Origin of the sequence: Faecalibacterium sp. AF27-11BH (assembly GCF_003603005.1) — a bacterium.
Taxonomy (GTDB): Bacteria; Bacillota; Clostridia; order Oscillospirales; family Ruminococcaceae; genus Faecalibacterium; species Faecalibacterium taiwanense.
Genome location: NZ_QVGS01000007.1, coordinates 18849 through 76519, shown reverse-complemented (window position 1 = coordinate 76519; position 57671 = coordinate 18849). Strand labels below are relative to the sequence as shown.

Below are 57671 nucleotides of genomic sequence, written 5' to 3'. Positions count from 1 at the left end.
GTGAGCCATGGGAATGCGTGTGGACATCGTGACCCTGTTCCCGGAAATGTGCCAGCAGGTGCTGGATGCCAGCATCATCGGGCGCGCGGCAAAGAAGGGCCTTATTGAGACCCACTGCCACCAGATCCGGGACTACACCCTGAACAGACAGAAGCAGACCGACGATTACCCCTACGGCGGCGGCTGCGGCATGGTGCTGTACGCTCAGCCCATCGCAGACTGCCTGCGTGCTGTGCAGCAGGAAGTGGCTTCACAGGGCCGTCCGGCCCCGCATATCGTGTTCCTGACGGCAGGCGGCCAGCGCTACACCGAGGAGCACGCAAAGCGGCTGGCCCAGTACGATAACCTGACACTGGTATGCGGCCACTATGAGGGCATCGACGAGCGTGTGATCGATGCTTTTGCGGATGAAGAGATCTCCATCGGTGACTACATCCTCACCGGCGGCGAGCTGGCCAGCCTTGTGGTGGCGGACAGTGTGCTGCGCCTGAAGCCCGGCGTGCTGGCTGAGCAGAAGGGCTACGAGGAAGAAAGCTACTGGGACGGCCTGCTGGAGTATCCCCAGTACACCCGCCCCGAGGTGTGGGAAGGCCGCGCCGTGCCGCAGGTGCTGCTGGGCGGCGACCACCAGAAGATCGATGCATGGCGCGGGGAACAGAGCCGGGAGCGCACCCGCCTGCGCCGCCCGGAGCTGTACGAGAAGTGGTGTGAGACCCACCCTGTGACCGAGCTGCCCAAGTGGAAGCGCGGCGAGAACATGCGCCTTGTCAAGACCGACGAGCAGTTTGCTGCTGCCGCCCGCATCTTTGTGGAGGGACGGCGTGCGACCTGTGCCGAGAACTGGACCCCGGAATACTGTGCCAGCCTCAACGAGGAAGAATATCTTTTGCAGCTGCGGCAGGAAAAGGCCGCAGGCTGGGTGTGCTACCTGCACACCACCAAGGATGTGCCGGACGGCATCGTGAGCATCAACCACAAGGTGGGGCACATCGAACATCTGTTCGTCACTGAAAAAGCCCGCGGCAGGGGCATTGGCATGAAGATGCTGGACTTTGCCCGCAAAAAGCTCAGCGAGCACGAGCACCCGGTGCTGAGCGTGCTGAACACCAACACCCGCGCCATAGCGCTTTACACCCGCATGGGCTGGAAGCTGACCAGCGGCACCGAGCTGGAGTTCACGCCGGAGCAATATCCGGCTGTGGTGAAAAAGTGTGCTCTGGTCTGGATGCGGTACGAGGGCAGCGCACAGAAGTAACTCCGGGCGGCAGCTGCAGGTGCATCGGACAGCGAAAAAGGCACGAAAATGGATGCTCGGGCCAGAGGGTATGGTGCTGGAAACGCACAAAAACAGCCGAGATATTGCCCGATGGTCGAAAAAATGTTGAAAACTTTTGTATCTACCCTCTAACCTTCGGGGAATAATTTTATTATCTTTGTATAAATAATGAAAAATGGGCCGCTTTTCATTGGAGAAACCGCCAAAAATGCGCCGGGGGGCTGTACAACCGTTTCGACTTGCGCTAAAATAATCGTAACGCAACAGGCACAGGATACAGATTCTATACCCAAAACGATATTAGATAGGAGCGCTTTACTATGTACGTGAAAGAAGTTACCGTTGAAAATCAGGTTGGTCTGCACGCTCGTCCGGCTACCTTCTTCATCCAGAAGGCTAACGAGTTCAAGTCTTCCATCTGGGTCGAGAAGGAAGAACGCCGCGTGAACGCAAAGAGCCTGCTGGGCGTTCTGTCTCTGGGCATCGTGGGCGGTACCACCATCCGCATCATCGCTGACGGCGCTGATGAGCAGGCTGCTGTTGACGGCCTGATCAAGCTGGTGGAGTCCGGTTTTGCTGAGTAATTTGTGTCTATAAATGGAGCGGCGGGGGAACCTGCCGCTTTTTGTTTTTCAAGGAGAATCCATGACCAAAGCTGAACTGTATCAGAAAGCCTGTATGCTGCCGCTGCTGCCCGGCGTGTATATCATCCGGGATAAGACGGACACCATCATTTATATCGGCAAGGCAAAGCGGCTGCGCATCCGGGTGAGCCAGTACTTCCGCGAGGGCGTGCCCCACGACAACAAGGTCAGCCAGATGATCGCCCATGCCTATGCCTTTGACGTGATCGTCTGCCAGAGCGAGTTTGAAGCGCTGGTGCTGGAAGCCAGCCAGATCAAGGCTCACACGCCGAAGTATAACATCCTGCTCAAGGATGATAAAGGCTACAGCTATATCAAGGTGACAAAGGAGCCATGGCCCCGGCTCTCCTTCGTGCTGCAAAAGGAGGAGGACGATGCCGAGTATATCGGCCCCTATACCTCCAGCTTTGCGGCGCGGCAGATGGCAGAAACCGCCATGGATGCCTTTCTGCTGCCAAGGTGCAATAAGCGCTTCCCGCAGGAGATCGGCAAAGGACGCCCCTGCCTGAATGCGCACATCGGCAAGTGCATGGCAGTGTGCAGCGGCAGGATCAGCTGCGAAAACTACAATCAGGCCGTCAAGAGCGCCGTGCACCTGATTCGCTATGGCAAAAAGGACATCCTGAAGATCCTCAACGAGCGGATGCAGGAGGCCTCGGACCGGCTGGAATTTGAGACGGCAGCGCTGCTGCGGGACCAGATCGCAGCCATCACCAAGGTGAGCGCCGGGCAGAAGGTCATTGTGGACCCGGATGTGGAGATGGATGTGGTGGCGCTGGCAGGCACGCCGGACAGCGTGTGTGCGGCGGTGCTGCGCTTCCGGGACGGACGGCTGACCGATAAGCGGGAGTTTTTGTTCCACGATACCTCGGACATTGCCGCCGTGCGGGAGGAATTTCTGCCCCGGTATTATCTGGATGACGAACAGATCCCCAAGATCATTGCGGTGGACGAGCTGCCGCCGGACAGCGATGCCTTGCAGCGGGCGCTGAACGAAAAGCGCGGCAATGAGGTGCAGCTGTATGTGCCCCAGCGGGGCGATAAGGCCCATCTGGTGGAGATGGCCCACACCAACGCGGTGGAGCGTCTTGCCCGGGAGAGCGGCCGCTATGCCCGGGAGGAAAAGCTGCTGGACGAGCTGGCGCAGGTGCTGGGCCTTGCAAAGCCGCCCCGGGCCATTGAGAGCTACGATATCTCCAACTGGGGCGATGGCTCCAGCGTGTGCGGCATGGTCACCTTCAGGGATGGCAAGCCCTATAAGGCGGGTTACCGCAAGTTCAAGATGAAGACCGTTGCGGGCACTGACGACTATGCATCACTGGCAGAGACTGTCTCCCGGCGGGCGGCAGAGTACGAAAAGTACGCAGAGCTTGCAAAAAAGGGAGAGCCCTGCAGCAACTGGTTCGGGCAGAAGCCGGATCTGCTTTTGATGGACGGTGGCAGGGGGCAGGTGAGCGCGGCAAAAGAAGCACTGGCCGGGACTGCCCTTGCGGATGTGCCGCTCTACGGCATGGTGAAGGATGACCACCACCGCACCCGCGCCATTGTGGACAGCGACGGCCGGGAAATTGCCATCAATATGAACCGGGGCACCTTTACCTTTATCACGGCCATTCAGGACGAGACCCATCGCTTTGCCAATGCCTACCGCAAGCAGCAGATGAAGCAGAAGAGTTATTCCTCCACCCTGACCGAGATCCCCGGCATCGGCCCCAAAACGGCCAAGGCGCTGATGGCCCAGTTCAAAAGCGTGGGCGCGGTGAAGGAAGCCACGCCTGACCAGTTGGAAAACACCCCCGGCGTGGGGAAACAGACGGCACAGATCATCTACGCATATTTTCACGAATAAAACCCTCTCGGTCATCGCTGCGCGATGCCAGCTCTCCCGAAAGGGAGAGCTTTTTGCATTCAGATGCAATGAATGTGCAGAGCTGAAGAAAACGCGATTGATGCATTTGCCGGTTACGGCCCTTCCCGTGAAAAGGCAAACCCCGGCAGACCGTAGTCTGCCGGGGTTTGCAATATTAAAATAAATATTCCGCTGAAAATGCCCAGAGCAAAGCGGAGGGCATTCAAATGATTCAGTTCTCCGCAGAAATATCCTGACCGAAATACTTCTCGCTCAGCTCCTTCAGGGTGCCGTCGGCACGCAGCTCGTCGATGGCGGTGTTGATGGCTTCCAGCAGGGTGGCGCTGGCATCGCCCTTGCGCAGAGGAATGGCAACGTGGGATGCATCCTCGGTCTGGGCCACCAGCTTGAAATCTGCGTCCGGGTGGACGTTCAGGTAATCGTAGAAGGAGACATCAGCGTTCAGGGTGGCGTCGATGCGGCCTGCGGTGAGCAGCTGGATGGTCTCTTCCAGCGTGTCGATGCCCTGTACGGTGGCACCATAGCTCTCGGCCAGTTCCATGTAGGTGGAAGCAAGGCTGTTGGCGGTGGTCTTGCCCTTCAGGTCTTCAAAGCTGGTGATCTCGTCATTATCCTTGCGGACGGCAAGGGCAGTGTGGATGTAGCCGTAGGGCTCGGTGAAATCATAGGTCTTGGCGCGCTCGTCGGTCACTTCCACGCCGTTGCACACGATGTCGTAGCGGCCTGCGTCCAGACCGGCAAACAGGCTGTCCCAGTCGCTTTCCACGTACTCCGGCTCCACGCCCAGCTTTTCGGCAATGGCGCGGGAGACTTCCACATCGTAGCCCACCAGAGTATCGGATTCGTCGTGGTAGCTCCAGGGCTGCCATGCGCCTTCCAGTGCAACGATCAGCTTGCCGCTGGACTGGATGTTGGACAGCTGGTCGCCGGCAGCAGGAGCCACAGAGGCGGCCGTGCCGGAAGCAGCGGTGCTGCCGGAAGAATTGGAGCAGCCAGCCAGAGTCAGCACGCCGGCAGCGGCCATGACGCTCATAAGAGAAATAAAAGTTCTGCGTTTCATAGTTGGATTCCCTTTCCTCTATAAAAATATTTGTGAAATAAACTCCTTCAGGCAAAGAGGGAGACTTTCTGGTTTTGCCAAAGGCCCCATCCCGGAGGGGGCTGTCTGCGAAGCAGACTGGGGGAGTTGGTTAAACCTCACTCGGTGTGAGCGATCTTGCGCAAAAATTCGCGGGTGCGCTCCTCTTTGGGGTTGGCGAAAAACTCATGCGAGGGAGCCTGCTCCACTACCACGCCGTTCTCCATGAAAACGGTCTTGGAGGAAACATTGCGGGCAAAGCCCATCTCGTGGGTGACCACCAGCATGGTCATGCCCTCTTCGGCCAGCTGCCGCATCACGGCCAGCACTTCGCCAGTCAGCTCCGGGTCAAGGGCCGAAGTCGGCTCGTCAAAATAGATGATTTCCGGGTCGGAGGCCAGTGCCCGGGCAATGGCCACGCGCTGCTGCTGGCCGCCGGAAAGCTGGCGCGGATAGTAGTCGGCTCGGTCGGCAAGGCCCACCTTTTCCAGCATCTTCATGCCAACGGCATCCGCCTGCTCTTTGGGCATTTTGCGGGCAATGATGAGGCCCTCGGTCACGTTCTGCAGGGCAGTCTTGTTGCGGAACAGATTGTAGCTCTGGAACACAAAGGCCGTCTTTTTGCGCAGCCGGGCAATGTCGGCACGGCTGGCCTGGGCAAGGTCGAACGTCTCGCCGTCAAAGGTGAGCTGGCCTGCGTCGGCAGTCTCCAGAAAGTTCAGACAGCGCAGCAGGGTGGTCTTGCCGGAGCCGGAGGGGCCGAGGATGGCCACTACATCGCCCTTTTCCACGGTCAGGTCCACGCCGCGCAGCACCAGCAGCTCGCTGGTCACTTTGCGTGCACCGGGCCGGTGGAAGATGCCTGCCTGCAGGCGGGGCTTTGTGTAGGTGAAAAAGGATTTGTGGACGTTTTTGATCTCTAACATGGACATGGTTGCCACACTCCTTTCTTACTGGAAGCCGTGGGCGTTGAGCCGACGCTCCAGCAGTGCCTGCAGCTTGGTAATGACCGTGCAGAACAGCAGATACACCACGGCCACCTCACAGTAGATGGGCAGGAAGATGTAGGTGCGGGCGGCCACGCGCTGACCGGCCATGAACAGCTCGGCCACCGTGATGTTGGACGCCAGCGAGGTGTCCTTGATCATGCCGATGAGCGAGTTGGAGAGGGCGGGCACTGCGGTGCGCAGGGCCTGCGGCAGCACGATGCGGCGCATGATCTGCCACCAGCTCATGCCCACGCAGTAACCGGCTTCCAGCTGGCCCTGCGGCACGCTTTCCAGTGCGCCGCGCATGGTCTCGGCACAGTAGGCACCCTCGTTGAAGGCAAAGGCGATGACCGCAGCAGGGAAAGCGTCCAGCATGATGCCCACGCTGGGCAGACCATAAAAGATGATGAACAGCTGCACCAGCAGCGGCGTGCCGCGGATGACCCAGATGTAGAACCGTGCGATCTGCCGCAGCACCGGCACATTGGCGTACTGCACCAGCGCAACGGCCACGGCAATGATCATGGCAAAAAAGAAGGAGACCAGCGTGAGCGGGATGGTCATGGTAAGGCCTGCCGTAAGGATACGGGGCAGGGCCTCCGCCAGCACGCTGACCGTACGGTTGGAAAGAAATGCTTCAAACATGAAAAATGTTCCCTCAGAACGGTATTCAAATACTTTGTAAATCGTAAGAACAAAGGTATTATAAGGCTTGGAGTGCGCTTGAAGTCAAGGGCTTTTTCTAAAATTCCTACAAAACCTACCAGAATACTATAGCATGAATCCGGATGGAGTGCAAACGGTTTGCTCAAAACGCGTGATGTGTACAAAAACGGACGACCCATCTGGAAAACTTTGTGCAATGCGGCAAGCGGTTGACGGCGCACCGGCTTTCGTGTACAATGAACATAACAACGCGCACCGGGCTTGGCCCGGCACAGGCGCAAATTCACCGCAGAGGGTGCAGTGCCCTTTGCGCGGTGCAGACACGGAGGACACGAACGTGACGAAGAAAAAAATTGGCGTTCTGGGTGCAGGTACCTGGGGCATGGCTCTGGCACGGATGCTGTGTGTCAGCGGCAATGATGTGCAGGTGTGGTCGGCGCTTCCGGCTGAGGTGGAGAACCTTTCCGCTACGCGGGTGCACCCCAATCTGCCGGGCATGAAGATCCCGGAAGAGCTGCAGTTTACCAAGAGCATTGAGGAAGTGTGCACCGGCAAGGATGTGCTGCTGTTTGCAGTGCCGTCGGTATTTGTGCGCTCCACCACGGCCAAGGCCCGGCCTTACATCCCGGACGGCCAGATCCTTGTGGACGTTGCAAAGGGCATGGAGCCGGACACCTTATATACCATGACTGAGGTCATTGCCGACGAGCTGAACCGTGAGGGCGGCCCCAAGGGGGTAAAGCTGGTAGCACTCTCCGGCCCGACCCATGCGGAAGAGGTGGCGCTGGATCTGCCCACCACCATCGTTTCGGCCTGCCCGGATGAAGCCGCTGCCGAGTATGTGCAGGATGTGTTCAGCAACACCTGTATGCGTGTGTACACCAACGCCGACATCAAGGGCGTGGAGCTGAGCGGCGCGCTGAAGAATGTGATTGCGCTGGGTGTTGGCATCTCCACCGGCCTTGGCTACGGCGACAACGCCCGCGCAGCCCTCATCACCCGCGGCATTGCCGAGATCGCCCGGCTGGGCGTGGCCATGGGCTGCAACATCCATACCTTTGCGGGTCTGGCCGGTATCGGCGACCTGATCGTGACGGCAACCAGTATGCACAGCCGCAACAATCGTGCGGGCATTCTGATCGGCAAGGGCAAAAGCCCGGAGCAGGCCGTGAAGGAGGTCGGCATGGTGGTGGAGGGCATCAATGCCCTGCCCGCCGCCATGGAGCTGGCCGCAAAGTACAATGTGGAAATGCCCATTGTGCAGACGGTGAACGCCATCGTGAAGGAGGGCATGAGCGCCAGCGACGCGCTGCGCACCCTGATGGACCGTAACCGGAAGAACGAGATGCCGCAGGGCTACGAAAAAGTCTGAATTTTAAGGGAGAAGGCACAGCTGTCTGCAGATGGCTGTGCCTTTTTTGCTGCGCGGCCTGCCCACTGGCCGAAAACACAAAATAATTCAAATTTTTTACCAAAATCAGACGTAAAAGGGTAGAAGGTCGGGAAACTTTCTGCTATACTGAAACAGAACGCAAAAACCGGGGGACGTTTTGTGCACCCTGTCGGAGAGAAAGAGAGGAATCTGCCATGCCGTCAACTTATGCGCACCGCCGCTTTGGCACCAATGTGCTGGAACATCTGCCGGATGAACTGCGTGCTCAGCTGGAACAGAACCGTGAGCTTTACGATATCGGCCTGCACGGGCCGGACCTGCTGTTTTATTACCATGCTGCCAAGTCCAACCCGGTGGGTGCACTGGGCAATGCCATGCACGAGGAGCCGGGGCGGGTCTTTTTTGACCGGGCGCGCAGGGTGGTGCACTGTGAGGCAGACCGGGATGCTGCACTGGCCTATGCACTGGGCTTTGTGTGCCACTTTGCGCTGGACAGCACCTGCCACCCGTATGTGGAGCAGTTCACCCGGGAAAGCGGTGTGACCCACTGCGAGATCGAGACCGAGTTTGACAACATGCTGCTGCGCCGGGACGGATACGACCCGCTGAAGTTTTTCACAGCCAGCCATATCCATCCGTCGGAACAGAATGCAAAGGCGATCGCGCCCTTTTACGAGGGCATCTCGGAGCAGGTGGCGCTGGACTCGCTCAAGGGCATGATCTCAGTGCACAGGCTGCTGCAGGCATCCAATCCTGTCAAGCGATGGGTGGTGCTGACCGGCATGAAGGTGGTGGGCAAATACGACATGCTGCACGGCCTTGTGGCAGATCCGCAGCCGAACCCGAAGTGCGTGGAGAGCGGCAAGCGGCTGGAAGAACTGTATGCGCAGGCGCTTCCGCTGGCAGAAACGCTGATCCTGGAATTTGTGGCAAAGCTGGATACGGACCAGCCCCTGAGCAAGGCCTTTGACCACACCTTCGGGGAGTTTTGAGCGGGCACAAAAAATGAGGGGGCACCGCCCGGCGGTGCGAGAGGAAACAAGATGAAACATGAAAAATTCAAGGTGACACCGCTGGAGCGCGCGTGGATCCTGTACGATGTGGGCAACTCGGCCTTTGTGCTGATGATCGCAACGCTGGTGCCCATTTTCTTTAATGCGCTGGCCGAGGCCGGTGGATTGAGTCCGGTGAACTATCTGGCCTACTGGGGCTATGCAAGCTCGGTGGTCACGGTGATCACGGCAGTGCTGGGGCCGATTTTGGGCACGCTGGCCGATACCAGAGGCTTTAAAAAGCCCATCTTCATGCTCTGCCTGTTCGTGGGCGTGGCAGGCTGCTGTGCCATGGGCCTTGCCACTACATGGCTGCCGTTCCTGATCATCTTCATCCTTGCAAAGATCGGCTTTTCGGGCAGTCTGGTGTTCTACGATTCCATGCTGGGCGATGTGACCACCCCGGAACGCATGGATGTTGTGTCTTCGCAGGGCTATGCATGGGGCTACATTGGCAGCTGCGTGCCCTTTGTGGTGTGTCTGGCGCTGGTGCTGGGCAGCGGGGCCATCGGCCTGAGCCAGATGACCGCCCTTTCCGTGGCGCTGCTCATCACCGCTGTGTGGTGGCTGGGCACCACCCTGCCGCTGCTGCGGAGCTATAAGCAGATCAACTATGTGGAGGTAGAGCAGCACGCCATCCGGCAGAGCTTTGTGCGCATCGGCCACACCCTCAAGCATCTGCGCGAGGATAAGCAGGTGTTCTGGTTCCTGCTGGCCTTCTTCTGCTACATCGACGGCGTGTATACCATCATCGATATGGCCACCGCCTACGGCACGGCACTGGGGCTGGAGACCACCGGCCTTTTGCTGGCCCTGCTGGTAACGCAGATCGTAGCCTTCCCTTCGGCGCTGATCTTTGGTCGGCTGAGCGCAAAATATCCGTCCAGCCAGCTTATCCCGGTCTGCATCGCAGCCTACACCGGCATTGCGGTGTTTGCCTTCTTCCTGACCAGCCAGTGGCAGTTCTGGGTACTGGCCGTGCTGGTGGGCATGTTCCAGGGCGGCGTGCAGGCACTGAGCCGCAGCCACTTTGCCAAGATCATCCCGGCTGAAAAATCCGGCGAATACTTTGGCCTGTTCGACATCTGCGGCAAGGGTGCGTCCTTCCTTGGCACCATGATCGTGAGCGTGGGCAGCCAGCTGACCGGCAGCGCCAATGTGGGCATTGGGATGCTGGCGCTGCTGTTTGCAGTGGGCTTTGTGCTGTTCCGGGTGTCCTGCCGGACTGAGGGTGCAAAACAGGTGTAAAAAATACGATTTAAAATTGCCGATGCTTTCGCTTTGGCAATATCAGAGGAATATTATTTTATAATTTTGCAGACAAGCCAGTCCTGCGGGGCCGGCCTGTTTCCTTTTTCACGGGAAGGGCGCAATGGCAAACGGCATATTGCCGCTGTCAGCCGCGCAGCAGATAAAGCACAAACTTACCCGTACAGCTCGTCGCGTAAGCGACTCAAAATCGGCGGAACACAAAAAATCCTTTAGCGCAGCGACTTGGATTTTTTGTATGGAGCCTAACTGCTTTGGGGTCTAAAAGGGGCGAGCAGCCCCTTTTTCATGGATCCAGCGCGTTGAAATCGCTGTGACCTTGCTGTGCTGAACACACAGTATTTGCTACGCAAACCGGTCTGCGGCTTAAAAGCCCCACTGGGGCTTTCATGCCCTGCGGGCACCGCCGTCCTTTCTGGTTCTCTTTTGCAACCAAAAGAGAACATACCTGGCGGTAATGCTTTTTACAAAAGGCATTAAACTCAATCTACGCGAAAACGCTCTGTACGGGAAGCAAATGGTTGAAAATCGTCCTTCTGGTTATTATTAACAAACCGGTAATTGTGTTTTTTGCCCTCGAATGATACAATAGTGTCAAACGATTTCAAAACCACAAAGGAGAAAACGAAATGGAACGATTTCCCGGTTATACCCTCGTGCGTACCGAGGACTGCCCTGAACAGCACGGAACCCTGACCGTGCTTACCCACGATGTGAGCGGTGCCACGGTGCTGCTGGTGGAAAATGAGGATACCAACAAGGCGTTTGGCATCGGCTTTGGCACCTTCCCGTCCGATGACACCGGCGTGTTCCACATTCTGGAGCACTCGGTGCTGGCAGGCAGCGAAAAATACCCGGTGACCTCGCCGTTCTTGCAGCTGCTCAAAAGCAGCATGGCATCTTTCCTGAATGCGATGACCTTCCCGGATAAGACGGTCTACCCGTTCGCTACGCCCAATGAGACCGACTTCAAAAACCTGATGGATGTCTACCTGAACGCGGTGTTCTGCCCGCTGGCCATGGTGGACAAGAGCGTGTTTGAGCAGGAGGGCTGGCACCGCAGTGCCGACGGCACCGTGAGCGGAGTGGTGTACAACGAGATGCAGGGCGCTCTGGCTGCACCGGATGCTCAGTTGGAAAATGCACTGGAACGGGCCATGTTCCCGGATACGGCCTACGGCTTTGTTTCCGGCGGCGACCCGGCCAGCATCCCGGCGCTGACCTATGAAAAGTATAAGCGAGTATATCACCGCCACTACAGCGCCGACAACTGCTGCATTACCCTCTATGGCAAAATGGATATGGCTGAAAAGCTGGAACTGCTGGACAGGGATTATCTTTCAAAAATGCCCAAGGGCACCAGCCGTCCGCAGCTGACCGTGCAGCACGAGCAGGCGGGTGCCTGCGTGGAACTGCCCTACTATACCGAAAACCCGGAGCCGGACGAGGTGCAGTGTGCTCTGGCATGGTACACCGGTGCCTTTGCAGACCGGGAGCGTCAGCTGGGCGTGGAGATCCTGCTGGATGCCCTGCTTGGCACCAATAACTCCCCGCTGAAGGCGGCGCTGCTGGCCGAAAAGCTGGGCGCAGATATTGACATTGGCTTTGACGACAGCACCCTGCAGCCGGTGCTGGAACTGGTGCTGCGCGGTGCCACCGAGGAGAGCGCCCGCAAGTTTGCTGCCGCTGTGCGCAAGGCGGTGGACGGCATTCTGGCCGAGGGCATCCCGCAGGAACTGCTGTTGGCTTCGCTGAACGCAGCAGAGTTTGCATCGCTGGAGCGCCCGGGCACCCTGCCAGACGGCGTGCTGGATGCCATCAACGCTTCTACTGGCTGGCTGCACACCGGCGACCCCGCCCTGCTGCTGCACACGGACAGGCTGTTTGCTTCCCTGCGGGAAAAGATGGCCGATGGCTGGTTCGATGAGCTGCTGCGTGAGCTGTTTGCACCGGCTCCGGTGCAGGTGGTGCAGGTGCCCACCCTGCCTAAAAAAGAGGAGGGCGAACCCATCCGCACCGACGGCAAGCTTGTGCTGGAGCACCCGCTGACCGTTGCCGACCTTGGCGACGGAGCAAGGACGGCCCCAGGCGAGCGGGAACTTCTGGCCGGTGCGCAGCTGGTGCATCACCCTTCGGCAGGCAGCCTGTACCTGAACTTCTACTATGACCTTGGTAATGTGAAGCCTGAGGACATGCCGTATCTGGACCTGCTGACCGATGTGCTGGACGAGCTGGACAGCACCGAACACACCGCTCAGCAACTGAACACTCTGCGCAGCACATGGCTGGGCGACAGCCGCACCCAGCTGGACATCTGGACTGGGCGGCAGGAGGGTGCACCCTGCCATGCCAAGCTGAGCCTGTGCCTGAGCCTGCTGGAACGCAGTCTGGAAAAGGCTGTGGAGCTGGGCGGCGAATGGCTGTATGATACCACCCTTACCGGCCCGGCGGCAGAAGCTGCTTTTGCACGGGTGCTGAGCCAGCAGAAGTTGAACATGGAACAGCAGTTCATCCAGCAGGGCAATGTATACGCAGCCACCCGCGCCAGTGCCCACTACACGGTGGACGGTGCGGTGAGTGAACGCTGCAGCGGTGTGAGCTATTACAAGTTCTTGTGCGGCGTGCAGGAGCGCGGCAATTGGGCAGCACTGGGCGAAAAGCTGGATGCCCTGCGCACAGAGGTGCTGCAGCACGCGGAGCTGACGGTCAGCCTGTACGGCAGCGAGGATGCCCTTGCAAAGCTGCGCACTCTGCTGCCGGACAGCCGCTTTGCTGCCGAGGGCCGCGCTGCGGCAAAGCCCTATGTGGAGCCGCTGACACCGCCGGTGAACGAAGCGTTTATCATTGACGGCGGTGTGAACTACGATGTACAGGTATGGCCCATGGAGCGCCGCAGCGACCGCAAGGCGCTGGCCCGCGTGATGAGCTACGAATACCTGTGGCACAACATCCGTGAGGTGGGCGGCGCTTACGGCACCGGAATGCTCTCCTCGGACGGCGTGGAATACCTGTACACCTACCGCGACCCCCATGTAAAGAAAAGCTACGACACCTTTGCAAAAGGTCCGGCAGAACTGGCAGCACGGGAGTACACCGAAAAAGACCTGAACGATTTTATTGTGGGTACTGTGGCCAAGCTGGACACCCCCCGCAAGCCGCGTGCTGAGGCCCGCGAGACGGACCGTCGGTATTTCTGCGGCATCACTGATGAAATGATGGCGGCAGACCGCAAGGCCCTGTGTGCGGTGGATGCCGCACTGCTGAAGGAGCAGGCCGCAGAGCTGGGTGCCGCCATGGCAAACGGCGTGCGGGTGGTGTTTGGCAGCAAGGATGCTGTGGAAGCCGCAAAAGACCTGTTTGATACGGTAGAGACCCTGTAAGCAAAGAGCCTTCCATCCCGCCCGGGACATGCTCTGACAGGATAAAAGTGCCTGATGATACGAAAAATGTCATCGGGCACTTTTACTTTTTGTAAAGAAACGGAAAAATTTAAAAAGCAGGGTTGACGCGGCAAAAAAGCAGTGGTAAAGTAATGGGCGGAAAAGGCAAAAAGTGTCTTTTTACAACAGGAAAACGAGGTGGTTGTCATGGAACCTGCTGGCAGTAGCAGCAGTCTTTCTCCCCGATTATTTTATATGATGGCAGCCGCCGTTTCTGCTTTGTGCAGACCCTGCTGTGTGTGAATGCACACGGTGCGTGTTTGTGTTCCCTGAAAAGAAGAAACGAGAGCTGCCACTGAAAAGGAGGCAGCTTTTTTATGTCTGAAATCTCGATCGATACCCTCAAGACCATGCTGGCAAATCTGGACGATGCCAAGAAATACCAGAGCCTGCGGGATGTGATGGAAACTCTGCCCGCGCCCGACCTTGCGGCGGTATTTGAGGATCTGCCTGCAGAAAAGCTCCCGGTGCTGTTCCGTCTGTGCCCGAAGGATCTGGCCGCAGATGTGTTCACCGAACTGACCCCTGAGACCCAGCAGAAGCTGATCGACGGCCTGACCGATACCGAGCTGAAGGCTGTTGTGGACGAACTGTTCGTGGACGATGCCACCGACCTTGTGGAGGAAATGCCTGCCAACGTGGTCAAGCGCATTCTGGGTCAGGCCGACCCCACCACCCGCCGCATGATCAACGAGCTGCTCAAGTACCCGGAGGACTCGGCCGGCGGCGTGATGACCACCGAGCTGATGGAGCTGCGGCCGGACATGACCGTGGCACAGGCCATGGAGGCCATCCGCAGGAATGGCTTTGACAAGGAGACCATCAACAACTGCTATGTGACCGATGACAGCCGCAGGCTGATCGGCGTGGTGTCCCTGCGGGCGCTGGTGCTGGCAAAGAACACAGAAGAGCCTATCAAGGACCTGATGGATTCCAATGTGGTCAGCGTGAGCACCACCACCGATCAGGAGGATGTTTCCAACCTGTTCGAGAAATACGGCTTTCTGGCTATTCCGGTGGTGGACGCCGAGAACCGGTTGGTGGGCATCGTGACCATTGACGATGCTATCAGCATCCTGCAGGACGAGGCCAGCGAAGATATTGCAAAGATGAACGCAATCGGCCCCTCCGACAAGCCCTACTTCAAGCAGAGCATGTGGGATCTGTATAAGAGCCGTGCGCCGTGGCTGCTGTTCCTGATGATCAGTGCCACCTTCTCCAGTCTGGTCATTCGCGGATACGAGGATGCACTGGCCGCTGTGACCGTGCTGACTGCATACATCCCCATGCTGACCGACGCAGGCGGCAACGCGGGCAGCCAGAGCACCTCCACCATCATCCGCGGCATGGCGGTGGGCGATATCCAGCCCCACGATCTGCCCCGCATCCTGTGGCGCGAGAGCCGCGTGGCCTTGCTGTGCGGCGGCACGCTGGCCGTATGCAACTTTGTAAAGCTGCTGGTGTTTGACCGCATCGCGGCTCCGGTGGCGCTGGTGGTGTGCCTGACTTTGATCTGCACCATCCTGCTCTCGCAGATCATCGGCGGCATTCTGCCGGTGGCGGCAGAAAAGCTGCATGTGGATCCGGCCGTGATGGCTTCACCCCTGATCACCACCATTGTGGATACCACCACGCTGCTGATCTACTTCAACATTGCAAAGATGCTGCTGCATCTGTAAAAGATACTCGGATCGGGATGCCCGGAGGCTCAGGAAAGCTTCCGGGCATTTTCTTTGCAAAAGGCGGGCGGCAGGAACCGGGAATGACAGGCGATTTTCAGAAAATTTCAGAAATGAAGCGAAAAAATGCGGAAGAACAGGGATGAACTATTCCTGAAAATATTTTTCAAGATATACAAGAAATAAAAAAGCTGCAAAAACCGGACGATGCAACATTTTGTAATCTTTTTGAGAGAAAAATGACATAATTTTTTTGCTTTTGTAGGGAGGTTGCAAATGTATGAAAAATTGTGATGTTTCGAGAAAAGAAATTGGCGAGCCCAAAAAGCATTTGTTGAAATAGCACAAAAGAACTCCTTCAATCTTGTGAACTTGTTCTCTTGAACAGTGGGGTGCTGCAAGGGTATAATACGAACAGGAATTACAGGTGCATGCAAGATTGCTCCTGTGAAAATGCTGAGATACGAATTGAAGGAGAACATTATTATGAAAATGATTTCGCGTCGTGACTTCCTGAAGGCATCTGCTGTTGTTGGTGCAACTGCTGCTATGACCGCCTGCGGCGGCTCTTCCAGCACCTCTACTGCTGCTTCTTCTGTTGTTGCATCTTCTGCTGCTGCTTCCAGCGCTGCTGCAACCAACGGTTCCGCAAACATCGGCGTGTGCATCTATCAGTTTGCTGATAACTTCATGACCCTGTACCGCTCCGATCTGGAAGAGTACCTGAAGGATATGGGCTACTCCGTCACCATCATGGACGGCAAGAACGACCAGAACACCCAGACCGAGCAGATCAACACCTTCCTGCAGCAGGGCGTGGACGTGCTGGTCATCAACCCCGTGCAGACCACTTCCGCACAGACCATCGTTGATACCGTCAAGCCCTCTGAGACTCCTATCGTCTTCATCAACCGTGAGCCCGACAAGAGCGTTCTGGACTCCTACGCAGACAAGTGCTGCTACGTTGGTGCTGACGCACGTCAGTCCGGTACTTATCAGGGCGAGCTGATCCTGGAGACCGAGACTCAGGGCGATATCAACGGCGACGGCAAGATCACCTACATTATGTGCAAGGGCGACCCCGAGAACATCGATGCTCAGTACCGCACCGAGTACTCCATCAAGGCCCTGACCGATGCAGGCAAGGAAGTTGAGTGCCTGTACGAGTACCTGGACAACTGGGATCAGACCACCGCTCAGCAGGACGTTGCAAACGCTCTGTCTCAGTACGGCGACAAGATCGAAGTTGTCTTCTGCAACAACGACGCAATGGCACTGGGCGCTCTGCAGTCCATCCAGCAGGCTAACCGCACCGTCGGCAAGGACATCTATCTGGTTGGTGTCGATGCACTGGCTGAGGCTGTTCAGGACGTTCTGGATGGCAACATGACCGGTACCGTTCTGAACGATGACGTGGGTCAGGCTACTGCAGCTGCTGAGGCTACCAAGCTGTACGTCGAAGGCTCCAAGGTCGAGCAGTACTACTGGGTCGACTATGTGAAGGTGACCAAGGACAACGCTTCCGAGTACGCGAAGTAAGACCAAAGTTTTCCTGAAACAATGCAAGGTGCGCAGTGGACCTTGACGGCTTGAGCAAAGCTATAAAGCGCGTGCGTGCGAGAAATATTCTCCGCGCACGCGCCTTGTTTTGAAAAAAGGTTTTTCTGCGGCCCGATGATAAACGACAAGGAGGCTCTGCGGAATGTCAGAATACCGTCTGGTAATGAAAGGCGTGGTCAAGACCTTCCCCGGCGTCAAAGCGCTGGATCACGCCCAGTTGGAGCTTCGCCCCGGTAAGGTCATGGCGCTGATGGGTGAAAACGGCGCCGGTAAGTCCACACTGATGAAATGCATGTTCGGCATTTACAAGATGGACGAGGGCGAAATTGAATACGAGGGCGAAAAAGTTACCATCACCACCCCTCTGGATGCACTGAACCGCGGCATTGCCATGGTGCATCAGGAACTGCAGCCGATTCCGGCACGTACTGTGGCCGAGAACATCTGGCTGGGCCGCTACCCCACCAAAAAGTACGGCCCTGTTACGGTGGTGGATCACGCCAAAATGTACAAGGATACGGAGGAGCTGCTGAAAAAGCTGAAGCTGGAGATCAATCCCCGTGCAAAGCTTGGCTCTCTGAGCATCGCACAGATGCAGATGGTGGAAATTGCAAAGGCTGTTTCCGCAAACTGCAAGGTGCTGATCCTGGACGAACCCACTTCCTCACTGACCGCAAACGAAGTTGAGTCGCTGTTCCGCATCATGCGCGAGCTGAAGGCTTTGGGCGTGGCACTGGTCTATATCAGCCACAAGATGGACGAGATCAAGGTGATCGCGGACGAAGTCACCATCATGCGCGATGGCCAGTACATCGGTAAGTGGGACGTTGCCAACATGACCAAGGAAGAGATCATTGCAAAGATGGTCGGCCGTGAGCTGTCGAACCTGTATCCCCCGCTGGAGAACCATCCCTCGGACGAGGTGATGATGAAGGTGGAGGACTTCACCTCCATCCATCCGCGCTCCTTCCGCCACTGCAGCTTCGAGGTCAAAAAAGGCGAGATCCTGGGCGTGGCCGGTCTGGTGGGCGCACAGCGCACCGAGCTGATGGAAGGCATCTTCGGCCTGCGTGCCCATACCTCCGGTAAGGTGTGGATCAAGGGCGAAGAGGTGAACATCAAGCAGCCCCGCGATGCCATCCAGAAGAGCGTGGCTCTGCTGACCGAGGACCGCCGTGCCACCGGCATCATGGGTGTGCTGAGTGTTGCGGATAACATCTCCATTGCATCGCTGGATGCCCTGCGCAAGGGCCCCATCATGCTGGACAACAAGAAGATCCTGGATCTGGTGGCTACCAACAAGGAAAAGATGGCCATCAAGGTGCCCAGCCCCAAGACCCAGATCAAGAGCCTTTCCGGCGGCAACCAGCAGAAGGTGCTGATCGCCCGCTGGCTTGCCAACAACCCCGATGTGCTCATTCTGGACGAGCCTACCCGCGGCATCGACGTTGGTGCAAAGTATGAGATCTACTGCATCATTGCCGATCTGGCAAAGCAGGGCAAGAGCATTATCATGATTTCCTCCGAAATGAGCGAGATCATCGGTATGTCCAACCGTGTCATGGTCATGTGCGATGGCCGTATCACCGGCTTTATCGACGGTAAGGATGCCACGCAGGAGAACATCATGGCGCTGGCTACCCAGTTCGAGACCGCACCTGACGCAGCTGCGGCAAATCAGTAATTAAGGAGGCTGTCTATCGTGGAAGCTACCAAAAAATTGAATGGCAAGGCTGTGGGCAAGTGGCTCAGCAACAACGCCATTATTATGATGATGCTGGCCATCACTCTGATCGTTGGCATCATGCACCCCAACTTCTTCTCCGGCACCAACATGATCAACCTGTTCAAGAACGTGTCCATCCGCTACATCATCGCTCTGGGCATTTCCGGCTGTTTGATCACCACCGGTAACGACCTGTCCGCTGGCCGTCTGGCTGGTTTTGCCGCATGTCTGGCCTGCATTTTTGCGCAGACCGAAGGCGCTTCCGGCAAGTTCTACCCCAATATGCCCACCCTGTCCACCCCCGTGGTGTTCATTCTGGTCATTGCCATCTGCGCCATCGTGGGTCTGTGCAATGGTCTGGTGGTCAGCTACCTGAAGGTGCAGCCCTTTATTGCAACTCTGGGCATGCAGCAGGTAGTCTACGGTATCTGTCTGGTGTACACTGGCGGTACCCCCATCGGCTCTTTGAACAAAAACTTCACCTCTCTGGCCTCCAACACCATCATCGGTGTGCCCGTGCTGATCTGGATCGCTTTGGTGGTGGCTGCATGCTTCTGGTTCCTGTACAACAAGACCCGCCACGGCAAGTACATGTACGCCATCGGCGGCAACGAAGCTGCTGCTGAGGTGGCCGGTGTCAACGTGCACGCTACCAAGATCCGCATCTACATTCTGGCCTCCTGCATGTTCGGTCTGGCAGGCTGCCTGCTGGCTGCAAAGTCCGGCGGCGCATCCGTCAACACTGCAATGGGCTATGAGCTGGATGCCATCGCAGCCTGCACCATCGGCGGTGTTTCCACCACCGGCGGCGTTGGTACTGTTCCCGGCGTTCTGGTCGGCGTTCTGGTCTTTGAGCTGATGAAGGTGGCTCTGCAGTTCATGAACGTGAACTCCTCCTACACCTACATCGTTCAGGGTCTTGTCATTATCGTGGCTGTGGCTATCGATATCCGCAAGTATCTGGCAAAGAAGTAAGAGCTTTTTCTGTGGGTCGTCTGCTTTTGGGCAGGCGGCCCGCTTTTTTTATCTGCATTTGTGTGGTATTATAATAAAAACACCATCAGGAGGTACGTTATGGCACAGGAAAAACAGACGCCCGAAGAGCGCGAGGCTGAGCTTGCCCGGCGGGAAGCTGCTCTTGCGGCCCGGGAAGCACAGCTTGCACAGGAGCAGGCAGAGTTGGCCGCGCAGAAGGTGGATTTTGAGGAAGGAAAAAAGAGCCTGCTCAACAACGGCGACAAAAACTTTGTGAATGCGAAAGAAAAGATGTACGATCATTTTCCGCTGACCGTGCACCAGATGGATATTATCATCGGAGTGCTGTTTGCACTGATCGCACTGTTCCTTGTGCTGGGGGTGACCCACACCAGCTTCTTCGGGCTGTTCGGCGGGTAAGAATATAGGTGATTGCATTTCATCCGCAATATGCGTATAATTTAGGATAAAAGCTCTGCCGCACTGCGGCGGCAGGAAGAGGAGTGGTGATCTTGAAAAAGAAATGGCTCGCGGCGGCACTGGCAGGCATTCTGCTGGCAGCTGCGGTTCTGAGCGGATGTGCATCGACAGAAAAGGCCAAACGGCTGCGCTTCGGTGTGGCTGGCGAGGGCGGTAGCTACCGGGAGTTCGGTGAGCGGTTCGCAGCATTGGAAAATGAGACGGACAACGGGCAGGTGGAGCTGAAGGCTACCGCCGGTTCCGCAGCGAACCTGCGCCTGCTGACCGGCGAATACCTGCAGCTGGCCATTGCACAGGCAGACCTTGTGCAGGATGCCTATGATCAGACCGGCATCTTTGCCGACGAGGAGGAAAGCCGGGGCTTTGGTGCCGTGGCGGCGCTGTACACCGAGACCTGTCAGGTGGTGGTGCGGGCGGATTCCGACATCCAGTCCATTGAGGACCTGCATGGCAGGACGGTGAGCATTGGCGCGGAAGAATCCGGTTCGGAGCAGAACGCGCGGCAGATCTTATCTGCCTATGGTCTGAACGACAAGATGGTGAGCATGGTAAACCTGAACTATGAGGATGCCGCTGCCCAGCTGAAGGCGGGCAGGGTGGATGCCATCTTTATGACAGTGGGCGCGCCCAGCCCGGTGCTGACCGCTCTGGCAGACGAGTGCGGTATCCGGCTGCTGAACGTGGACGGTGCGGCAGCACAGCGCCTGCAGAGCGCTTACAGCGCCTACAGCGGCGTTACGCTGCCGGCAGGCACCTATCCCGGACAGACGGAGGAGGTGCAGACGGTGGGTGTGAAAGCCGTTCTGCTGGCCAGCAACGCGCTGCCTGCAAAGCAGGTGCAGCAGCTGACACAGCTTCTGTTCTCCAGCCGGGAAGGGCTGGAAGAGCAGCTGGGCATCCCGCTGGACCCGGAGGAAAACGCAGTAGAGGGCGTTGGCATCCCGTTTCATGCGGGTGCGGCCGCATATTATAAGGCGGCAGGAATTACGGTCGATGAAGCGGCTGGGAACTGAGGGAAAGTAGAGCAATGAAAATCGAATTGGATATGTATCAGACACTGGCCGTTGCTGTGCTGGTGCTGATGCTGGGCAAATTTTTGCGGGCAAGGGTGCAGGTGCTGGAACGTTTCTGCATTCCGGCTCCGGTCATTGGCGGCGTGCTGTTCGCCATTTTTACCTGTGTGTGCTATGTGACCGGCGTTGCCGAGTTTGCATTTGATGATATTCTAAAGGAAGTCTGCATGGTGATGTTTTTCACCTCGGTGGGTTTCCAGGCAAACCTCAAGGTGCTGAAAAGCGGCGGAAGAGCGATGATCGTGTTTCTGGGCGTGGTCATCGTGCTGATCGTCAGCCAGAACTTTGTAGCCGTGGGGCTGGCAAAGCTGCTGGGCGTGGATGCGCTGGTGGGCCTTTGCACCGGCTCCATCCCCATGGTGGGCGGTCATGGCACCGCCGGTGCCTTTGGCCCGGTGCTGGAGGACTTTGGCATTCAGGGGGCCACCACCCTGTGTACGGCAGCGGCCACCTATGGCCTGATCGCGGGCAGCATGATGGGCGGCCCCATCGGTAAGATGCTCATTGAGCGGCACAACCTGCTGGCCACGGTGGTGCCGGAGGATGACAGCCTGCTGGTGGAAGAAGAAATGAAGCACGAGCGCCACACCACCATGTACCCGGCGGCAAGCTTCCAGCTGATCGTCGCCATGGGCATCGGCACGGTGCTGTCCAGACTTCTGAGCCTGACGGGCATGACCTTCCCCATCTATATCGGTGCCATGATCGCGGCGGCCATCATCCGCAATGTGGGTGAGTATGGAGGCGGCTACACCGTGTATATGGGCGAGATCAATGACATTGGCGGCATCTGCCTTTCGTTGTTCCTGGGTATGGCCATGATCACCCTGAAGCTGTGGCAGCTGGCAGAGCTGGCCCTGCCGCTGATCGTGCTGCTGGCCGGGCAGACCCTGTTCATGATCCTGTATGTGGTGCTGGTAGTGTTCAACATCATGGGCCGCGATTACGACGCGGCGGTGATCGTATCCGGCACCTGCGGCTTTGGCATGGGCGCAACGCCCAACGCTATGGCCAACATGCAGGCCATCTGCGATAAATATTCGCCCTCGGTCAAGGCGTATCTGCTGATCCCGCTGGTGGGCAGTCTGTTTGCGGACTTTTTGAACAGTCTGGTCATTACGGTGTTCATCAATTTTATCTGAAGCTGATCTTTACAGTTCGGGCGGGCTTCCGCACCGGGAAAGGAGACGTGAAATGTCGCTTTATCACCATCTGAAAACGTGGCTCGGAAAAAAGCGGGAGCATCCCCATGAGGAAGAAACCGTGGCCTTGCCGGAAATCCATACCGGCAAGGTGGCACATCATACGGATGCGGACGGCACTCCGGCGGCAGATAAGCCGATCCACTATGATAACGTGGCTATCCCGGAAGTGCATATCCACCCGCGGCGCAAATAACCCCGATTGCTAAAAAAGAATAGTTCCACGCCGGACAGCCCGGAGCGAATGCGCAGGCTGTTCCGGATCACAGGAAGCAAAAAAGCTCCCGTCCATCATCAGGACGGGAGCTTTTTTGCTTGCGGTAAGATCAGCGGCTTAGAGGAACACGTACTTGAGGATGAACAGCACGGTCAGCACATACATCAGGGGGCTGATCTTCTTTTCCTTGGCCTTGCCGGTGACCAGATTGATCAGGGTCCAGGAGATGACGCCGATGGCGATGCCCTCAGAGATGCTGTAGGCAGTGGGCATGGCCAGAACAGTCAGGAAGGCGGGGATGCCCTCGCTGGGGTCATTGAAGTCGATCTTGACGGCAGAGCCCATCATGTAGAAGCCCACGATGATCAGGGCCGGAGCCGTTGCAAAGGACGGGATGGTGAGGAACAGAGGGCTGAAGATGGTGGCCAGCAGGAACAGGATGCCGGTGGTCATAGAGGTCAGACCGGTGCGGCCGCCCTCGGTAACGCCGGAAGCACTCTCGACGAAGGTGGTTGTGGTGGAAGTGCCCAGCACAGCGCCTGCGCAGGTGGCGATGGAGTCGGCCATCAGTGCGCCCTTGATGTGGGGCAGCTTGCCGTCCTCGTCCAGCATGTCGGCCTTGGAGGCAACACCGATCAGGGTGCCCAGAGTATCGAACAGGTCAACGAACAGGAAGGAGAACATGACGGCGAAGAAGTTCAGGATGCCAACGCCGGAGAAATCGGTCTTGAATACCTGACCGAAGGTCTTGCCCAGCGCGGAGAAGTCGAAGCTGACAAAAGCGGTGGGGATAACGGAGTACATGCCTGCATCGGCGTTGGGCACATAGATACCGGCGATCTCGCAGAGGATGCCCAGCACCCATGTGATAAGGATGCCGTACAGGATGCCGCCCTTGACCTTCTTTACCAGCAGGATGGCGGTGATCACGATACCCAACAGGGCAAGGATCGCGCCCATGCCCACGCTGGAGAAGGTCTCGCCCTTGAAGTGCTGGTAGGTGACGAGGGTGGAATCGCTGTTGACGATCAGTTTTGCGTTCTGCAGGCCAACGAAAGCAACGAACAGGCCGATGCCCACGCTGACGGCGCTCTTCAGGGTCATGGGGATGGCATTGAAGATGCCCTCACGGACATTGGTGAGGGACAGCACGATGAAGATGATGCCCTCTACAAAGACGGCCATCAGGGCCAACTGCCAGCTGTAGCCCATGGTGAGAACGACCGTGTAGGAGAAGTAGGCGTTCAGGCCCATGCCGGGTGCCAGTGCAAACGGATAGTTGGCAAGCAGAGCCATAAGCGCAGTGCCAACAAAGGATGCCAGCGCGGTGGCGATCAGAACGGCTTCCGAATCCATGCCGGAAGCAGAAAGGATGTTGGGATTGACCGCAAGGATGTAAGCCATGGTCATGAAGGTGGTGATACCTGCCATGATCTCGGTCTTGACATCGGTGTGGTTCTCCTTCAGATGAAAGATGTTTTCTAACATGAGGAACCTCCTGATTCAGATAAAACATCCCGTCCGTGCGTGGGACGAGAAAGAACAGAACCTATTGTAACATTTTACAAAAGCATTTGTCCACAGAATAAACACACTTTTTTCATTTTCTGTCCAAAAATCGCAAATGAGTATGACTTTGAAGGTTTTCTGCGGGTCTGCCACAAATTTTGATGGAGAAAAAACACTGCTTTTGAAAAGATACGAAACAGCGATGAATTAAAAGGAATAAAAGTATACGAATCGGATTCTTAAATTTAAAATATACGTTATGGCTCTGTAAAAGTGCACACTGTTGGGAAAGCAGCACCAGTGGTATCCTTTTGCCATAGCCCAGCACACCAGGGCGGAAAGGAGTTGATACCCAACACCATGGGGCAGACAAAACAGGCCAGAGGGCTGGCCAGCCTGAGCCGAGCCACGGACACCCTGAGCACCCTGCTGGCACAGCAGGTGCGGGAACTGAATGCCCGGCAGAAGGCGGCAAAAAAGGAAGGCGCATCGGGAGCAGGCACCATGAGAGACCTCAAGGAGGCCACGGCGGTGCTCAAGGATCTGGCCGGTGTAGCCAAGACCCTGAACGATCAGGGGGCACAGGCAGAAGGAGCGGAGTGCGGCGTGGTGCTGCTGCCGACGGTGGAGGAAGAACCATGAGCATTGTACAAGCAAGAGTGCCGGTGGTCTGGCGGCCCCAGCCGCGGCAGGCCGAATTTATGAGCCGCCCGGAACCGGAAGCGCTGTACGGCGGTGCGGCAGGCGGCGGCAAGAGCGACGCGCTGGTGATCGAAGCGCTGCGGCAGGTGCACATTCCACACTACCGGGCGCTGATCCTGCGCAAGACCTACCCGCAGCTTTCCGATTTGGTGGACAAGAGCCAGGTGTACTACCACAGGGCGTTCCCGCAGGCACAGTACAACGCCACGGCCCATGTGTGGAACTTCCTCAGCGGGGCAAAAATTTACTTTGGCTCCATGCAGTACACCAAGGACCGTACCAATTATCAGGGCAAGGCCTTCGATTTTATCGGCTTTGACGAGCTGACCCACTTTGAATGGGAAGAGTACAGCTACATGATGAGCCGCAACCGTCCCACCGGCCCGGGCACCCGGGTGTACATGCGGGCCACCACCAATCCCGGCGGCATCGGCCACGGGTGGGTGAAGGCACGGTTCATCACGCCCGCACCGCCCGGCACGCCTATCACCGAGGAATACACGGTAAAGCTGCCGGACGGCACCGAACAGAAGCTGCAGCGGGCGCGGGTGTTCATCCCTTCCAGCATTTTTGATAACCCCGCCCTGCTGGCAAACGACCCCGGCTACCTTGCAAGCCTTGCCAGTATGCCGGAAGCAGAAAAGCAGGCGCTGCTCTACGGCAGCTGGGACAGCTTTTCCGGGCAGGTGTTTACCGAATGGCGCAACGACCCGGCCCGCTACGAAGACCAGCGCTGGACCCATGTGATCGCACCGTTCACCATCCCGAAGCACTGGCAGATCTACCGCGGGTTCGACTTTGGCTTTTCCAAGCCGTTCTCGGTGGGGTGGTACGCAGCGGACGAGGAGGGGCGGCTGTACCGCATCAAGGAGCTGTACGGCTGCACCGGCAGGCCGAACGAGGGCCTGCGCATCGACCCGGTGGAACAGGCCCGGCGCATCCGGGAGGCAGAGCAGAACGACCCGCTTTTGCGCGGCAGGGTGATCCACGGCATTGCCGATCCGGCCATCTTTGATGAGAGCCGCGGCGAGAGCATTGCCGCTATGATGGAGCGCAGCCCGAACTTCCTGCGCTGGTCCCCCGGCGACAACACCCGGCTTGCGGGCAAGATGCAGTTCCACTACCGGCTGAATTTTGATGCGGACGGCAGGCCGATGTTTCAGGTGTTCAATACCTGCAAGCACTTTATCCGCACGATCCCGAACCTTGTGTACGACGAAAGCAACGTGGAGGACATCGACACCCGGCAGGAGGATCACATTTACGACGAGTGCCGCTATGTGCTGATGGAGAACCCTATCAGCCCGCCGGTGCGCTGTGCTGCGCCGCCCATGCCCGACGACCCGCTGAACCTGCACAAGCGGGCAAGATTTTACAGAATTTAAAGGAGAAACGCAATGGACGATTACGAGAACGAAGCTTTGCCCGTGGGTGAAGCACAGGTGGCCGAGGCCATGCAGACCTTGCAGCGGTACAAGGCGGGCAAGGCTGCGCTGGACAAGCGCATTGTGGATAACGAGCTGTGGTTCCGCATGGGCCACTGGAAAAACTACCAGAATCCCATGATGCCCGGCAAGGCTCAACCTTCCAGCGGGTGGCTGTTCAACAGCATTGCCAACAAGCACGCCGATGCCATGGACAACTACCCGGAACCGAACGTGCTGCCCCGGGAGGCAGATGACGAGAACACCGCACGGGCACTTTCCAGCGTTTTGCCGGTGGTGCTGGAACAGGCCGACTACGAGCAGGTGTACAGCGACTGCTGGTGGCGCAAGCTCAAACAGGGCACCGGCGTGACCGGTATCTTCTGGGACCCTGCAATGCGCGGCGGCATTGGCGACATTGCGGTGCGCAGCGTGAACCTGCTGATGCTCTACTGGGAGCCGGGCGTGGCGGATATTCAGGCATCGCCGGACTTTTTCAGCCTGAGCCTTGAGGACACGGCCCGGCTGTGCGCGCAGTACCCGCAGCTGGCAGGACACACCGCCAGCGTGCTGGACGTGCCCCGGTACATCCACGATGAAGGGCAGGACACCAGCTCCAAGAGCGTGGTGGTGGACTGGTACTACAAGCGCCCGGATGAAACGGGGCGCATGGTGCTGCACTACTGCAAGTTCTGCAACGGCGTGGTGCTGTACGCCAGCCAGAACGACCCGGCGCTGGCAGAAAGCGGCCTGTACGACCACGGGCAGTACCCCTTTGTATTTGACCCGCTGTTCGTGGAGGAGGACAGCCCGGCGGGCTTTGGCTACATCGATGTGATGAAGGACTGCCAGACGGCCATTGACAAGATGAACCATGCCATGGACGAGAACGTGCTGCTGAGTGCAAAGCAGCGGTATGTGCTCAGCGACACGGCAGGGGTCAACGAGGAAGAACTGGCCGATTTCAGCCGGGACATCGTGCATGTGGTGGGACGGCTCAACGACGACAGTTTCCGTCCGCTGCAGACGGCGGGCCTGCAGGGCAACAGCCTGAGTTACCGCCAGAGCCGCATTGAAGAGCTGAAGGAGATCAGCGGCAACCGGGACATGACGCAGGGCGGCACTGCCGGAGGTGTGACCGCAGCCAGCGCCATTGCGGCCTTGCAGGAGGCAGGCAGCAAACTCAGCCGCGATATGCTCAAGAGCGCCTACCGTGCTTTTGCAAAGCAGTGCTATCTCATCATCGAGCTGATGCGCCAGTTCTACGACGAGCAGCGGGTATTCCGCATCGTGGGCGAAAGCGGCGAGAGCCGGTTCGTGCCCTTCTCGGCGCAGGCGCTGCGGGCGGTGCCCGGCGGCAGCGTGGGCGGCGTGGAACTGGGCAGCCGGGAGCCGATCTTTGACATCGTGGTGAGCGCCGCCAAGAAGAGCACCTTCAGCCGCCTTTCCCAGAACGAGACGGCCAAGGAGTGCTATCAGCTGGGCTTTTTCAAGCCGGAAAATGCCGATGCCGCCCTTGCGGCACTGGAAATGATGGACTTTGAAGGCATTGAGAAGGTGCGCCAGCGGGTGCGGCAGAACGGCACCCTTGCCCAGCAGCTGGCTAGGATGCAGCAGCAGATGGCACAGATGGCGGCGGTGATCGCCCAGCAGGGCACCGGGCCTGACGAACCGGCCCGCAGTGCAGGCGGTGCGTCTGCGCAGAAGGACGGGCAGGCGGTAAAGCTGGCGGGCCTTGGCAATGCCCTGCCGGTGGCCGCCGCTGCACGTGCCATGGACATCCATTAAAAAGGAGGTGAATTTTATGATGAAAGTTTGTTACAGCGAGATGGATACCCCCGCCGGGCTGAGTTGCCGGCTGGAAGCTGCCGGTCATGCAGGCTATGCGCCTGCCGGGCAGGACATCGTTTGTGCAGGAGCCAGCACCGTGATGCAGGGCCTTGTGTACCTGCTGGCCGGGGAAGAGAACGCCCACAGCGAAGCCTTTGATGAGCCGGACGGCCCGCGTCTGGCAGTGAGCGTGGATGCGCCCTGCGAAGAATGGGTGCGCGGTGCCTTTGAGCTGGCCAAAGCCTGCTTTGTGCTGCTGGCCGAACGCTACCCGGAGAATGTCCGCTTTGCAGATGTGAGCCGCAGAGGAAAGGAGAGCATGATGGATCTGCAGCTGTTTGCAGCGGAGGCGACCGCCGCCTGCGGCGGAAACAGGGAGCCGAGGCTGGGGCAGCGGCCAGCAGAACACGAGTGCCGCTCAAGGCACGAAGTGGACGCTGGGAGCCGCAACCCGTGGGGAACCTTTATGCTACAGCTCTTTGCAGAGGGAGAAGCCGCTCCCCCGGCCCTGAGCGAAGCGCAGACCCGGCAGGCGGTGGCCTCCGGCACCATGAAGCCGGACAAAGCAAAACAAGCGCCCGCTGTGCCGCAGGCTTCGGCAGAGAAAACCGTAGAGCTGCAGCCGGAAAAGCCCCGGCAGGAACTGCCTGTGCAGCGCCCGGAACTGCCGCCGCTGTCCAGCTTTGCCCGCAGCACACAGGCTGCTGTGCACAGCCTGCATGCCCGCTGGGCGGCAGAGGAAGCGGCCATGCGCCGCAGCCAGCCGGATTTTGATCTGCAGAACGAGCTGCGCAGCCCGGAGATGCGCCGCCTGATGCAGCTGCCCGGCATGAGGGTGCGTGATGCGTACCGTCTGGCCCACTACGACGAAAACCTGCGCACTGCAGCGCAGGCTGTGGAGCAGGGCGTGATGGAACGCATTCAGCAGCGGGCCGCACGGCCCACCGAAAACGGCATCCGACCCGGCGGCGCGGCTACCGTCCGCCCGGATGTAGCCAGCATGACCCGCGCCCAGCGAGAAGCACTGGAACGCCGTGTGCTCCACGGAGCACAGATCGAATTGTGACTATTTTACAAGAGAAAGGAATATGAGCATGAACAAGAATTTCAACATCCAGCTGTTTGCGGAAAACCTGAACACCACCGCTACCATGTCGAAAGAGATGAAGACCTTCTATGAGAAGCGTCTCATCGATCAGGCAGAGCCGCGTCTGGTGCACGACCAGTTTGCGGACTACTACCCTGTGCCCCAGAACGGCGGCAAGACCATTGAGTTCCGCAAGTACGACAGCCTGCCCAAGGCATCCACTCCGCTGACCGAGGGCGTGACCCCGAACGGTCAGGCACTGAATGTGACCACTATCACCAGCGATCTGCACCAGTACGGCGGCTGGACTCCGCTGACCGACGTGCTGCAGATGACCGCCATTGACAACAATGTGGTGCAGGCCACCCGTGTGCTGGCAAGTCAGGCAGGCCGCACCATGGACAGCATTACCCGCGATGTGCTGGCGGGCGGCACCAATGTGATCTATGCGCCCAAGCTGGCCGCAGACGGCACCGAGACTGCCGTTGCCAGCCGCAAGGCACTGGACAAGACCTGCACCCTGACCCCGAAGCTGTTCTTTCAGGCGGCGGCACAGCTGGGCGCGATGAACGCCGACCCCATCGGCGACAGCTACATTGCCATCATCCACCCCTACGCTGCCTACGACCTGAAGACCAGCAAGGAGTTCATTGAGGTGCACAAGTACGCCGACCCGGACACCATGTTCCGCGGCGAGATCGGCAAGCTGGGCAACATCCGCTTCATCGAGACCAGCGAGGCCAAGATCTGGAAGGATTCCACCTGCCCGGACGGTCTGGCTGTGTTCGGCACGCTGGTGCTGGGTGCCCACGCCTACGGCGTGACCGAGCTGGAAGGCGGCGGTCTGGAGCACATCGTCAAGCAGCTGGGCTACGGCGACGACCCGCTGAACCAGCGCGCTTCCGTGGGCTGGAAGGGCATGCGTGCGGCAGAGCGTCTGGTGGAGCAGTACATGGTGCGCATTGAAAGTGCGTCCAGCTATTCCGCCACCGCTGCTGCAAACTGAGGAGGCGTGAGCCATGGCTGAAAAGAAAAATGTGCGCATCCGGCTGTTCAAGGATAACAGCCGCTACAAGGGCGATCTGTTCGTGAGCGTGAACGGTGTGAACTATAAGATCCGCCGCGGCGTGGAGGTGGAAGTGCCGCCCGAAGTGGCCGAGGTGCTGGAGCACAGCCAGATGCAGGATGAGCTGACTGCCGCCCGCATTGCGGCGGCAGAGAACGCCGCCCAGTAAACCCGAAACAGACAAAAAGCCCGGCTGGGGAGCCTGCCCGGCCGGGCCTTTATAAAAAGGAGAGTGAACATATGACCGTAGGACAGGCGCTGGAACGCGCCGAAGAGCTGCGCCCGGGCAGCCGCATTGCGCTGGCCACCCGGCAGGCGTGGCTGAAGGAAGCAGACGCGATGCTGCGGGAACGCTTTTTTAAAAACAGCATCACAGATGCATACGACGATGTGGGCGCAGACCTTGCATGGGACGACAGCCTGCAGGACGACGATGTGCTGCTGGCACCGGCACCTTTTGATGCGCTGTATCCGCATTATCTGTGTGCCATGACCGATGCGGCCCTTGGTGAGACCGACCGCTACGTCGGGGAGCAGGCCCAGTACAACAGTCTGCTGGCAGATCTGGCGGCGTGGCTGCGGCGCAGCTACCCGACCCTGACGGGTGCCCAGTGGCGCTGGTAAGGAGGTGAGAGCATGGTTCTGGCAAACAGAGCGAAGCTGCAGAACAGCCGCAGTCTTGTGCGGGTATTCGGCGGGCTGAACGAGACCTATGCCTGCTCGGAAGCAGAGTACAGCGCGGGCGTGAATTTTTCTGCCCGGGATTTCCCGGCGCTGAGCACCCGCAAGCCGCGCCGCAAGCTGAGGGAGTTGACCGAGCTGAACGGCATGTATCACCTGAACGGGCTGCTGACCGTCTGCGGGAAGGATCTGATCTACACGCCGGATGCCGACGGCGCGAACCCGGTGACCTGCACCGAGGCAGTGACCGACGGCAAAAAGGCACTGGTGGGCATTGGTACAAAAATCCTGATCTTCCCGGACAAGGTAGCCTTTGATACAGCGGACGGAAGTGTTTCGGCACTGGGAGCTGTATGGCAGGCAGAGGGACAGAGCGTGCAGTTTGCACCCTGCGATGCCGCGGGCAAGGTCTACGAGGTGAGCGGTTACGGCAAGGAGGAACCGGAGAAGCCTGCAGACGGACAGCTCTTTTTGAAGGTGGAGGACGAGGAGCACCCATGGGCCAGCACCAGCACACTGGAAGAGTACAGCGCATCCTCCGGCAGCTGGACGGCAGTGCCGCTGGAATACTGCCGCATCACAGCGGCGGGCGCGCAGAGGCTATTTGCCCAATGGGACACCGTGACCGTGCAGGGCACGGCAGCACAGCAGGCTGGCATGTGGACAAAGCTGGACGGGGATCTGGTAGTTTACGATGTGCTGGAAAACGGGCTGCGCGTGCGGGTAAGCCCGGAGGGAGATCATGTTTACGGCACGCTGGTGCAGAGCGCCGAGAGCGCCCAGTGGACCAGCTTGGACGGCAAGGAGACACGCAGCTTTGCGGTGAGCACGCCGGTGCGGATGGAACGCCGCGTGCCGGATCTGGACTACGTTACCGAGTGCGACAACCGGGTATGGGGCTGCAGCAGCAAGGAAAACGTGATCTATGCCTGCCGCTTAGGCGACCCCACCAACTGGTTTTCCTACCGGGGCATTGCGGCAGACAGCTACGCAGTGACGGTGGGCAGCGATGGTGCGTTTACCGGCGCGGCCACATGCATGGGCTATGCGCTGTTCTTTAAGGAGAACACACTGCACAAGCTCTATGGCTCCAAGCCTTCGGATTTTCAGCTCACCTCGCTGCGCTGCCGGGGCGTTGCCAAAAACGCGGCGCGCAGCCTGTGTGTGCTGAACGAGACGCTCTATTATCTTTCGCCGGACGGTGTGATGGCATGGGACGGCAGCATTCCAACAAAAGTGTCCGGCGCGTTGGATTCGGGCCGACTGGCCAATGTGCAGAGCGCGGTGGGCAGTGCGCTGGATGGTCGCTATTACCTGCATGTGGCCCGCACGGCGGCAGGCGAAAATACGGCAAGGCTGCTGGTGTACGATACCGAGCGCGCGCTCTGGAGCGAAGAAAACGTGTGCTCCTACGAGATGACCAGCACCGGCGGACAGCTTTATCTGTGGGACGGGCAGGCACTGTGGGCCGCAGATCCCAGCCGCGAAGCGGACTGGCAGGCCACCGACGGTGTGGAGGAAAAGCTGAACTTTGAGCTGACCACTGGTGACATTGGGCTGGACGGGGCCGAGGACCGGTATCTTTCCCGACTGACGCTGCGGCTGGATGCCGAGTGCAGCAGTACGGTGGAGGTGGCCGCCAGCTATGACGGCGGCCCATGGGAGACGGTGGCAAGCCTGACGGCACAGGACAAGCGGCGCAGCTTTGATCTGCCGTTCGTGCCCCGGAGGCACGGCACCCTGCGGCTGCGCCTGAAGGGCAGGGGACAGATCACCCTGCGCAGCATTGCAAAAACAATGGCCGCTGCCAAGGGCGGCATTGCAGGCGGGGAGGTGTGACGAATGGCAAGCGTGATGGGCATTAACAAGATCGGCCTGCCCAAGCTCAGCGAGAACATGGACCCGGAGGATGCCCGTGCCCTGCGCAGCTACCTGTACCAGATGCAGGAACAGCTGCAGTATGTGCTGAGCAATCTGGACGTTGAGAACATGTCCGACGAGATGCGCACGAAACTGCAGAATTTATAAGGAAAGGATCATATATGGCAAACAGAAAGAAAAAGGACGAAGCGCTTGCCGTTGTGCAGGCGCAGACGGAGGGCAGCGGCCAGCCTGCCGTGCAGAGCGGCTATTCGGCGGCGGGACTGGACAGCCGCTCGGAGGTGGAAAACGCGCTGGCAAATTCCAGCTACAAGCCCAGCCAGACCGTGACGGATGCTGCAAATGCGCTGAAGGAGTGGCAGGCAAACCGCCCGGGCGATTATCAGAGCAGCTATCAGGAGCGGATCGATCAGCTTTTGAACCAGCTGCTGCAGCGTGAGAGCTTCCAGTACAGCTACACCAAGGATCCGCTCTACCGCCAGTACGAGCAGAACTATTTGCAGAACGCCCACAACGCCAGCGCAGATGCTGCGGCGCAGGCTGCAGCCCTGACCGGCGGTTATGGCTCCAGCTATGCCACGAGCGCCGCCCAGCAGGCGTATCAGCAGCAGATCGGTGCGCTGAGCAGCGCCATCCCCACGCTGTACAGTCTGGCACTGGATACGTATACCAGCGGCGGCAACGAGCTGGTGAGCCAGCTGGATCAGCTGAACAACAGCGAACAGGATGCCCAGCAGCAGTACAACAACAAGCTCTCGGACTACTACACTCAGCTGCAGCAGAAGGGCGAAGCATACAACAACGCCTATGCGCAGGACTACAGCGCGTATCAGGATTATCTGAGCCAGCTGGGCACCCTGCACGATTATTACTCCGCGCAGGAACAGCAGCAGGCAGCACGCCGCCAGCAGGTGTTCAGCAATGTGATGACCGTGCTGGGTGTGCTGGGCGATGCGGTGCAGATCGTTCTCAGCGGCACCACGGGCGTTGGCTCCATGCTGAGCGGCCTGCTGAATACCGGCTACAACATCTACTCCGGCAACCGTCAGTACGAGGCAGACCGTGCGGACACTCAGTGGAACCAGCAGCTGCAGGAGCGTCAGTATCAGGACAGCCTGAACCAGCAACGCTACGAGAACGAGACGAGCGAGCGGGAGTATCAGGACAAACTCAACCAGCAGAAATTCAACAACGATGTCACAAGCCAGAAGCTGAACATCGCACTGGGCGAGTGGAACCTGAAAAAGTCCAATGCGGCGCAGAAAGCAAGCCGCGCTGGCAGCACGGCGGCAGGCAGTAAGACTGGCGGCACTGGCACGGGCAGTACGTCCTCCGGTACAGCCAACCGCAGCACGGGCACTGCCACCCGTCTGGGCAGTGACACCTCCCGGAATGTGACGGTGCCCTACATGGCCATGCTGATGCGCAGCCAGGGCAAGAGCGATACCAGCATCAGCACCGCACTGCGGCAGGATGGCTATTCCAGCGCAGAGATCGCACAGATCCTGCAGCAGATGAGGCGCTGACCGTGCGGGTAGATATCAAACAATAAAAAGCATGTGCAGAGCACACAGGAGCCGTTCCGGCCAGAGGTGTTCTGCACATGCTTTTTTAGCAGAAAATAATGGCGTGCTGTTCGAGTCCCACTGGGATACCCCACCAAATAAAAAAATCCGCTGTTTTGAACAGCGGCAGAAGGTTCCCCGGTAGACATTCCTAAGGAATGGAACCCGCAGCAGAATCTGACGGTCAGGGCCTTACGGGTTGTGTTTGCTGATTTTTCCGCAGCCCCTTGGCAGGGCTTTGAAAAATCAGAACACGGCCCCAACAACTCCTCCCTGTTTCGGCCGCAGGCCGCGGTCGTCGTCGTTGCTGTTCGAGTCCCACTGGGATACCCCTACCAAATAAAAAAATCCGCCGATGCAAAGCATCAGCACAGCATTTGTCTTGGTAGACATTCCTACTGATTGGAACCCGCAGGCTAACCAACAGCCCACTGGGCTGTTGGTTGCTCTGCCGCTGATGCGTCAGAGCCGCCTTGTTCGAGCCCCACTGGGATACCCCACCAAATAAAAAAATCCGCCGATGCAAAGCATCAGCGGATTTTTGGTGGGGTGCCCAGTGGGACTCGAACCCACGGTCTCCAGATCCACAATCTGGCGCGTTAACCGACTACGCTATGGGCACCACATAGATGCGCCCGAAGGGACTCGAACCCCCGGCCCACTGCTTAGAAGGCAGTTGCTCTATCCACCTGAGCTACGGGCGCACGTTGTAATCCCATGGGTTCCATTATGGCGGCAGCTGTGTGTCGGCACACGCTGCGAGAAGTATAATACCATACAGGCCCCATTCTGTCAAGCAAAAAATGCAAAAATCTTTTTTCTTTTTTCAAAGCCCGCAAAGCACTGCTTTACAGCAGCCACATGCCCGCAAAGCCCAAAGCAAAGCCAAGCGCGGCTCCGCCCACGACATCGCGGATATGGTGCACGCCGGTCAGCACACGGCCAACACAGATGAGCACCGTGATGCCCACCATCACCCAGCCCGCCTTCGGGTAGAAATACATCCATACCATGGCCAGCACGGAAGCGCTCAGCGCGTGGCGGGATGGGAAGGAGTGTCCCCGGGTCTCCTTGTGCCGCAGCGGTTCAAAGCCGGGCTGTTCATAGGGACGCGGCAGGTTCAGCCTGTCCCGCAGGATGGTGCCGCCCCAGAAGGTAAGCCCCGGCACGAACACCGTCCGCGCAATGACGGCGGTGAGGTCCAGCGCGGCCTGACGCTGACTGCCCAGAAGCCGAAACAGCCGGACGTTCAGCAGGCAGAGCAGCACCGGATAACATACAAAAGGGATGAGCGGCAGCCAGCGGTCCAGTGCCACCACACAGCGCTTGGCTGTGGGGTGGGCATCCATCCAGCTGTGCAGGGCGTGATAATGTTCTGCGGTCAAAAAAGATCCCTCCGCATCGGGCACCTGAAAAATTAAAAGCAGGTGTCCAGATAATTTTCCACATCAAAGGGTTCCGGGGTGGAATCCTTGCGCAGGTACAGCGGGTGGTGGGGGTGGCCCTTTTTGCTGCGCCTGCCAAAGGTGACCCACGGGATCTCCCGCTCCCGCGTCAGGGCCACCATCTCCCGCATCAGGCCGGGCAGATAGTCCCGCTTTTCGATCAGCGTGCCCCACGCTGCCCACATGGTGGGTTCGGTCTGGGCCAGAACGGCTTTGAGCCAGCGCAGGTTTTCGTCACACAGGGCACGGTCCGGCACACGGTCCATATCGTTAGGGTCGGTGGCGCGCTGGGGATACACGTTGAACATGATCCAGCTGTCAAAGCCGTTGGCGGCGGCAAGGCGCTCCACACTTTTCAAGGTGGGATCCAGCGCACCGGGCTGGGCGGTGCTGGGGTTGATGCCAATGCATACCAGCGGGTGGGTGCCAACGCGGCCCAGTACGTAACGGTAAGGCTGATATGTATGCGGCTCGTAATACCAGATGCCGCCGGGATATTCGTCGGCCTTGAGTACGGGGATCTGTTCGGTCTGCATGGAAAGAATGCTCCTATCATTGTTTGCTTTCTATTATCGTACCTGAAACTGCAGGATAAATCAACTCTTTTGTGCGGAAAATCCTCCCATAAAATCAAATTTCATGGTATACTAAAGAAGGACGCTGCGGCAGCTGGCTGCAGCGCATTGCAGATGAGAAAAAGGAGCAACTATGCTGGAAGATTACAAGAACGCACTGAAGAGCGGCCAGCGTGCTTACCGTGCCTGTGTGGCGCGCGGCCAGTCGCCGTATCTTGCGGTGCTGGACGATATTCTGGTCAATGTGAACATCGTGGCGCAGGAGCCGCTGGGCCTTGTGGAGATCCCGGCGGAAAGCATCGTCGGCACAAAGACCAGCGGCCGTCACACCGCCTTTGCACCGAACTTTATGCCCCTGCTGGAGCCGGACACCGAGTTTGCAGGCAAGTGGTCGAACCTCTGCGATGCGCATTTGGAAGAAGGTATCCACACCCCCATCATTGCCTACGAGTTCCTGAACAAATTCTATGTGCAGGAAGGCAACAAGCGGGTATCGGTGCTCAAGTATTTTGATGCGGTCAGGATCGCGGGCACGGTCACGCGGCTCGTCCCGGAACGGAACGACAGTCTGGAAAACCGTATCTACTACGAATTTCTGGATTTTTACAAGCTCTCCAAGGTCAACGATGTGCATTTCTCCCGTCTGGGGGGTTACGCAAAATTGCAGACGCTGGTGTGCAAGGCCAGCGGTGAAAGCTGGACGGATGATGACCGGCTGAGCTTTTCCTCCTTCTATACCATGTTCCGCCAGCAGTTTCTGGCTCTGGGCGGCGACGGACTGAATCTGACTGCCGGCGATGCCATGCTGGTGTATCTGTCGGTCTACCGTTACGCGGATGCCTGCGAGAGCACGCCCAGCCAGATGAAGCAGAATCTGGAAAAGCTGTGGGATGAGGTGAAGGTGCTCACCGAGCCGCAGGCCGTGGCCCTTTCGCTGGAGCCGAAGCAGGGCCCCGGCGAACCGCTGCTGGCAAAGCTGAACATCTTTACAAAGCCCAGCGAGCTGAAGGTGGTGTTCCTGCACGAGCACAACGCCGAAAACAGCGCATGGGTGCGCGCCCACGACAAGGGCATCGAAGCGCTGCAGCAGGCGTTCCCGGACCGGGTATTCATCACCCGCAAAGAGAACATCGAGCCTGAGGTGGACGCGGAGCAGGTGCTGGAGGATGTGGCTCACGACAATGCCGACGTGGTGTTCACCTCAAGTGCCCGGATGCATACCGCCTGCCTGAAGGTGGCGGCCCAGCACCCCAAGACCCGCATCCTGAACTGCTCGCTCAACGCGCCGCACCCGCTGGTGCGCACCTACTATCCCCGCACGTATGAAGTGACCTATCTGCTGGGAATGCTGGCCGGTGTGCTGACCAAGACCGACCGCGTAGGCTATGTGGCGGCAAACCCGGTGTACGGCATCCCGGCGGCAGTAAACGCCTATGCGCAGGGCCTGAAGACCGTGCGCCCGGACGCAAAGGTGGTGCTGCGCTGGGCCTGCCTGCCGGACCCGGCACACCCGCTGGATTTCTCTGACCGGCCGGATGTGGAGATCTTCTATGCCCGCGATAACCGCGAGCCGGAAGGCACCCACCGGGACTACGGTCTGTGCCGCCGCCAGCCGGACGGCACCCTGCAGCCGCTGGGCCTGCCGGTGTGGCGGTGGGATACCTTTTATACCGAGATCATCCGCTCCATTTTTGACGGTGCATGGGACAGCGATGCAGCGGGAGCCAGAGCCGTGAATTACTGGTGGGGGATGAGCAGCGGCGCAGAGGAGATCGATTACAGCAAAGACCTGCCCGCAGGCACTTTACAGCTGCTGGACCTGATGGAAAAGATGCTGAGCGAGAACAACCTGCGCATCTTCCCGGAAGACCTGTACGCGCAGGGGCATGTGCTGCACTCGCCGGAGGCCGTGGTCTACAGTCCCAAGGAATTGATGGAGATGGACTGGCTGGACGAATGCGTGGAAGGTGCGCTGCCGCACTACGATGAACTGGATGTAAAAACGCATGTGCTTATGGCGATCAACGGCCTCAATACCCTGAAAGGGTTTGTGAAATAAGCGGCCCTCAGGCCGAGAGAGAACGGAGCAAACCGATGTGAAAATTCTTGCAATTTCGGATGTGCCCTCTAAAGCACTGTGGGACTACGGTACCCGCGAACATCTGGAAGGCATCGACCTGATCCTTTCCTGCGGGGATCTGCCGCAGAAGTATCTGGAATATCTTACGAACTTTACGGCTGCGCCCATCTTGTATGTCCACGGCAACCACGACGGCAGTTACAGGGAAAATGAACCTGGTGGATGCATTTGTGTGGACGACAGCGTGTATGTGTGGAAGGGCCTGCGCATTATGGGATTGGGCGGCAGCATCCGCTACAATAATCGGGAGGACAGCTTCCAGTATACGGAAAGGGAAATGCGCCGCCGTGTGCGCAAACTCTGGCGCAAGGCCCATCATGTGGGCGGCATCGATCTGCTGCTCACCCACTCCCCGGCGGCTGGCCTGAACGACAGCACGGATCATGCTCACAAGGGCTTTGCGTGCTTCAATGATCTGATGGATGAATACGAGCCGCAGTGGTTCGTGCACGGCCATGTGCACCTGAACTATGATGCAAAGCTGCCGCGCGTATGCACCCGCGGCAAGACCACCGTGATCAACGCTACCGAGCGCTATGTGTTCGAGATCCCGGACCCGGACCCAGTGATCCAGCATTATCCGCTCTGGAAAAGATGGTTTGATGTAAAATGAAAAGCTGCCTTGCATTTTTGGATGCAGGGCAGCTTTTTTACGGTTTAAAATGGAGCCTTGTGTGGGAACGGACAACCTGCCGCAAAACAGGTGCGGAGTGCTTTGCAGCAGGAGAAAAGAATACAGGAAAAGTTACAGCTCCAGCTTGCCGGAGACTTTGTTGATCACGTAATAGGCGGCGTCTTCCTCGGGCTTGACGTATACCTTGCAGGACTGCACGCCAACCTTGTGGGTAGCGCGGTAATCGGCCTTGGCACGGTCGATGATATCGGTCACGTTATACTGCTTGCCGCTGAACTCCACATACAGCTCCGGTGCAAGCGGGGGACGGCCGCGGCGTGCAGGGGCCTTGGCAGATTTACGGGTCTTAGACTCCTTGGCCTCAGCGGCAGGAGCTTCCACAGCAGGAGCAGCCGCTGCGGTCTTTTTCTTTTCGGGCATAGATAAACCCCTCCTTGATCGTATTTGGATGCTGCACAGGGGGCTGCGCAGCATTGGCTCCATGAAATATATTACTTATATAATAAGTTTTTAGAAATGGTTTGTAAAGTCTTTTTTGCAAAAAACTTTCGGAAAAAGGCAGGAAATCGGGAAACAAACTGTCCGGAATGCTTTTTGCGGACGCAGTGCCGTGCAAATGCCGCCAAAACACAGAAAAAGGCAGACTTTTCACAGCACTTTCGAGGAAGCCGAAAAGTACAAACCTTTCGGGTTAAAAACGCGGTTTCCGGGTGCCGATTTACTCCCGGCAAAGCTCCTCGGCGCGTTGCACAACAGGGGCAAGAAGCTCCTCGTCCCAGTCCTCGGCAAGGGTGAACAGCAGCTGATAAACGGCGGCCTGCGCCTGACCCTGCGGGCGCTTTTGGGCCAGCGCAAACGCGGCAGAAAGCATTTGCAGCTTGAGGGTGCGGATACTCTCGGGCGCAGCCCACAGGCGGACAAAATCGTAATCGTTCGTGTTGCCGCAGGGCATGGCACAGGTGGCGCAGCCCGGGGCAACGCGGTGCTTTTCAGTCTGGACGATGGCAAGCATCCGCTGCAGCCTTTCCTCCGGTGCATCCGGCTGCGCGGCAAGGCGCAGACCGGCGTTCAGCACCTCGTCGGTGTCGTCCGTTTTGGGCTCGTTGGTGGTGGCCCGGGCAAGCCCCACGAGGGCACCCAAAAGGGTATCTCTTGCCTGCTGAGCAGGGGTGACAGGCGCTTTTAAAAGTTCAGACATGGCACAGTTCCTTTCAATGGTTCTTTCTGCGGAAAGTATAGCCGATTTTAACGGTATTTACAAGATGAATTGAGCCGATGCTGTTTGCGGTCATGATCCCTTCCGTGAAAAATGCAATACCGGACAGACCGCAGTCTGTCCGGTATTGCTCTAATAAAAAATAGTATTTCCGCTAAAGATGCTCAGAGCGAAGCGGAGAGCATTTAAAATCGTGCTCAGATCAGGCCCGGCACTTCTTTTGCCAGCAGCTCCGCCAGCTGTGCGTGGCCCTTGCGGGTCAGGTGCATGAAATCCACCTTGTTGAACTCGCAGTCCTTTGCATCGAGGAAGTGCACGCCCTGCCGCTCGCAGATGATGCGGAGCTGCCCGGCTACACCGGCAGATTTTTCCACACAGCCATCGCCCATCACAGCGTCGTGGAAGCCTGCGCCGATGGGAGGAGGTGCCACCACCAGAATGTTGGGCTGCTTGGTGCCCCAGCAGTCCACGCTCTTTGCTTTGAGGATCAGCCGCTCCATGCCCGCAGCGATGCAGGCGGCATTGGCACCAAAGCGCTCCTTCACATCATTCGTGCCCAGCATGATGATGAGCAGGTCGATGACCTCGTGGCTCTTGAGCAGGGCATAGATGACGCTGAGGGCATCCATGGATTCGTGGATGGGGTCCACAAATACGGTGGTGCGGCCGGAAAGTCCCTCTTCGGTCACAAGGTATTCGTCGCCCAGCGCCTTCTGCAGGCGGCAGGTCCAGCGCTCCTCTTCATTGAAGCGGATGCCGTGGTCGGCGCAGTCGTTCGGGTCGGCACAGTAGCCGTGGGTGTTGGAATCGCCCAGACAGAGGATATGTGTTTTCATATATGATTACTCCTTTTCCATGGTCTGTCGGAAGTAGTACACTGCGCCCACCATACCGGCATCGTTGTGCAGCTGAGCGGCGCGCACTTCCAGCCCCTCTGCAAAGGCGGGCATGACCGATGCTTTCACCTTTGCGGCAATGGGTTCGATCAGCAGTTTCTGCTGCGCGCTCACGCCGCCGCCGATCAGAATGAGCTGCGGGTTGAAGATGTGCACCATGCCTGCAAGGCCCTGTGCGATCTCGTCCGTCCAGTGGTCCAGCAGGGCAAGAACTGTCTCGTTGCCTGCTTCGGCTGCGGCAAAGATGGCGCGGCCATCCTTCCAATCGGGGTTCTTTTCCTGTGCGGCGCGCACCAGCGCGGTGGTGGCAGCGTAGCGTTCCCAGCAGCCCTTTGCGCCGCAGGTACAGTCCACACCGTCCAGCGCGTGGGTGCGGTAGTGACCCAGCTCACCGCCAAGGCCCCGTGCACCCTCTAACAAATGGCCTCCGGTCAGGATGCCGCCGCCCACGCCGGTGCCAAGGGTCACACCGATCACGTCCGTATAGCCCTGTGCAGCGCCGACCCACACTTCACCCAGTGTCATGCAGTTGGCGTCGTTGGCCACTGTGACGGGCAGGCCGAAGTCCTCTTCCAGCGCAGACTTGATAGGGCTGCCGATGTAATTGGGGAAGTTGCCGCAGGTACCGGCCACGATGCCCTTGCGGCTGTCGATCTGACCGGTGGCCGAAACGCCGATGCCCGCAAGACTTTCCACCGGGATGAAATTTGCGGTCAAAAACTCCTTTGCGGCCCTGCGCACGGTGGTAAGAACAGGCGTCTGGTAGCCGTCAAAGCTGACGCTTGCTTCGCCCTTGAGCAGCACCCTGCCGGTCTCGTCCACGATGCCCAGCTTGACGGCAGTGCCGCCGATATCAATGCCAAAATACTGTTTCATCCGGCACACTCCATTTTACTTTTTTGCGGCGTTGATGGCACCGGTAAAGCGGGCCGTGATCTCTGCCGGGCGGGTGATGGCACCGCCCACCACCAGTGCGAATGCACCGGCTTCCAGCGCCTTGACCGCCTGCTCCGGGTAGTGGATGTGGCCCTCGGCAATGACCTTTGCCGGGCACTCTGCGGCCAGCTTATGGACAAAATCAAAGTCGATATCGTCAATGCCCTTGGTCTCCGGGGTGTAGCCGCGCATGGTGGTGCCCACAAAGTCGGCACCGGCTTCGGCGCAGGCCATGGCATTCTCAAAGTTGTCGCAGTCGGCCATCACCAGCTGGTCGGGATACTTTGCCTTGATGGCGCGGATGAACTGGGCGGAGGTGGAGCCGTCCGGGCGCAGGGCACCGGTGCCCTGCACGGCAAGGATGTCCACGCCGCACTCCACCAGCTCGTCCACTTCCTTCATGGTAACGGTGATGTACATGGGCGTGCCGGGGTAGTCCTTTTTGATGATGCCGATGACCGGCAGATCCACCACCTGCTTGATCTGGGTAATGTCGCGCACGGTGTTGGCACGGATGCCCACAGCACCGCTCATGGCGGCGGCTTTTGCCATCAGCGGCATCACGCCGCCTTCTTTCGTGTACAGGGGCTCCGTCTCCAGTGCCTGACAGGAGACGATCAGACCGCCTTTGATCTGAGCAAACAGCTTTTCCTTATCCATCGTTCAATCCTCCATCCGAATCTTTACAACAGCCTTGCGCACGCCCACACAGCCGTGCTGTACAAGGCCGGGTTTGTGCAGCTCCGTGGGGAAGAACAGCACAAAGCGTCCTTCGCCCAGTGTGCCGGTCACGACACTGGCGCTGTCCTGAAAACCGCAGTCGCCGGTAAAATCGCCGATCTCCCTGCCGGGATTTGTGGTAAAGCCCCAGCCCTCGCTGCCGGTGATGTCGAGCTGCAGGTCGGCGTACTTTTTGTGATATTCCGGGTGGTAGCCGTGGTCGGAATGGAGCGTGGCATCCATCGTGTTGATGAATACCTCCTCGCCATCCACCTCGGTGCGGCCCAGAGGCAGGCTGGCAGGGTCGTGGGTCAGCAGGTAATCAATGGCCGTGTCGAGATTTTTGCAAAGGCCCTTGTAGCGCGTCAGGTGCTGCAGGGTATCACAGATCATAAAACGTCCCTCCAAAAACAAGCGCCCGCTCTCCCCTCTGAAAAGAGACGGAGAGGGGCGCTGCTTCAATTTTACAGTTTTGCGATGGCAGCTTCGATCATGGCCTGTGCTTCGGCCACGATGGCTTCATCTTCCGGGATCAGGCCGGGCATCGGCTCACGCACGCCGCCCAGCTCCAGACCGTACATCCGGCGCAGGATCTCCTTCTGTACGGCGTACAGGTTGCCGTGGGCTTCGCACATCTTGTAGATGATACGGTCGGCCTCGTACTGGATCTCCTGAGCCTGCTTGATCTCGCCCTTGTTGATGTGATCGTTCATGGCCAGATACAGCTCGGGCATGACGGCGTAGGTGCCGCCGATGCCGCCGTCTGCGCCGATCACACGGCCGGAAACAAACTGCTCATCGGGGCCGTTGAACACCACAAAATTCCCCTCGCCGCGGGCGGCGATACCGGCATCCTTGAACATCTGGATGTCCTGCGTGGGCATGGAGCTGTTCTTCACAGCCACTACATTGGGGTTCTTGAGCATTTCCTTCAGCAGGCTCATGGTCAGGCCGGTGCCTGCCAGCTGCGGGATGTTGTAGATGACGAACTCGGTGTTGGGAGCAGCAGCGGACATATCGTTCCAGTACTTTGCAATGGCGTACTCCGGCAGGTGGAAGTAGATGGGAGGAATGGATGCAATGGCATCCACGCCCACGCTCTCGGCATGGCGGGCCAGCTCCACGCTGTCGGCGGTATTGTTGCAGCCGACATGCGCAATGACGGTCAGCTTGCCCTTGGCTTCGCTCATCACGGCTTCCAGAACGGCCTTGCGCTCATCTACGTGCTGGTAGATGCACTCGCCGGAGGAACCGCCTACATACACGCCCTTGACGCCTTTGGCGATCAGATGGCGGGTAAGGGCCTTGACGCCCTCGGTAGAAATATTGCCCTCTGCGTCGTAGCAGGCGTAAAAGGCGGGGATGACACCCTGATATTTTTTGATATCTTTCATGTTCCAAACCCTTCTTTAAAAATAGTAATAAATACAGATGAAATGGTTTTGCATCAAGCTCGTACGCTTTCTGTTCCGGGCAGCGGCATCAGCGCCCTCTTGCGGTGCCCTGCATCCGCTTCGGCCCTTGGGCGGGCCTTGCGTCTTGCAGACCGCTGCGCCAAAAATCCCTCCCTGTTTCCGCCGCAGGCGGCGGTCGGGATTTTAGCCCTTAACAGCACCCATAGCGATGCCCTTGGTAAAGTACTTCTGGAAAATGAGGAAGATGATGATGATAGGCACAGCAGCCAGTGCGGCACCTGCCATGATCAGGCCAAAGTCGGTGCTGTTCTCAGCCTGCAGCTTTGCAATGCCCAGAGAAATGGTCAGGTTGCTGGTGCTGGACAGCATGATCAACTGCATGAAGTAGTCGTTCCAGCTGTTGATGAAGGTAAAAATGGCCAGTGCACCGATGCCCGGCTTGACCATGGGCAGCACGATGTCGATGAAGGTCTTGGCCTCGCTTGCACCGTCGATGCGGGCCGCTTCCAGCATCTCAGTGGGAATGCCCTCACTGAACTGCTTCATCAGGAACACACCAAAGGGCCAGCCCACGATGGGGAAGATGACGGCCCAGATGGTGTTGTACAGGTTCAGGCTGCTCATTTCGCGCAGCAGGGGAATCAGAATGACCTGCTTGGGCAGAGCCATTGCACACACGATGAGGGTGAACAGCAGCTTGCGGCCTACAAAGCGCTTTTTTGCCAGTGCATAGCCGGCCATGGCGGCTGTGATGCAGGTGAGGATCATGGACATGACGGCCATGAACACGGTGTTGATCATCCAGCGGATGGCAGCGGGAGCGGTGGGGCCTACCGAGAAGTAGATGGGCTCGCCGTTAGCGCTGAACTTGGAGCCAAAGGGCACAGCCAGCTGCCACAGCGGGGCGCTCTTGCCGGAGAACAGCTTCTGGTAGTTGGTCAGCACCCACTGGCTGGGCCACCATTCGGGGGTGGTGGCGTTGATGGCGGCACCGGTCTTGAAGGAACCGGTGATGATCCAGTACAGCGGGAAGGCGAACAGCACCGCAACGATGCTGATGAGGATCAGCGTCAGGATCATGTAGGCGCTCATTCTCTTGAGCTTGCTGGGGTGACGCTTCAACGGTTTTTGCTTTTTTGCAGCGGCATTTGCACTCATTGTCCGGCACCTCCTTTAATTATCCTGATTGCCCAGCTTGAACTGGACGGCCGACAGAATGGCGATGATGACTGCCAGCACCACACCCATTGCGTTGCCGTAGCCGTAGCGGTACAGCTTGAAGGCGGTGTAGTAGATGTAGTACATGATGGTATCGGTGCTGTGGTTGGGGCCGCCGGAAGTCAGAAGTTGGATCAGCGCAAAGCACTGGAAGGAGTTGATGGTGGTAATGACCAGAATGTACAAGGTGGTGGGCATGATGGCGGGCCACTTGATCTTCCAGAAACACTGGAAATCGGTGGCACCATCCACTTCTGCAGCTTCCACGATGGACTGGTCCACATTGCCCAGAGCGGAAACGTACAGCACGATGGGCTGGCCCACAGAGGTGGTGAGCAGGATCAGGATGATGCAGCCCAGAGCAAAGCGCTCATCACCCAGCCAGTTGATGTTCTTGTCAATGAGGCCCAGAGTCTTGCCCAGATAGTTGAAGATGCCATAGTAGTTGTTGTACATCCACTTCCACACCACGGTAACAGCCACAGAGCCGGTGACCACGGGCAGGTAGAACACGCAGCGGAAAAGGCTGGTAGCCCACTCGGGCAGGTCTACGATGGCAGAGGAGACCCACAGCGAGAAGGCGCAGGTCACGGGCACGGACACCACCACGATGATGAAGGTGTTCTTTAAGGCACCCAGAAAGATGGGGTCTGTGAACAGTTCCTTGTAGTTTGCAAGCCCCACAAAGATGTCGGCACGGTTCATGGTGGAATCGAAGAAGCTGGTCACCACGCACAGCACCATGGGGTAAATGACGAAGCCCAGAAAGAAGATCAGGCTGGGCAGCAGGAAGCAATAGGAAGCGAAGGTCTCGCGCCGTACCAGCGCACTGCTGCGCTTAGGCTCTTTGATCGCCGTTTTTGCAGCCAAGAGAATCACCGTTCCTTTCGGTTATGATTTTTTTTTTACAAATAAAGCCCCTCCCTCGTCGGGATCTTCGAGGAAGGGGCGAAGCGTCAATAATTATCTGCCCCCGGCAGAGTGGATGGGCTTATGCCTGTGCGGCAGCGTTTGCGTTGTCCACAAAGGTCTTGACGGCAGTCTCGACATCCTCACCGGAGCCGACGCGCTGCAGCATGTTCCACCACTCGGTACGTGCGGTTGCCCAGCCCGGAGTGATCTGGTAGTAGTCGCCCAGATAAGCCATGAACTTGCTGTACTCGCTCATGATCTCGTTGTCGGCGTAGATATCGCCCACGCTGGTGCGGACCGGGAAGTAGGTGGAAGCCAGCACACTGTCCTTAACCTGATCGGGGTCGGCAGCGATGAAGTCGATGAAGGTCCTGGCTGCTTCGATCTTGGCCTCGTCGCCGTTATCAAAGATGCCGAAGCCCCAGATGCCGCCACACAGCTTCGGGTCGCCGCTGTCGGTGGGGAAGGCCATGGGGAAGATCTCGTCGCCATCGTTGGTCAGACCGGCGGCGTTGTTGTCGCTGTTGGCCTGCTGTGCAATGTTCCAGCAGAATGCCATCTGCAGGGTGCCGTTGCGGAACAGGGTAATCTCGTCGCCGCCTGCGATGGAAGCGTCAAAGTTGATGCCCTTGGTGTCGTGCAGGGTCTGGATCGCCTTGATGTTCTCGGCGGAGTCGGCAGTGTACTTGGTGTGGGCTGCATCGGTAAAGGTGCCGCCGTACATGTTGTTGATGATGGCGCGGGTGCCCTGGTCGCCGCCCTGACCTGCGCAGTAGATGGCTGCAACGTTCTCGTAACCGCCGTTGTACAGGGCATCAACGGTCTTCAGGAAGCCGTCGGTGCTCCAGGTATGCTTGTCGGTATCAATGTACTGGTCAGCGCCCACTTCCTTGACCTTGGTCATGTTCACGGCCATGCAGTGTGCGGTCATGCACAGGGGATACTCGTAGTAGTTGCCGGCAGTGTCCTTGCAGGCGGACTCAACGGACTCGTAAATGTCCTTCTTGGCATCGTCGGTCCACAGGTCGTTCAGCGGAGCCATAACGCCCTTTGCGCCCCAGTTTGCAACCAGACGCTCGGGACCTTCCATGATCAGATCAGGTGCGCTGCCGCCCTCGATGGCGGTGTTCACCTGATCGTCGCCGTTGGTGTAGTCCAGATACTCCACAGTGACCTTGATGTCAGGATACTTTGCGTTGAAGCTGGAAACCAGACCCTGAACGGTCTCGTCATTGCCCCAGCCGCCGATGGGGTATGTCCACAGCTTGATGCTGGTGGAAGAAGCAGCTGCGCTTGCAGCGGTAGAACCTGCGGTGGAAGCAGCAGTGCTGGTGCTTGCAGAAGAGCCGCCGCATGCGGCCAGAGCGCCGGCTGCGCCCAGAATGCCAGCGGCCTTCAGGAACGAACGGCGGGAAATGCAGTTTTTCATAGTAGTTTCTCCTTCGCATTCAAGATGCTTCACGTTGTTGGCGGCCTGCCGTGCCAGCGGCCGCTCTTGATGGCTCCATTATAGAAAAATATTTTCATTTTGTCCATTCATGGTTTTCATAAATTTTCAGAATGACAGTGTACATTGTGCACAAAAGCGTGGGATATATGTTGAAATGCAAAGAAAACCTTGCTTTACTCTTCTGAAATTATTACAGAACGGTACAAACCCACCAAAACGATAGTGAAAATGTTTTTCTAAACAAAAATGCAAAATTGAAAGATATTTTCACAAAATGGCCGGTTTTTCCGCCAAAACTGTGTGCTCTGCACAGAACTGCGAGCCAAAATGTGGGCAATGCGTCTCTTGCGAAGCGGGGACGAATCTTTTATACTTTTTACAAAGGTGAATGAAACGGTCGGCAGCTGATCCGGGTCGGTGGACTGCTGCGCCGGAAAAGAGGAAAAAGAAAAATGGCAACGAATTTTTGGGAGCTGCTGCAGCAGCATCAGGGCGACCTGACAAAATCGGGCCGCACCGTGGCGGACTATCTTGTGCAGCACGCGGCAGAGGCACAGTATCTGTCCATCTCCTCGCTGGCAAAGGAGTGCTGTGTGGCAGAGGCAACGGTGTTCCGCTTCTGCCGGGCGCTGGGGTTTGAGGGCTATCATGAAATGCGCATTGCGCTGGCGCAGGCCAACGCCACCGGTGCACTGGTCAACCAGCATGTGCCGGAGCCGGATGCCGACACGGCAACTTTGTGCGAGCACGCCAGCGCCCTGCTGATGACTACTATCAACGGCACCCAGAACAATCTTTCGCCGGAGGCGGTGGACAAGGCTTCGGAGCTGATGCACAAGGCCCGGCAGGTGTACTGCCTTGGTCAGGGCGGCAGCATGTATATTGCAAATGATATCTGCGCCCGCTTTGCCTGCATCTCCACCAAGTTCCGCACGGCAGGCGACAGCCACATGCAGCTGATCACGGCCAGCCTGATGACCCCGGAGGATGTGGTGCTGTTCGTTTCCTATTCCGGCGCTACCCGCGATATGCTGGAAACGCTGCGCGCGGCCAAGGCGGCGGGCGCAAAGATCATTCTGCTCACCCATTATGAGGATTCGCCCGGCGCAAAGCTGGCGGATATCGTGCTGCTGTGTGGTGCGCAGGAAAGCCCGCTGGACTCCGGCAACATCCCGGTCAAGGTGGCGCTGCTGTATGTGGCTGAAGTGCTGGTGCTGCGCTACACCATGGACGACCCCGAAAATGCCAACGCCGCACAGGATCGCACCAGTGAAGCGCTGGCGGTCAAAATGCTGTAAAATATTGCCCGCAAGGCCCCTGCAGAGCCCGTGTTCTGTGGGGGCCTTGGCATATCCGGCAAAGGGTGCGTAAAATCTGTTTCTGATCTTTTTCAAAAAAAAATAGACCTCATCTTTTCGATGAAGTCTATTTTTCTTTAGCCTCTTAACTTAACGGCATTGGGCGAATGCCTGATGGGCTTTTATGTCGGTGGTGGGGGTCTCCCGCGCACTGAGCAACAGCCCGCAGGGCTGATTGCTCCCCTGCTGTGCAGGGTCGTGCTGTTCGACCCGCTCACACGCCGCAGATAAAAAGAAAGCCCCCCAGACAAGCTGGAGGGCTTCCTTTTTATGCCGGTGGTGGGGGTCGAACCCACACGTGTTATTAGCACAAGGGATTTTGAGTTTTTATCCTTATCTTCCATCTGGTGTCATCCAGTGATATCTAGTGGTATCTGGTTCCCACTTCACAAAGGCAAAATTCACGCCTCAATGAACAATAATTTGAAATATCCACGATTTTTCGATGCGTTTTCCCTCTACTCTGTTTTTTCGATTTGGACCGCCCAAATGGAAATTGGAGGGATGTTCAGGAGGGATGCAGGGCCTGTCATTCAGGACTGTGCACACAGGCTTTTTCTTTTTTTGGAAAATATTTCAAACCCGTGCAATTCCGGGGGGGGGGGGGGGGTGGGGGGGGGGGGGGAGGCTCATTCGTATCCAGAATGAAGCGACAAAACCGGGTGCACACCCCGGCAGCGACACACAATAAGAAGAGGGGATATATTATTATGAAAAAGACGGTTTCTGTTTGCATGACGGCTGTGATGGCTCTTTCCCTGCTGGCAGGCGGCGCGGTACAGGCATACGCACTTTCGGCAGAGACGGTGGAACCAGTTTCTGCTGTGGCTGAGGGAAACTGTATTTCCAGCAGCTGGAAGCGTGCTTCCGACCCGGCACTGACCGAGAAAGTCCGCAAAGTGTTCGACAAGGCCTTTGAAGGTCTGGAGGGCGTTTCCTATACGCCTGTAGCCCTGCTGGCAAGCCGCACCACCGGCTTCGGTACCCAGTATCGCATTTTGTGCAAGGCGACTGTCGTCGTACCGGACGCACAGGAAGAATATGTGGTGGTCACGCTGCAGCGCGGCTGGCTGGGCAAGGCAGAAATTCTGGACATTGGCGACACGCTGTGCCTGACAAATCTGGACTATGAGGAAGGCACTGTGGGCGCCTGGCAGGAAGCGGAGTCCCCCGCCATGACGGAGGAAGCCACGGCGGCGTTCAACAAGGCCACCGAGGGCTTTGTGGGCGTGGACTATGTGCCGGTGGCTCTGTTGAGCACCCAGACCGTGGCAGGCACGAACTACCGCATCCTGTGCGAAGCAACCACGGTTTATCCGGGTGCTGAGATGCACTATGCCGTCGTGAACGTGTATGAAAGTCTGGAGGGCAATGCCAACATCATCAGCGTGACCGATGGATATGTGAGCTAAGGGAGAGTTTTTGATTCAGAAGGTCCTCCGCTGCACCTTGGGTATATTCAGCGGAAACATTTATTTTGATATTGCAAACAAGCCAGACCGACGGGTCTGGCTTGTTTGCTGTTCCACGGAGTGGGCGTGGAGGAAAAGTGCTCCGCAGTATAACCTCAAAGCTGTGAGCCTTTTTATTTGACTCGTCCCTTTTCTGTTATCACTCTGCCTGTATCTCTTCCACCAGCGGCAGATAGTCGGCACAGTATTTTCGGTATAGCGGCTGCACCAGCTGCCGGAAGTTCTGCATTTCTTCTTCGGGCAGCGGCAGTTCCTGGCACCCGCCAGCCAATGCCGCTTTTCGGGCAGCTGTTTCCTCCTGCGCCCAGAGCTGGCGCTCGTATTGCGCCGATGCCCGGGCGCACGCTTGCAGGATCTGCCGGTATTCCTCCGGCAGTGCATCCCATGTGCGGCCGGAAGCCAGCTGCACCTCCGGTACGCGGCTGTGCTCATCGGCCATGTAGTACCGTGCCACCTTGTAGTGCTCCATGGAATAGTAGGCCGGCCAGTTGTTTTCGGCGGCATCGATCTGCCCGGTCTCAAGCGCCGAGTAGACGTCACTGTACGCCGTGGTCTCCGGCACTGCACCCAGCAGGCGGATCATGTCGATCACGATCTGCGAATCCTGCACGCGGATGGTCTTGCCCTGCAGATCGTTCAGGCTGCGCACCGGCTGACGGGCATAAAACGAGCGGGCACCCGCGTCGTACCAGCTCAGGCCTACCCGTCCCTGCGCGGTAAAGTCCTGCAAAAACTCAGCCCCGATGCTGCCGTCCAGCACGCGCCACATGTGGTCGGCATCCCGGTAGAGATACGGCAGCAGCAGCACGTTGAGCCGGGGCAGATCGTCCGTGACCACCGAGAGCGACACACGGGCAAAATCTACACCGCCAATGGCAAGCTGTTCCCACACCTGCTGTTCCGAGCCGTACTCGCCGTTCGCCTTGACCTGAATGACCACCTTGCCCCCGGTCTGCTGCTGCACAAGGTCTGCAAAATACTGCGCGCCCTGCGTAGTGGGGTACCCGGCGGGCTGGTTGTCGGCATAGGTCAGCACATAGTCCGGTGTAGTCTGCGACTTTGCGGCACAGCCTGCCAGCTGCAAGGCTGCAAAGCCCAGCCCGGCTAAAAAAGTCCGTCTGCGCATGGTGTCTCCCTCCCTTTGCAGATAGTATAGCGCACAAGACTGCCTTTGTGCAAGAGACAGGAAAAGGCGGTGCCCGCCGCAAAGCAGGTACCGCCTTTTTTAGGAGAAGAAGGGAATGTCTCAATTACATCAGGCCCATTGCCTGCGGCAGTGCGGTAGACACTGCCGGGATAAAGGTGACCAGCAGCAGGCCGCCGATGATGGCCACATAGTACATAAGCATGTACGGCATGACCTTGGAAAGCGAGGTGCGGCCCACCTTGATGCCCACGAACAGGGCGTTGCCCACAGGCGGGGTGATGTTGCCGATGCAAAGGTTATACACGAGGATCAGACCGAACTGGATGGTGCTCATGCCAAAGCTCTGGCAGATGGGCAGGAACAGCGGGGTGAAGATGAGAATGGCCGGGGTCACATCCATAAAGGTGCCGGACACCAGCAGGATCACGTTCATGATGAGCAGGATGATGTACTTATTGCTGGTCAGGCTCAGCAGGGCTGCCGCCACAGCATCCGGGATCTGCAAAAAGGCCATGACCCAGCCCAGAATGTTGGAAACACCCACAAGGAACACCACCATGCCGGACATCTTGGCAGAGTCCACGAGGATCTTCCACAGGCTTTTCAGGTTGATGGAGCGGTAGCAGAAGGCAAGGATCAGAGCATAGGCAACGGCAATGGCAGAGCCTTCGGTGGCAGAGAACACACCGCCGATGATGCCGCCGATGACCACAATGATCAGGGACAGGGAAGGCAGGGCGCGCAGGGTGCAGATGCCGAGATTTTTCCAGTCAAACTTGCCGGGGGTGCCTTTATAGCCCAGCTTGACCGCCAGCAGCACGCCCACCACGCAGCAACACAGCGCCCAGATGATGCCGGGAATGTAACCGGCCATGAACAGCGCAGCCACAGAGGTGCCGCCGGATGCCAGAGAGTAGGTAATCAGGGCGTTGGACGGTGGGATCAGCAAACCGGAGCAGGAGGAAGCGGCATTGGTGGCAGCGGTCACGGCGGGGTCGTAGCCCTGCTCCTCGGCACCGTCGCGGATCATGGAGCCAACAGCAGCCGCCGCAGCGGAAGCAGAGCCGGAGATGGCGCCGAACAGAGCGTTGGTGCCGATGTTGGTCACCAGCAGTGCGCCGGGCATCTTGCCCAGAATGGCCATGACGAAATCCACCAGACGCTTGGCGATGCCGCCCTGATTCATGATGTTGCCGGCCAGAATAAAGAACGGGATGGCGGTCAGACTGAACTTGCTCATGCCCACAAAGGTGCGCTGGGCAGCGGTCAGCACGGCCACGTTCAGGTCAATGGAAGAAAGGATGGCAGTCAGGGAAGAGACTGCAATGGCGTACGAGATGGGCACGCCGAGGAACAGCAGCACCAGCAGCACTGCCAGAATTACGAGTAACGCTTGAATTGCCACAGCTTAGTCCTCCTTATTTTCCTTGTCGGCATCGGCAGCCATTTCGGCTTCCACCTTTGCAAAGTCTGCATCCTCCGGGGTATCCAGACAGATGGAGCCGTTGGCGATACCGATAATGTTCAGCACGGAATACACCAGAATGATCACGCCGCAGATGGGCAAGACCCAGTAGAACACGCCCACGGCAACGCCCAGCGAGGAGGTCTGCTGTCCCATAGCCAGCTGGGACACCTGAAAACCGCCGAACACCAGAATGGTCGCAGAGAAGATGAAGGCGATGACCTCAGCAAAGATGTGGAACGCCTTGCGCATGGTGGGGTTGAACCGGTCCACCAGCACGGGAATGTTCATGTGGCCGCGCTCGCCGGAGACGATGGTGGCACCCAGCATGGTGCTCCAGCCGAACAGATAACCCACCAGCTCTTCCGACCATGTGGAGGGAGAATTGAAGATGTAACGCACGATGACCTGATAGGTGGTCAGAACCACCATGACTGTCATGCTCAGACCTGCCAGCAGGTTGAGCACCTTGTTCAGGGTATTTCTCAGTTTTTCCATGATGCTCCTCCTCAGTCCGCAGTGTGGGCAGCGTTGTGCTGCTGGATCAGGTCATAAATGGGCTGCAGTTCCGGGTTTGCTGCCAGCACGGAATCGTGCAGGGGGGCCATAGCCTCCTGAAACGGTGCAGTGTCCGGGTAAATAAAGTTGACGTGCTGCTCGTTCTCGGCCTTGTCTTTCGCCTCAGCCACAGCATCCTCCCAAGCATCCTGCTCGGTGCGCTTCACGATCTGGAAACCTTCTTCAAAGATCGCGCGCTCCTCGTCGCTGAGTTCGTTCAGGAAAGCGTAGTTTGCCACCAGCAGGTCCGGCACCATCTGGTGCATATCGTAGGAGTAATACTTGCAGATATCGCCGTGACCGTTATCGGTCAGAGCCAGCTCATTGTTCTCGGCACCATCCAGAATACCGGCCTGCAGTGCGGTGTACACATCGCCGAAGCCCATGGGCGTAGCGGTGCCGCCCAGCAGACGCATCATTTCCACGTTGGTGGGCGACTGCTGTACGCGGATCTTCAGACCCTTCAGGTCGGAGGGCTGGTTGATGGGGGTCTTGATGGTGTAGAAGTTGCGGGTGCCGGCATCCAGCCATGCCACCGTTTCCAGACCGGCCTTGGAAGTGGTCTTGAAAATGGGGTCCGTCACTTCGGGGTCGTCCATCGCCTCGTGGTAGGCTTCTACGCTGGAGAACAGGTAAGGCAGGTTGAAGATCTGGTATTTGGCACTGAAGGTCTCCATGATGGCAGTGGACGCCACCACAAAGTCGATGGCACCGGTCTGGGTCAGCTGCACCATTTCGGTCTGGGAGCCCAGCAGCTCGCTGGGGTACACCTCCACACGGTACTTATCGCCCAGCTTCTCGTTGATGTAGTTGGCAAAGGCTTCCAGTCCAAGATGATCCGGGTGGGTCTGGGACTGCACATGGCCGATGCGCACGATCTTGCGGTCGTCACCGGAGCCGGCACCGCAGCCGGTAAGCATCATGCTGCTGGTCAGTGCCGCCGCGCCCATCAGCGACAGAAACGTTCTTCTCTTCATGAATGGCATCCTCTCTTTTCACGTTTTTTCTATGATTATATTTTAACAACTCGTTCATTTTTGCGAAACCGGATTATTTTGTGAAACGCAGTACGATTTTGTCTTTGTTGTATCCAAGTACAATTTTTGTGTTTTTTGGACGAAAAAAACTGGCAAAAACAAAAAAGCACCCGTTCCTCTCCTGTTCACAGGCAGGAAAGAACGAGCGCTTCTTTTGGATCCGATTTATCCTTGTGCCGCTTTTTCCGCTGCGGCTACGCGGTATTCCGAAGGGGTCTGGCCGGTCAGGCGCTTGAACACCCTTGTAAAATAGTTGGCGTCGCTGTAACCCACAGCAGCGCCGATATCCTTCAGGCTCAGGCGCGGGTCCAAAATCAGCTGGCGCGCCTTGTCCACCCGGTATTCGTTCAGGTAGGCCGAAAAGTTTACCTTAAAGCACTGCTTGAACAGCTTGCAGAAGTAGGCGTCCGAGTAGCGCAGCGCAGCGGCGGCATCCTGCATGGAGATATCCTCCCTATAATGAGCGTCGATGAAGCGGCTGATCTCGGCACGGATGATGGCGGTGCGCATATCCTCGTCCTCTTCCCGGCGGAGGGGCTCTGCAGGCGCAGGGGGCTGTGCCGGGTGGGCAGGCAGCGGCACCGACACCTGCCGGATGGCATCCTCCACCGCGAATACCAGTTCCTGCTCGTTGTAAGGCTTGAGCAGATAGTCCATCGCCCGCACAGAGATCGCCTGCCGTGCGTAGTCGAACTTATCAAAGCCGGTCAGGAACAGGATGGCGCAATTTTTGTCTGTTTCACGGATCTTGCGCGCCACCTCCAGCCCGGTGAGACCCGGCATTTCAATGTCCAGCACAGCCACCTGCGGCGCTTCGCGGGCAAAAATTTCCAGAGCTTCCCTGCCGTTTTTCGCCTCGTACAGGCTGATCAAATCCCCCAGATACTTCTGCAAGGTCCTGCACAGCACTTTGCGCTCGATCAATTCATCCTCTGCCACCAGCAATTTGCACTTCACGAGAGCGTCTCCTCCTTTTCTTCCGGCTGCTGCGTTTGCGGTAGTTCAAACCGCACCACCGTGCCATGACCTGCGCGGCTGTACACCTGCATTTTACCGCCCGGATACAGCATCCCGATGCGGCGGGAAATATTGCCAAGGCCAATGCTGCGGCCGGTCTGTTCGCTCTGGACAATTTTTGCCTGCACAGCGTCCAGTTCCTCTGGGGTCATTCCCTTGCCGTTGTCCGCGACCGTGAGCACCAGCACCTTGCCCTGCATCCATGCCCGCAGCAGGATGCGTCCGCCTTCCTCGCAGGACTTGAGCCCATGCGAGTAAGCGTTTTCCACCACCGGCTGCAGCATAAAGGACGGCACCAAAACCGCCGCAGGCTGCACCCGGATGCTTTTTTCAACGGTAATGCGTCCGTCAAACCGCATTTGCTGCAAATAAATGTAGTCCTCCAGCCCGTCCAGTTCCTCCTCCAGCGTGATCTGCTGACGCTTGGTGCGCAGGTTGTGCCGGAACAAACTGCCCAGATGCACGATCATCTGGTCGGTGGTGGCAGCATCCTCCAGCCGTGCCATACAGGAGATCATGTTCAGGGTGTTGAACAGAAAATGCGGATTCACCTGACTTTTGAGCACCTCCAGCCGGGTGTGCTCCAGATCCTTTTCCAGTGCAAGGTTCCGCACCTCTTCCCGGTGCAAAGCCTGCTGGGTGGTCAGCTGCTGCGCCATGGCGTGCTTCATCTGGTTAAAGGTTCCCGTCAGCCGCCCCACCTCGTCGCTGCTTTTCACCGGTAGGTCCGGTCTGGAAAAATCGCCCTCGGCAATGCTGCGGGAAGCCTGCGCCAGCCGCAGCAGCGGACGCACCACCGCGCGGCTCAGCACCCGGATGAGCAGCAGCATCAGCGCGGCTGCCGTCAGGAACAGCCCCAGATACAGCCACGGCAGATGCCGGATGTGAGCCGCCGTGCTGCTGTAAAGGGCGTTTTCCTGTTCCAGCGTGGCCTGTGTCAGACGTAGCGCATACTCGGCAAGGTAGTCCTGCAGTGCCATCACATGGTACATCTGTTCAATATAGGTATCTGCCGAGGGGGAAAGCTGCAAAAAGGCATCCCGCTCCTGCCGATAGCCCGCATACCCTTGCAAAAGATTCCATGTGCGGGCATAGCGCTCCTCGCCGATGCGGGCATAATCGAAGGGCAGGGCTGCAAGGCTCTGCTCGGAAGCGGTGCAGGCGGCGGTATAGGCCTGTTCGGTTTCAGAAGTAGGCTGGCGCACATAGCGTGCAAAGGCCTGTGTTTCGTCCTTGAGGGCGTTTTGCACCGTGTAGCAGACGGCGTTGTCGGCCAGCAGCATATCAAAGGAGCGTACCGTCCACTGACCTGCCATGGTAGCAATGCCAGTAGAAAGCATGGTGACCAGCAAAATCGCGGCAAGCCATGCCGTGACCTTGCGGCGCAGGGATATACCGCCCTGTGCGGTTTTGTTCCGTGCCATACGCTTTCCCTCCTGTCCTTGCAGCACCCGGCCTTTTTTATAAGTATAATAATCTCCCGGGGAAAGTGCAACTGCAAAAAGCACCGGTTTCCGCAAAGAAATCGGTGCTTGTAGGCAATGTGTCAGGCTGTCAGCGGGTCAACAACTGAAAATGATTCCGCATCTTCCCAGAAAACACCAAAGTATAAGAAACTGAGCAGAAAAAGAAAAGCAGCCCAAAACCTTTCGATTTCGAGCTGCTTGCTATGCCGGTGGTGGGGGTCTCCCGCGCACTGAGCAACAGCCCGCAGGGCTGATTGCTC

53 protein-coding genes and 2 tRNA genes (1 of these 55 only partly in view) are annotated in these 57671 nt (G+C 58.1%); 30 read left to right on the top strand and 25 right to left on the bottom strand.

All coding sequences use genetic code 11. From position 1 onward, the window contains the following. The 4 genes from rimM to uvrC all read left to right on the top strand — a co-directional run. Positions 1-4, top strand: the end of a protein-coding gene (gene rimM / locus DWY76_RS08515) for a ribosome maturation factor RimM (protein ID WP_120080932.1). Its footprint begins 533 nt before the window's first position; 4 of the gene's 537 nt are visible here — the last part of the coding sequence; its start codon lies beyond the left edge, outside the window; it ends in the stop codon at positions 2-4. 3 nt (positions 5-7) lie between these two features. Next, positions 8-1255 carry a tRNA (guanosine(37)-N1)-methyltransferase TrmD gene (gene trmD / locus DWY76_RS08510; protein WP_120080930.1) on the top strand — a complete coding sequence of 416 codons (1248 nt, stop codon included), beginning with the start codon at positions 8-10 and terminating at the stop codon, positions 1253-1255. 341 nt (positions 1256-1596) lie between these two features. Next, entirely contained in the window at positions 1597-1860 is a 264-nt protein-coding gene (locus tag DWY76_RS08505; RefSeq protein ID WP_005920365.1) for an HPr family phosphocarrier protein, read from the top strand. 61 nt (positions 1861-1921) lie between these two features. Beyond that, positions 1922-3769 (top strand): excinuclease ABC subunit UvrC, encoded by a 1848-nt coding sequence (uvrC, locus tag DWY76_RS08500; RefSeq protein ID WP_120080928.1) that lies wholly within the window; start codon positions 1922-1924, stop codon positions 3767-3769. Between the two features lie 232 nt (positions 3770-4001). On the opposite strand, the gene DWY76_RS08495 is transcribed toward uvrC, so the two are convergent. From DWY76_RS08495 to DWY76_RS08485, 3 genes are all read right to left on the bottom strand, one after another. Continuing rightward, positions 4002-4850, bottom strand: coding sequence for a transporter substrate-binding domain-containing protein (locus DWY76_RS08495; RefSeq protein WP_120080926.1), 849 nt, complete (start codon positions 4848-4850; stop codon positions 4002-4004). Between the two features lie 137 nt (positions 4851-4987). After that, positions 4988-5800: an amino acid ABC transporter ATP-binding protein gene (locus tag DWY76_RS08490; protein WP_097775066.1), complete on the bottom strand. Its 813-nt coding sequence runs from the start codon at positions 5798-5800 to the stop codon at positions 4988-4990. An 18-nt stretch (positions 5801-5818) separates the two neighbouring features. Then, positions 5819-6502, bottom strand: a complete 684-nt coding sequence (locus DWY76_RS08485) for an amino acid ABC transporter permease (RefSeq protein WP_097775067.1) — start codon at positions 6500-6502, stop codon at positions 5819-5821. Positions 6503-6905: 403 nt separating this feature from the next. Between DWY76_RS08485 and DWY76_RS08480 the strand changes: the two genes are divergently transcribed. The 12 genes from DWY76_RS08480 to DWY76_RS08420 all read left to right on the top strand — a co-directional run bounded on the left by DWY76_RS08480 (position 6906) and on the right by DWY76_RS08420 (position 22568). Continuing rightward, positions 6906-7895, top strand: coding sequence for an NAD(P)H-dependent glycerol-3-phosphate dehydrogenase (locus DWY76_RS08480; protein ID WP_343252055.1), 990 nt, complete (start codon positions 6906-6908; stop codon positions 7893-7895). A gap of 215 nt (positions 7896-8110) precedes the next feature. After that, positions 8111-8908: a zinc dependent phospholipase C family protein gene (locus DWY76_RS08475; protein WP_097781521.1), complete on the top strand. Its 798-nt coding sequence runs from the start codon at positions 8111-8113 to the stop codon at positions 8906-8908. A 51-nt stretch (positions 8909-8959) separates the two neighbouring features. Further along, a complete protein-coding gene (locus DWY76_RS08470; protein ID WP_120080924.1) occupies positions 8960-10216 on the top strand; it encodes an MFS transporter in 1257 nt (418 codons plus the stop codon). 650 nt (positions 10217-10866) lie between these two features. Next, positions 10867-13617: an insulinase family protein gene (locus DWY76_RS08460; RefSeq protein WP_120080920.1), complete on the top strand. Its 2751-nt coding sequence runs from the start codon at positions 10867-10869 to the stop codon at positions 13615-13617. Positions 13618-13994: 377 nt separating this feature from the next. Further along, positions 13995-15356 (top strand): magnesium transporter, encoded by a 1362-nt coding sequence (gene mgtE, locus DWY76_RS08455; RefSeq protein WP_120080918.1) that lies wholly within the window; start codon positions 13995-13997, stop codon positions 15354-15356. 486 nt (positions 15357-15842) lie between these two features. Next, positions 15843-16895: a substrate-binding domain-containing protein gene (locus tag DWY76_RS08450; RefSeq protein WP_120080916.1), complete on the top strand. Its 1053-nt coding sequence runs from the start codon at positions 15843-15845 to the stop codon at positions 16893-16895. 163 nt (positions 16896-17058) lie between these two features. Then, complete coding sequence (locus DWY76_RS08445) at positions 17059-18600, top strand: sugar ABC transporter ATP-binding protein (protein ID WP_120080914.1); 1542 nt, start codon at positions 17059-17061, stop codon at positions 18598-18600. Positions 18601-18618: 18 nt separating this feature from the next. Continuing rightward, complete coding sequence (locus DWY76_RS08440; protein WP_120080912.1) at positions 18619-19617, top strand: beta-methylgalactoside transporter; 999 nt, start codon at positions 18619-18621, stop codon at positions 19615-19617. A 99-nt stretch (positions 19618-19716) separates the two neighbouring features. Continuing rightward, a complete protein-coding gene (locus tag DWY76_RS08435) occupies positions 19717-20037 on the top strand; it encodes a hypothetical protein (RefSeq protein ID WP_120080910.1) in 321 nt (106 codons plus the stop codon). An 86-nt stretch (positions 20038-20123) separates the two neighbouring features. Further along, on the top strand, positions 20124-21110 hold the full coding sequence (locus tag DWY76_RS08430) for a TAXI family TRAP transporter solute-binding subunit (RefSeq protein WP_165852594.1): 987 nt from the start codon (positions 20124-20126) through the stop codon (positions 21108-21110). Positions 21111-21124: 14 nt separating this feature from the next. Continuing rightward, complete coding sequence (gene gltS / locus DWY76_RS08425) at positions 21125-22312, top strand: sodium/glutamate symporter (protein WP_097775078.1); 1188 nt, start codon at positions 21125-21127, stop codon at positions 22310-22312. 52 nt (positions 22313-22364) lie between these two features. Beyond that, the gene (locus tag DWY76_RS08420) at positions 22365-22568 is read left to right on the top strand and encodes a hypothetical protein (RefSeq protein ID WP_097775079.1); all 204 of its coding nucleotides are present in this window, start codon (positions 22365-22367) and stop codon (positions 22566-22568) included. A gap of 138 nt (positions 22569-22706) precedes the next feature. Here DWY76_RS08420 and DWY76_RS08415 read toward each other — a convergent pair whose 3' ends face one another. Beyond that, positions 22707-24077, bottom strand: a complete 1371-nt coding sequence (locus tag DWY76_RS08415) for an NCS2 family permease (protein WP_120080906.1) — start codon at positions 24075-24077, stop codon at positions 22707-22709. Between the two features lie 381 nt (positions 24078-24458). On the opposite strand from DWY76_RS08415, the gene DWY76_RS08410 reads away from it, so the two are divergent. The 10 genes from DWY76_RS08410 to DWY76_RS08365 all read left to right on the top strand — a co-directional run bounded on the left by DWY76_RS08410 (position 24459) and on the right by DWY76_RS08365 (position 34295). Beyond that, positions 24459-24740: a chemotaxis protein gene (locus DWY76_RS08410; RefSeq protein WP_120080904.1), complete on the top strand. Its 282-nt coding sequence runs from the start codon at positions 24459-24461 to the stop codon at positions 24738-24740. After that, positions 24737-26185, top strand: a complete 1449-nt coding sequence (locus tag DWY76_RS08405) for a phage terminase large subunit (RefSeq protein ID WP_120080902.1) — start codon at positions 24737-24739, stop codon at positions 26183-26185. Before DWY76_RS08410 ends, DWY76_RS08405 begins: the two co-directional genes overlap by 4 nt. A 12-nt stretch (positions 26186-26197) precedes the next feature. Then, complete coding sequence (locus DWY76_RS08400) at positions 26198-28012, top strand: hypothetical protein (protein ID WP_120080900.1); 1815 nt, start codon at positions 26198-26200, stop codon at positions 28010-28012. Positions 28013-28028: 16 nt separating this feature from the next. Beyond that, a complete protein-coding gene (locus DWY76_RS08395) occupies positions 28029-29120 on the top strand; it encodes a ribosomal-processing cysteine protease Prp (protein ID WP_120080899.1) in 1092 nt (363 codons plus the stop codon). Positions 29121-29148: 28 nt separating this feature from the next. Continuing rightward, entirely contained in the window at positions 29149-30147 is a 999-nt protein-coding gene (locus tag DWY76_RS08390; protein ID WP_044954098.1) for a N4-gp56 family major capsid protein, read from the top strand. 13 nt (positions 30148-30160) lie between these two features. Further along, entirely contained in the window at positions 30161-30376 is a 216-nt protein-coding gene (locus DWY76_RS08385; RefSeq protein ID WP_097775085.1) for a hypothetical protein, read from the top strand. Positions 30377-30447: 71 nt separating this feature from the next. Continuing rightward, a complete protein-coding gene (locus DWY76_RS08380; RefSeq protein WP_005944627.1) occupies positions 30448-30831 on the top strand; it encodes a hypothetical protein in 384 nt (127 codons plus the stop codon). Positions 30832-30843: 12 nt separating this feature from the next. Continuing rightward, positions 30844-32727, top strand: a complete 1884-nt coding sequence (locus tag DWY76_RS08375; protein ID WP_120080897.1) for a hypothetical protein — start codon at positions 30844-30846, stop codon at positions 32725-32727. A gap of 3 nt (positions 32728-32730) precedes the next feature. After that, on the top strand, positions 32731-32916 hold the full coding sequence (locus tag DWY76_RS08370) for a hypothetical protein (protein WP_005944623.1): 186 nt from the start codon (positions 32731-32733) through the stop codon (positions 32914-32916). 14 nt (positions 32917-32930) lie between these two features. Beyond that, on the top strand, positions 32931-34295 hold the full coding sequence (locus DWY76_RS08365) for a cell envelope biogenesis protein TolA (RefSeq protein WP_120080895.1): 1365 nt from the start codon (positions 32931-32933) through the stop codon (positions 34293-34295). 584 nt (positions 34296-34879) lie between these two features. Here DWY76_RS08365 and DWY76_RS08360 read toward each other — a convergent pair. The 4 genes from DWY76_RS08360 to DWY76_RS08345 all read right to left on the bottom strand — a co-directional run bounded on the left by DWY76_RS08360 (position 34880) and on the right by DWY76_RS08345 (position 36315). Then, positions 34880-34956: transfer RNA gene (locus DWY76_RS08360), tRNA-His, on the bottom strand. Between the two features lie 8 nt (positions 34957-34964). Beyond that, positions 34965-35038, bottom strand: a tRNA-Arg gene (locus DWY76_RS08355). Positions 35039-35182: 144 nt separating this feature from the next. Next, positions 35183-35719 carry a phosphatase PAP2 family protein gene (locus DWY76_RS08350; RefSeq protein WP_044954070.1) on the bottom strand — a complete coding sequence of 179 codons (537 nt, stop codon included), beginning with the start codon at positions 35717-35719 and terminating at the stop codon, positions 35183-35185. 32 nt (positions 35720-35751) lie between these two features. Continuing rightward, on the bottom strand, positions 35752-36315 hold the full coding sequence (locus DWY76_RS08345) for a DUF1643 domain-containing protein (RefSeq protein WP_005944615.1): 564 nt from the start codon (positions 36313-36315) through the stop codon (positions 35752-35754). Between the two features lie 172 nt (positions 36316-36487). Here DWY76_RS08345 and DWY76_RS08340 point away from each other — a divergent pair, with 172 nt between their 5' ends. Both DWY76_RS08340 and DWY76_RS08335 read left to right on the top strand, forming a co-directional pair. Continuing rightward, positions 36488-38413, top strand: coding sequence for a BMP family ABC transporter substrate-binding protein (locus DWY76_RS08340; RefSeq protein WP_120080893.1), 1926 nt, complete (start codon positions 36488-36490; stop codon positions 38411-38413). Positions 38414-38450: 37 nt separating this feature from the next. Further along, positions 38451-39107: a metallophosphoesterase family protein gene (locus DWY76_RS08335; RefSeq protein ID WP_120080891.1), complete on the top strand. Its 657-nt coding sequence runs from the start codon at positions 38451-38453 to the stop codon at positions 39105-39107. Positions 39108-39239: 132 nt separating this feature from the next. Here the strand turns inward: DWY76_RS08335 and DWY76_RS08330 are convergent, their stop codons facing one another. The 10 genes from DWY76_RS08330 to DWY76_RS08285 all read right to left on the bottom strand — a co-directional run bounded on the left by DWY76_RS08330 (position 39240) and on the right by DWY76_RS08285 (position 47870). Next, positions 39240-39548, bottom strand: coding sequence for a DUF6465 family protein (locus tag DWY76_RS08330; RefSeq protein ID WP_005944609.1), 309 nt, complete (start codon positions 39546-39548; stop codon positions 39240-39242). A gap of 298 nt (positions 39549-39846) precedes the next feature. Next, positions 39847-40326: a hypothetical protein gene (locus tag DWY76_RS08325; RefSeq protein ID WP_120080889.1), complete on the bottom strand. Its 480-nt coding sequence runs from the start codon at positions 40324-40326 to the stop codon at positions 39847-39849. A gap of 215 nt (positions 40327-40541) precedes the next feature. Continuing rightward, positions 40542-41180 (bottom strand): GDSL-type esterase/lipase family protein, encoded by a 639-nt coding sequence (locus tag DWY76_RS08320; protein ID WP_097775091.1) that lies wholly within the window; start codon positions 41178-41180, stop codon positions 40542-40544. A gap of 6 nt (positions 41181-41186) precedes the next feature. Further along, the gene (locus DWY76_RS08315; RefSeq protein ID WP_120080887.1) at positions 41187-42116 is read right to left on the bottom strand and encodes an ROK family protein; all 930 of its coding nucleotides are present in this window, start codon (positions 42114-42116) and stop codon (positions 41187-41189) included. A 15-nt stretch (positions 42117-42131) separates the two neighbouring features. Continuing rightward, positions 42132-42836 carry an N-acetylmannosamine-6-phosphate 2-epimerase gene (locus DWY76_RS08310; RefSeq protein WP_005944596.1) on the bottom strand — a complete coding sequence of 235 codons (705 nt, stop codon included), beginning with the start codon at positions 42834-42836 and terminating at the stop codon, positions 42132-42134. 3 nt (positions 42837-42839) lie between these two features. Further along, a complete protein-coding gene (locus DWY76_RS08305) occupies positions 42840-43289 on the bottom strand; it encodes a YhcH/YjgK/YiaL family protein (RefSeq protein ID WP_097776406.1) in 450 nt (149 codons plus the stop codon). A 71-nt stretch (positions 43290-43360) separates the two neighbouring features. Continuing rightward, entirely contained in the window at positions 43361-44290 is a 930-nt protein-coding gene (locus tag DWY76_RS08300) for a dihydrodipicolinate synthase family protein (protein ID WP_097775095.1), read from the bottom strand. A gap of 204 nt (positions 44291-44494) precedes the next feature. Then, a complete protein-coding gene (locus DWY76_RS08295) occupies positions 44495-45469 on the bottom strand; it encodes a carbohydrate ABC transporter permease (protein ID WP_005944590.1) in 975 nt (324 codons plus the stop codon). Between the two features lie 15 nt (positions 45470-45484). Beyond that, positions 45485-46408, bottom strand: a complete 924-nt coding sequence (locus DWY76_RS08290; RefSeq protein WP_005944588.1) for a sugar ABC transporter permease — start codon at positions 46406-46408, stop codon at positions 45485-45487. A gap of 112 nt (positions 46409-46520) precedes the next feature. Further along, positions 46521-47870: an ABC transporter substrate-binding protein gene (locus DWY76_RS08285; protein WP_120080885.1), complete on the bottom strand. Its 1350-nt coding sequence runs from the start codon at positions 47868-47870 to the stop codon at positions 46521-46523. Between the two features lie 473 nt (positions 47871-48343). Here DWY76_RS08285 and DWY76_RS08280 point away from each other — a divergent pair, with 473 nt between their 5' ends. Further along, positions 48344-49189: a MurR/RpiR family transcriptional regulator gene (locus DWY76_RS08280; protein WP_097775097.1), complete on the top strand. Its 846-nt coding sequence runs from the start codon at positions 48344-48346 to the stop codon at positions 49187-49189. 770 nt (positions 49190-49959) lie between these two features. Continuing rightward, positions 49960-50661, top strand: a complete 702-nt coding sequence (locus tag DWY76_RS14220; protein WP_207665842.1) for a hypothetical protein — start codon at positions 49960-49962, stop codon at positions 50659-50661. 199 nt (positions 50662-50860) lie between these two features. On the opposite strand, the gene DWY76_RS08270 is transcribed toward DWY76_RS14220, so the two are convergent. The 7 genes from DWY76_RS08270 to DWY76_RS14215 form a co-directional block, all read right to left on the bottom strand. Then, a complete protein-coding gene (locus DWY76_RS08270; protein WP_120080883.1) occupies positions 50861-51847 on the bottom strand; it encodes a TRAP transporter substrate-binding protein in 987 nt (328 codons plus the stop codon). A gap of 124 nt (positions 51848-51971) precedes the next feature. Beyond that, positions 51972-53273 carry a TRAP transporter large permease gene (locus DWY76_RS08265; protein ID WP_120080881.1) on the bottom strand — a complete coding sequence of 434 codons (1302 nt, stop codon included), beginning with the start codon at positions 53271-53273 and terminating at the stop codon, positions 51972-51974. 3 nt (positions 53274-53276) lie between these two features. Further along, positions 53277-53831 carry a TRAP transporter small permease gene (locus DWY76_RS08260; RefSeq protein ID WP_120080879.1) on the bottom strand — a complete coding sequence of 185 codons (555 nt, stop codon included), beginning with the start codon at positions 53829-53831 and terminating at the stop codon, positions 53277-53279. A gap of 11 nt (positions 53832-53842) precedes the next feature. Continuing rightward, positions 53843-54877, bottom strand: coding sequence for a TRAP transporter substrate-binding protein (locus DWY76_RS08255; protein ID WP_005931718.1), 1035 nt, complete (start codon positions 54875-54877; stop codon positions 53843-53845). Between the two features lie 216 nt (positions 54878-55093). Continuing rightward, positions 55094-55885, bottom strand: coding sequence for a response regulator (locus DWY76_RS08250; protein WP_120080877.1), 792 nt, complete (start codon positions 55883-55885; stop codon positions 55094-55096). Further along, a complete protein-coding gene (locus DWY76_RS08245) occupies positions 55882-57369 on the bottom strand; it encodes a sensor histidine kinase (protein ID WP_120080875.1) in 1488 nt (495 codons plus the stop codon). Before DWY76_RS08245 ends, DWY76_RS08250 begins: the two co-directional genes overlap by 4 nt. A 122-nt stretch (positions 57370-57491) precedes the next feature. Next, the coding region (locus DWY76_RS14215; protein ID WP_207665841.1) for a hypothetical protein at positions 57492-57671 on the bottom strand (180 nt) is incomplete at its 5' end.

What these genes read in the sequence shown, in the direction of transcription:
- DWY76_RS08380 (WP_005944627.1), top strand. Translation starts at nt 30,448, where the DNA reads ATGACCGTAGGACAGGCGCTGGAACGCGCCGAAGAGCTGCGCCCGGGC.
- DWY76_RS08435 (WP_120080910.1), top strand. Translation starts at nt 19,717, where the DNA reads ATGGCACAGGAAAAACAGACGCCCGAAGAGCGCGAGGCTGAGCTTGCC.
- DWY76_RS08485 (WP_097775067.1), bottom strand. Translation starts at nt 6,502, where the DNA reads ATGTTTGAAGCATTTCTTTCCAACCGTACGGTCAGCGTGCTGGCGGAG.
- DWY76_RS08320 (WP_097775091.1), bottom strand. Translation starts at nt 41,180, where the DNA reads ATGAAAACACATATCCTCTGTCTGGGCGATTCCAACACCCACGGCTAC.
- mgtE (WP_120080918.1), top strand. Translation starts at nt 13,995, where the DNA reads ATGTCTGAAATCTCGATCGATACCCTCAAGACCATGCTGGCAAATCTG.
- DWY76_RS08400 (WP_120080900.1), top strand. Translation starts at nt 26,198, where the DNA reads ATGGACGATTACGAGAACGAAGCTTTGCCCGTGGGTGAAGCACAGGTG.
- DWY76_RS08280 (WP_097775097.1), top strand. Translation starts at nt 48,344, where the DNA reads ATGGCAACGAATTTTTGGGAGCTGCTGCAGCAGCATCAGGGCGACCTG.
- DWY76_RS08285 (WP_120080885.1), bottom strand. Translation starts at nt 47,870, where the DNA reads ATGAAAAACTGCATTTCCCGCCGTTCGTTCCTGAAGGCCGCTGGCATT.
- DWY76_RS08260 (WP_120080879.1), bottom strand. Translation starts at nt 53,831, where the DNA reads ATGGAAAAACTGAGAAATACCCTGAACAAGGTGCTCAACCTGCTGGCA.
- DWY76_RS08375 (WP_120080897.1), top strand. Translation starts at nt 30,844, where the DNA reads ATGGTTCTGGCAAACAGAGCGAAGCTGCAGAACAGCCGCAGTCTTGTG.
- DWY76_RS08445 (WP_120080914.1), top strand. Translation starts at nt 17,059, where the DNA reads ATGTCAGAATACCGTCTGGTAATGAAAGGCGTGGTCAAGACCTTCCCC.
- DWY76_RS08480 (WP_343252055.1), top strand. Translation starts at nt 6,906, where the DNA reads ATGGCTCTGGCACGGATGCTGTGTGTCAGCGGCAATGATGTGCAGGTG.
- DWY76_RS08450 (WP_120080916.1), top strand. Translation starts at nt 15,843, where the DNA reads ATGAAAATGATTTCGCGTCGTGACTTCCTGAAGGCATCTGCTGTTGTT.
- DWY76_RS08470 (WP_120080924.1), top strand. Translation starts at nt 8,960, where the DNA reads ATGAAACATGAAAAATTCAAGGTGACACCGCTGGAGCGCGCGTGGATC.
- DWY76_RS08460 (WP_120080920.1), top strand. Translation starts at nt 10,867, where the DNA reads ATGGAACGATTTCCCGGTTATACCCTCGTGCGTACCGAGGACTGCCCT.
- DWY76_RS08300 (WP_097775095.1), bottom strand. Translation starts at nt 44,290, where the DNA reads ATGAAAGATATCAAAAAATATCAGGGTGTCATCCCCGCCTTTTACGCC.
- DWY76_RS08420 (WP_097775079.1), top strand. Translation starts at nt 22,365, where the DNA reads ATGTCGCTTTATCACCATCTGAAAACGTGGCTCGGAAAAAAGCGGGAG.
- DWY76_RS08475 (WP_097781521.1), top strand. Translation starts at nt 8,111, where the DNA reads ATGCCGTCAACTTATGCGCACCGCCGCTTTGGCACCAATGTGCTGGAA.
- DWY76_RS08255 (WP_005931718.1), bottom strand. Translation starts at nt 54,877, where the DNA reads ATGCCATTCATGAAGAGAAGAACGTTTCTGTCGCTGATGGGCGCGGCG.
- DWY76_RS08490 (WP_097775066.1), bottom strand. Translation starts at nt 5,800, where the DNA reads ATGTCCATGTTAGAGATCAAAAACGTCCACAAATCCTTTTTCACCTAC.
- DWY76_RS08325 (WP_120080889.1), bottom strand. Translation starts at nt 40,326, where the DNA reads ATGTCTGAACTTTTAAAAGCGCCTGTCACCCCTGCTCAGCAGGCAAGA.
- DWY76_RS08370 (WP_005944623.1), top strand. Translation starts at nt 32,731, where the DNA reads ATGGCAAGCGTGATGGGCATTAACAAGATCGGCCTGCCCAAGCTCAGC.
- DWY76_RS08315 (WP_120080887.1), bottom strand. Translation starts at nt 42,116, where the DNA reads ATGAAACAGTATTTTGGCATTGATATCGGCGGCACTGCCGTCAAGCTG.
- DWY76_RS08495 (WP_120080926.1), bottom strand. Translation starts at nt 4,850, where the DNA reads ATGAAACGCAGAACTTTTATTTCTCTTATGAGCGTCATGGCCGCTGCC.
- DWY76_RS08505 (WP_005920365.1), top strand. Translation starts at nt 1,597, where the DNA reads ATGTACGTGAAAGAAGTTACCGTTGAAAATCAGGTTGGTCTGCACGCT.
- DWY76_RS08295 (WP_005944590.1), bottom strand. Translation starts at nt 45,469, where the DNA reads ATGAGTGCAAATGCCGCTGCAAAAAAGCAAAAACCGTTGAAGCGTCAC.
- DWY76_RS08385 (WP_097775085.1), top strand. Translation starts at nt 30,161, where the DNA reads ATGGCTGAAAAGAAAAATGTGCGCATCCGGCTGTTCAAGGATAACAGC.
- DWY76_RS14220 (WP_207665842.1), top strand. Translation starts at nt 49,960, where the DNA reads ATGAAAAAGACGGTTTCTGTTTGCATGACGGCTGTGATGGCTCTTTCC.
- DWY76_RS08395 (WP_120080899.1), top strand. Translation starts at nt 28,029, where the DNA reads ATGATGAAAGTTTGTTACAGCGAGATGGATACCCCCGCCGGGCTGAGT.
- DWY76_RS08410 (WP_120080904.1), top strand. Translation starts at nt 24,459, where the DNA reads ATGGGGCAGACAAAACAGGCCAGAGGGCTGGCCAGCCTGAGCCGAGCC.
- DWY76_RS08310 (WP_005944596.1), bottom strand. Translation starts at nt 42,836, where the DNA reads ATGGATAAGGAAAAGCTGTTTGCTCAGATCAAAGGCGGTCTGATCGTC.
- DWY76_RS08345 (WP_005944615.1), bottom strand. Translation starts at nt 36,315, where the DNA reads ATGCAGACCGAACAGATCCCCGTACTCAAGGCCGACGAATATCCCGGC.
- DWY76_RS08270 (WP_120080883.1), bottom strand. Translation starts at nt 51,847, where the DNA reads ATGCGCAGACGGACTTTTTTAGCCGGGCTGGGCTTTGCAGCCTTGCAG.
- trmD (WP_120080930.1), top strand. Translation starts at nt 8, where the DNA reads ATGGGAATGCGTGTGGACATCGTGACCCTGTTCCCGGAAATGTGCCAG.
- DWY76_RS08405 (WP_120080902.1), top strand. Translation starts at nt 24,737, where the DNA reads ATGAGCATTGTACAAGCAAGAGTGCCGGTGGTCTGGCGGCCCCAGCCG.
- DWY76_RS08415 (WP_120080906.1), bottom strand. Translation starts at nt 24,077, where the DNA reads ATGTTAGAAAACATCTTTCATCTGAAGGAGAACCACACCGATGTCAAG.
- uvrC (WP_120080928.1), top strand. Translation starts at nt 1,922, where the DNA reads ATGACCAAAGCTGAACTGTATCAGAAAGCCTGTATGCTGCCGCTGCTG.
- DWY76_RS08340 (WP_120080893.1), top strand. Translation starts at nt 36,488, where the DNA reads ATGCTGGAAGATTACAAGAACGCACTGAAGAGCGGCCAGCGTGCTTAC.
- DWY76_RS08390 (WP_044954098.1), top strand. Translation starts at nt 29,149, where the DNA reads ATGAACAAGAATTTCAACATCCAGCTGTTTGCGGAAAACCTGAACACC.
- DWY76_RS08330 (WP_005944609.1), bottom strand. Translation starts at nt 39,548, where the DNA reads ATGCCCGAAAAGAAAAAGACCGCAGCGGCTGCTCCTGCTGTGGAAGCT.
- DWY76_RS08245 (WP_120080875.1), bottom strand. Translation starts at nt 57,369, where the DNA reads ATGGCACGGAACAAAACCGCACAGGGCGGTATATCCCTGCGCCGCAAG.
- DWY76_RS08365 (WP_120080895.1), top strand. Translation starts at nt 32,931, where the DNA reads ATGGCAAACAGAAAGAAAAAGGACGAAGCGCTTGCCGTTGTGCAGGCG.
- gltS (WP_097775078.1), top strand. Translation starts at nt 21,125, where the DNA reads ATGAAAATCGAATTGGATATGTATCAGACACTGGCCGTTGCTGTGCTG.
- DWY76_RS08305 (WP_097776406.1), bottom strand. Translation starts at nt 43,289, where the DNA reads ATGATCTGTGATACCCTGCAGCACCTGACGCGCTACAAGGGCCTTTGC.